A 57,671-nucleotide genomic window follows, 5' to 3' on the forward strand; every position below is an offset into this window, starting at 1 on the left:
GAGACGCCCCAGTTCCCAAATCTGAATGACCATCAAAGACTGGTGGCTCAAAGGTTTTTCGAGCGCCTTAGCGGACAGGATTTCTTCAAACCACTTTATCGTCATCAATGGGAGGCGATTGCACGTGTTATTCATAATGGTGAAGTACGAGGAAAGTGGGAATGCCTTCTCGATATTGTAACCGGAGGCGGTAAGACCGTCATCATGGCTGGTTTGATGTCGTACTTTTGGCAGGTTCGTAAGTGCGAAAAATTCCTGATTCTTGTTCCCAACACCATTGTTCGTGAACGGGTCAAAGACGACTTTGAGTTTAATAATCCAGCTAATGCATTCAAAGAATTCCCTTTTTTCTTCAACTCTTGCTCCAGGGTACCTGAACGCCTTGTGTGTAAAGTCCTGCGGGATGGAAGCGACGCCTCCGGCATCCGTGACGCCCATGTGATTGTCGCAAACATCCATCAACTTTACGAAGGCAAGGGTTCTCCTGCCCTTGAAGTGCTCCTTGCAGACAAGGTTACACCCGAACTCGTGATTTTTAATGATGAGGCGCATAACGCAGCGGCGGGAGAATATCGGGAAGTGTTAAAACTTTTGCGTCGAAAAACCGTTGCCCGGATTGACCTGACTGCAACCCCTTACCGCCTCGACAAGCAGGACCTCGATACCTATCCGCCGCTGTATGAATACCATGTGCAGGAAGCCATGCGCGATGGAGTGGTAAAACAGATCGTAGTGACCAGACCAGACATCCAGAGCGTCAAACTGCAATATGAAGAGTGGGACGAAAACAATCAGGTGATTCGCACGCTTGATGCCGAAGAAATGCCCTGGGAGCAGATCGAAAGTGAACTCAGGCGAAGCGGTGCCGTTCGTTTCGTCACGGCAGATAACGCCCGCAGACAACAGCTTCAAATTGCAAAAAGCTGTTTGGATTATCAGAAAAAATGTGTCCCTCGCGGAGTGGATGATAAGCCACAATGGGAACCGTTGATGCTGACAGTTGCACTCTCCCAAAAAGATGCTTTTAAAATTTATGAAACCCTTCAGAAAAAACCATTTGGCTATAAACCAGAAGAATTATTGCTTGTTCACAGCAAACAAGAAGAACTGCAGAACAGGAAAGCATTTTTGCTTGGACGTAAAGGTCCAGAGGGTTTGAATAAAGAAGATGAAGAGTTATGGCATGAGACACGAAAAGTACGGGTCATCATTGCTGTTTCTATGTTGCGTGAAGGTTGGGATGTTAGAAATATTGCCATTATTTGCCTTTTTCGCAAATTCAGTTTTCAGAAAAAGGGGGATCGGACTTATACAGTTTATGGCCCACAGATCATTGGTCGAGGCCTAAGACGAATCCGCCAGCCCAACGAACGGGATTTTCTGTTTGTCATCGATCATCCGGCTTTCAATCATGATTGGCTTTGGGAGATTCTTTCAGCTCACAAGTACGCCAAGCCACTGAATCCAGGCGACGCCGTGGAAGATTCTTGTATTGAAGACATCCCTCTGGAAAAGCCGAAAATAGAGGAATCGGAGGAGGCCAATAAGGAAGACAAGAAACCGGAATTGGATGTTGAAGATATACTCAATAGTCTCCCTTCCATTGATGGCAAGGGTGTTCATCCCATCGCCAATTGGCAAAAACATTTTCGAGAGTTTCCCCTAGCAAAAAAAATATCATCGGCCCTCCAAAGAATTACCAATATAAAAAGTCAAAAGCTGGGGGGCGATACAACTGCGCATGTCTTGCCTGAAGAAGAGATTAATATTGAGGAACTCAATGAAAGTGTGGCCGGTCAATACAAAGATAAAAAACGGGAAGACTTGATTCGGGAACTCCAAACAGACCTGCTCAACGAGCCTCATCATGCACTGATGCTTTGTTTCAAGATGGAGACCGCCGAGGAAACGCTTAAGTTGATGCAAGCGCTGGAATGGATTTTGACCGAACTTTTTGCCATTCAGGGGGTTAGTGGTTTGGGCGAATCTCCGGAGGCCCAATTGCGTAAACTGCATTTTTCCTTACCCCAGATTTTGGATGAGTTTCGGAAGCCGGAAATCGTCTTGGGCATTCTTGGTGAGGGGTCTGAAAAATGATTCAGTCGAAGAGAGGTATTCTTAAAGGACTCAAGAAAACTCCAAAAGGTGAATCTACTTATGACAGTCTTTTGGAGCGAGATTACATGTTTGAATTGGAAAATATGGGTGGCGTGGTTTCATGGACCAAGGACCACGGGATCCGAATTCCCTACAAAATCTTCGGGATCATTTCACGCCACTACTTGCCGGACTTCCTTGTCACCTATGCGGACGGGTCAAAGGAGATTCATGAAACCAAAGGTGCTGGCTTTCTCGCCTGGGTTTCCACGCACGCCAAACGGCATGCCGGTGATGCCTGGTGCCGCCAGCGCGGGATGGTTTACCGGTTTATTGAAAACTCCAAAGGGGCGCTGTTTGCGAAGAATAATAGCTTGTCTCAACTTGAGGGAAGTTCCTCCTTCAAGCAGAAAAAACAAGTCGGGTCATTTGAAGATTTGTGAATGTGACTAGAAATGCGGGCATGGAAATTATTTGAACAATTATTTTACTCCACCTAACGCGTCTTTCGGGGGGAGTCGTAATAGAAACCGCGCTCCGCCCCAACTCTTTATATTCACCTTCTTTACACCATTGTTAAATTGTTTAAAATTATTATTGCAATATCTGTAAGAATGGCTTACTCGTCACAAATGGCCACCAAAGGTGAAAAGAAAAGTGAGTTTCTGAGACACAAGAAAGAGATCGAAGAGACTTACAACCGTAAACTTGAAGCCCTGTATGAGCTTTATCCTGAGTTCAAAAATACCACATCTTCAATCAATGGCGGCAGTGTTAGCACAAGCTCTTATGGCAGCCTTAAAAAGGTTTTACATCAAGCCATAGATAGGCGCGAGGGTGAGTTTACTTCGCGTGATCTAAAAAAATGGATCTCCGAGATTGATGCATCTGTGGGGGCGGCGATGACACCTGCATCAGTTTCAAATGCGTTGGCGCGACTGAAGAAGGAGCAAAAAATAGAGCAAATTAAAAAGGGAGCAGGATCATCACCATCGATTTTTAAAAAGAAAAATTAAAGGCCAACCGCGCTAACGATTGGCCCTTAAATAGGGGACAGGAAAACCCGTCCACTTGTTCAATGCAAGTACACTTGTAGCGGTTCCCCTCCATTAAATCAAGAGCCCTTTCGTTTTCCTGTGGGTTCAATTTAAATAGGGAGGTTCTGAAATGAACTTAACTCAAGAACAGCTTAAACAAATTTGGTTTAAAGCTAAAAACGCAGGTGCAGAAAACGACCGGAATGGCTTTCGTAAAGACAAATACGGAGCTTGGATAAAATGGTCTGACTACGGCAACAGAAACAGTCAATATGGATGGGAAGTTGACCACATTATTGCCACCGCAAATGGTGGGTCTGACACTATGAGCAATCTTTGCCCACTGCATTGGAAAAACAACGCATCCAAAAGCGGCAGCAGATTCTTATAGCTTGAATGTTAATGGCCTTCAGAATAAAACGACGGTAGCTTGCAATGCCGTCGTTTTTATTTTGCAAGCAAACTGCTTGGGCGCCAGATATCAAGGATATTCCCTAGAGTGAGCATGATGAAACACTACATCACCGCCACTGACCTCTATAATTTCAAAAAATGCGCTTATTGGCCGTACATGGATGGCAATACGTTGATAAAAGCACTTTAAAATCAATTGGTTATAAATAAATAAGCTCTGCGAAATATATGATGTTTTCAGCAACACCATTGCGTATTTTTTAACTTCTGTTAGGCTCTCATGATGGTGGATTACACACGTATTCTTGACCTTCAAACTCCTCTCAAACGGAAAAGCCTTTTTCTTTTTGGGCCTCGCCAGACGGGGAAAACCTTTTATCTCAAGAAAACTTTTCCCAATATCCCTTTTTATAATTTGCTTGAGTCGAAAACATTTCTTCGGCTGAGTCAGCGCCCTCATTTACTCCGAGAAGAATTGATGGCAACTGCATCCGCGAATCCGCTGATTATTATAGATGAAATACAAAAACTTCCTCTTTTGCTTGATGAAGTTCATTCATTGATTGAGGAAAAGAAAATGAAGTTTATTTTAACGGGGAGCAGCGCGCGGAAGTTAAAAAGAGGTGGAGCCAATCTTTTGGGAGGTCGGGCAACAACGCTTCACCTCTATCCATTAGTTTCCGCTGAAATTCCCAATTTTGATTTGATCCGAGCTTTAAATTGGGGAACACTTCCTTCTCTTTACCCCTCTGACGACCCGGAAAACGATCTTCATGATTATGTCGGAAATTATCTCAAAGAAGAAATCCAGGCGGAGGGGTTGGCGCGAAACATCGGAAATTTCTCTCGTTTTCTCCAAACAGCATCACTCTGCAACGCGGAACAAACTCATTTTACAAATATTGGAAACGATGCCCAAATATCGCCTCGCACTGTAGCGGAATATTTCTCCATCTTGGAAGACACACTCATCGGATACATTTTAGAGCCCTATACAAAGACGAAAAAACGAAAGGCAGTTTCTACCGCGAAATTCTATTTTTTTGATTGCGGCGTTTGCAACGTTTTGGCCGGACGAAGAAACATCAGTCCAAAAACAGAACTGTTCGGAAAGTCGTTTGAGCAATTTATTTTTACAGAATTGAAAGCCTATCTTTCCTATAAGCGGGATTCCCGGCCGCTTACTTTTTGGAAATCCCAAATATCAGATTACGAAGTTGATTTTTTGATCGGAGATGAAATTGCCATTGAAGTAAAAGGTTCTGAATTGATTACAGAACGCCATTTAACGGGTATTAAGGCTCTTAAAGAAGAGTTGAAATTGAAAAAGAACATTATTGTTTCCATGGATGAAAAACCTCGAAAATTGGACGGCATTGATATTTTCCCCGTTTCTCATTTCCTTGAAATGTTATGGAGCGGAGAAATTGTCTAAACACTACATCACCGCCACTGATCTCTATAATTTCAAGAAGTGCGCCTATCGACCATTTATGGATTTCAATGGGGATCTATCGTTGAAAGTCGACGTGCATCCGCTCGTGAAACTGCTGTGGGAATCGGGAGTGCAATATGAAGCAAAGGTCATTGAATCGTATCAGCGAGATCATTCCGAAAAATCGTTTCGTGCAATCGATCCTGAGAAGCCGGCATCCGAAGCTTTGGCCAAGGAAACGCTCAAAGCAATGCAAGATGGGATTGATATCATTTATCAAGGTGTTTTGATTTCAGGAAATAAACTCGGTCGTCCTGATCTGCTTCTGAAAACACCGGGATCTTCGTCGCTCGGCGCGCATCATTATTATCCGATGGATATTAAACTCACTCGCATTGATGCGACATGGGATGATGGCAATGAAAAGGTTCCCATAGAACAATTCTGGCAAATCTATTTTTATGGTGAACTTTTAGAGCACGTTCAAGGCAAGCGACCAGAGAAAGGTTATATCTATAAGACCAAGTCGCGCATTCTTCCGATTCCTCTTTATAAAGCTCCCAAGAATTACGAATGGTCAGTGAATCAATTAGAAAATTATCTTCAGGGAAATGCGTTCGGAGCAGAGCCAACGATCAACAGCAATTGCGGCTTATGCGACTGGAAAGATTCATGTCGAAGTTGGGCCGATGAAAAACAGGATATTTCACTCGTCTATTATGTTGGTCAGGCAATGAAACTCGGACTCAATCAACTCGGCATTCGTTCGATCGAAGATCTTGCGGCGCAAGATCCAGACTATTTGACGAGAAAAGTTATAGAACTGAAAAACCAAGGATTCTTTTGGAATGCAATGCCCGCCGATCTCCCTGCAAAATCTGTTGTGCGCGCGAAGATTCACCTGAGCAAAAAACCGGTCATCCATAACCCCATCACTTTTCCTGATGCTGAAAAAGAGATTCATTACGATATCGAAGATGACCCAACACAGGATTTTGTCTATTTGCACGGCGCCTTGCTTATCGAGAAAGGGAAAGAGCCAAAGTATTACGCCTTCTTTGCAGAACATCGCGATGAGGAACGCACCATCACCGAACACCTGTTTGATTTTTTCAATCAGCACCCGGATGCGACTGTGTATCACTACAGTGATTACGAAAAGACAACGCTTAAGCGACTCATCAGTAAGCATCAACTCGATTCGACATCGTATGAACGATTGTTCGGTAAAAATGGAACAGCAATCGATCTTTATAAAATTGTCACCGAGAATACTGACTGGCCGCTGACAAGCTATGGCGTCAAGGCGATCTGCAAGTTTTTGGGATTTCAGTGGGATGCCAGTGATGCTGGTGGCGCCGCATCGATTGTCTGGATGAATGAATATTTAAGCGGACATACAAGCATGAAAGAGAAAATACTCCGATATAATGAAGACGATTGTCGGGCGACCTCTTTTCTCAAAAACGAACTCATCAAAATGCAAAATCACACGAACGATGTGTAGCATTTTTTCACTTTCTGTACAGAATCACTCCACTTTCATTTTTGTAACTCACTGATTTTCAATAGCTAACACTGGCATTACTTTTGCTTTGTCTTTCTTTGACAATAAAAAGGAGGAGTGCCATGAGTGATCTCAGCTTGAACATACCTCCTAAGGAACATATATGCCCTGTAACGATGTGACAGACTCTTTAAAACTGACCCTTGATGAACACGACCACATTTTGAGCTATGAACTTTCAAAACGGACGTGTGGCGCCGAAGTTGGGGAGCTGTCGCTCATTTCTGATTGGATTAAAGAAAAAAAGATCAGCGAAATCCTTAGCACACCAGCAGAACACTTTTTGGAAGAATATCTTCCCCCAAAAGATGACATTGAAGAGTTTCTCTTCTTAAAACATTTCTTCTCGATTCAAAATGGTTTGCGATCTCTCTTAGGAGATGTCTCTGCAACGAACCAAGATGTCTGCACGGTGGACGGTGTCGAACAAGATGGAAATCTCACCCACCTTATGGCTTCGCTCAAAGTCGATTTGATCACGAAGGAAATCAAGTCCTGCGCCGGTTGCGCTTGCACGAAAAAACGAGATGAGCGAAGAGCCAAAAGAGGTTTTTAGCATATCCCATCTTTTTGTTTGACATATAAAACACTTGCTCTATAAGCAGGCGCATTATGTCACAAACCACGACCTGGAAACTCTTTGAAGAGAATGCCCTCACCCACAGTGCGGCTCATTATTTGATGACGGTTCATGAACTTATCGAAGAGCAAGGTTATGCGCGCGTGACCGATATTGCCAAAGCGCTCAATATTACCCGTGGAAGTTGTTCGATCAGTTTAAAGCCTCTCAAAAAACGTGGCCTCATTCGTGAAGATCAAAATAAATTTCTCTCACTTTCAGAAGAAGGACTTCGCCTCACAAAGCTGATCGAAAAAAATGATGAACTTCTGGAAACTTTTTTCCGGGATGTGCTGAGTGTAGAAATTGATCAAGCGGAAATCGATGCCTGCAAAATCGAACATCTTATCAGCATTGAAACAAGCGTGAAACTCGCGCACTTCATTTCTTTTCTCAAAAGCGATCACGAAGCCGTACGCAATTTCATGATGGAACTCAAAAAATTTCCGGCGTGCCAAACATTACTTCCTGTCACGCCAAAGAAAGGGACGCAGTCCCGAAGGGGGAAACAATGGAACTAGTTTCACTTGCAACGATTCAACCTGGGCAAAAAGGAACCATTAAACAAATTACCGGGGAAGGACTTTTCTTTACGCGACTTCGGGAACTCGGCATGCGCCCTGAAACAGCCATCGCCGTTGTCCGTCGCGCTCCTTTCGGCGGCGCTCTTCATGTTCGTCTTGGAGATCAAAATAATATTGCGGTATCGATACAAGAAGCATCCCAGATTTTATTAGCCATCATTTAATATTTGTTTGTACCGCTCATCCTGAGCCTGTCGAAGGATGAGCAGGATGAAGTTTTTCATGGTTCGACAGGCTCACCATGAGCGAATTGTCATAAAGATGAAAACTTTTCTCCTTGTTGGAAATCCTAATACCGGCAAAACCACTCTTTTCAATGCTCTCACCGGTCTTCATCAAAAAGTCGGAAACTATGCAGGAGTCACCGTTGAAAAAAAAGAAGGAACGTTTCACGTCAACGATCAAAAAATTCGTCTCATTGATCTTCCTGGCACCTACAGTCTGACACCGAGTTCTCCTGACGAAGAGATTGTGGTCCAAACTCTATTGGGCCTTTCATCAGAGAAAATGTCCATTGATGGCGTCATTGTCGTTGCTGATGCCACGAATCTCGAACGAAATCTTTATCTCACCACACAAGTCATTGATTGCGGTTTTCCGACAATTCTTGCGGTCAACATGATCGACGAAGCCAAGAAAAAGGGACAATCCATTGAATTGGAGCTTCTTTCAAAGCGACTCGGAATTCCGGTTTTTTTTACGGCAGCAAATAAAAAAAGGGGTGTTGCTGAACTCAAAACGTATCTTGCCACAGAGACACTGCGTGCACCCCCTTCCATTTTGACACAACTGCAGCTCTCCTCTTCGGTTCGTTCACACTTAGAACAACTTGAACCGCATCTTGCTCATATCTCTCATTCCAATTCACGACGTGCGGAAGCGCTTCGTCTCCTTTCGCGAGATGACAAACTCGAAACTTATCCGCAGAAGCAAAATCTTTTGAAACTCTGTTCTACGATTCATTACATGCTCGAAACAGAACATGTTGATTGGAAATCTCTTGAAGCAGATGCGCGTTATCAGTGGATCAACCATGTCTGCAAATCTGCGTGCTCACGTCTTTTGCAGAAACCAAAGACTTCAATGACAGATCGCATTGATGCCATTGTCACCCATCGCATGGTGGGTCCGCTCTTCTTTTTTCTGATCGTCGGTATTATCTTCCAGGCTCTTTTTAGTTGGGCTACATTTCCGATGGACTTCATCGATAGTTTCTTTGGAAAAGCGAGCAATGTCATTCATCGGACGCTTCCCGAAGGACCAATTCGAAGTCTACTGGCTGATGGAGCAGTGGCGGGCATTGGCGGGATTATTATTTTTCTTCCTCAAATCGCGTTTCTTTTTTTCTTTATCGCGCTTCTTGAAGACTCTGGCTATATGGCACGCGCGGCATTTGTCATGGAACAGTTGATGGCAAAATTTGGTCTTCACGGAAAATCGTTCATCCCGCTCATCAGTTCTTTTGCATGTGCCATTCCGGGCATTATGGCCACACGAACGATTGAATCGAAACGAGATCGACTCATTACCATTCTCATCGCACCCCTCATGAGTTGTAGCGCACGGCTTCCGGTGTATACGCTTCTCATTGCCGCATGCATTCCGTCACTCACGTTTCTTGGCATCTTCAATCTTCAAGGTATTGTCATGTGGAGTCTCTATCTTTTAGGCGTTATCGCGGCTATTGCGGTTGCTTTTCTGCTCAAAAAAACAATTCTAAAAACTCCCTCACTCCCCTTTTTCATTGAGCTTCCTCCTTATCGTCTTCCTCAATTTTCAAATGTCTTTAAAAAAACGTGGGAGCGATCAAAACTTTTTTTGACGAATGCCGGGACGATTATCTTTGCCCTCTCGATCATCCTTTGGTTTTTGACGAGTTATCCGAAACCGAAAAATCATGTTGCAGAGAATTCATTTCAAAATGGACAAATGATTCGGGTGGCGTCGACGTCGGATCCCAGGGGCGCCCCGCGTCAGCGGGGAGGTGGAACGACGGAGACGACAGGACCCGTATCAGAAAATAATTTTGAAATGAATTCTTCTGAGTCAAAAATCGCGTATAGTTTCGCCGGCCGCATGGGAAAAGCCATTGAACCTCTCATTGAACCGCTCGGTTTTAATTGGAAAATCGGAATCGGTTTGATCGCTTCTTTTGCAGCACGTGAAGTTTTTATCAGCACGATGGCCATTGTCTATAGTCTCGAAGATACTGACGAAACTTCTGAATCACTGATAAGTGCAATCAGAAATGACGTTCATGCAGATGGACGAAAAGTTTTTAATCCGCTTGTGGCCTTAAGTCTTCTCGTTTTTTATGTGCTCGCTTGTCAGTGCATTTCTACTGTTGCGGTCGTCAAACGCGAAACCAACTCCTGGCGTTGGCCCATTTTTATGGTCGTCTATATGACTCTTCTCGCTTACGGGGCTTCGTTTATCGTCTATCAAGGAGGAAAATATTTTTTCCCTCTGTAAAGCAGACCAAACTGATTCACATTTTCTCTCGGGGCACGGACGCTTCGGTTGCGCTCCTCGCGTCCTCTCTTTCAGTCGGCGCGATTTATCACATCGCATCGACGCGCCTCCCTCAAAGGTCCCCTGCGAGAAAATCTTCACCAGTTTGGTCTGTGGTTCATAATATGCAAGATATCATCATCTACATCGTCGTCGGACTCACTACACTTTGGCTTCTGAAGCGTTTCTTTGGCAGGCGCCAGAAATCGATGTGCGGGGGAGCATGCAATTGTCCCTTCAAGTCAAAAAATTGATGTGTGTCATTTTTTTGACTTCCTCTTTCGCCAAAGAGACTGCTTCCACGCCTTTCTTCTTTATTGAACTCCATTAATCTTTATAAAAATCAATGAGTTATGTATTTGCACCGGCGCAAGCCGGCTGGCACAATCTTTGCTTTTTTAGTTCTCTAGCAAGTGGAGACAAGGAGATCTTTATGGGAAGAAACCAAGAACCGGTTCCAAATTTTGCCGAATCGCTGCGTGCTCTCGTTGCTCCTCTCTGCAAATTGCAACCGAGCAAAATCAACATGGTGCATGTGCGAGCGAGCTATGGAAATTACAAAATAACTCTCGGCCAAAACACAGAGCAAGATCCTTCCGTTGAAATTGATGGAGAGATTCATCATCTTTTTCTGACCCCTGGCCGTATTGCTCCAAATCCGACCAATCTTCAGATCGAAAAAAATATGAAAGATACCGTCATTATGCGCGATTTGAGTGTTCATCTTTTGAATCCAGATGGACAGGCCGAGGAACAGAATGATGCAGCGGAAAAAGGGAATCACTCTGTTGAAGCACGTGAAATGATTAATCTTGCCGGAGAACGGGGAGAAGAACTCATTCAAGAAGCCGTGGCCAGTGGAAAACTTTCAAAAGCAGCGTATGAAATCATTCGGCATGATATTTTGACAGCTCTCACCGATCATCCCGAAGACTCGCTCGGAGAAGTTTCCGAGTTTTAATTCGAGGGTTGTTTTTCTTCTCATCTCGATTAAAGAGATACACTCTAAAGGGAGTAACGTAGAGTGAAGAAAACCAACTATCTCCTCACATCCTTTCTTTTTTTTTCGCTTCTTTTTTCTTCTTTTCCTGCAGCAGCAGCGAAAAACGGTGATGTCATCAACCTTTTCCCGACCAATGATAGCGGGCTCTTTTTAAGTATCTATGACAGTCATACCTTTGGTTGGAGAAGTTTTTCCATCAGAACCGTTTGGAATTATGCACCACGTACGCTTGAACTCAACAATACATCAGGTCGACGTGTACGAGGTGTGATCGATGATCTGCTCATCACGGATATTGGGGGGGCCATTGGGATTCTCCCCTGGTGGCATATCGGTTTTAATCAACCTGTCATCCTCTGGCAAACCTATCAAGATCCTTCTCTTCTCACGACAACTGCGCCAAAAGAGAATCGATTTGGGAAACTCGGTGATCCTCGTCTCGATATGAAATTTCGCTTGCTGGAAAATTATAGAACTCCTCTTGGAATTGCCATCATCCCCTTTGTGTATCTCCCTTATGGTGATGAAGAACATTTTTTAGGAAATGGAATGTGGTCTCCAGGCGCCACGTTAGCGCTCGACACTTCTTTGAGAAAGCGACTCTTTTTTGCTTTCAACATTACCTATCGAAATTACGAAAAATTTCAGTATCGAACTGGCGCCAATTCTTTTATCGATGACACGCTCGGTTTCGGCCTGGGATTCCGTATTCAGATGAGCGAAAAACTCGCACTTTTAAGCGAACTTTGGGGTGAAAGCGTCATCAGTTCATTTGCAAAAAACAGTTTGCAGAACCCATCGGAATTTTTAGCAGGATTACGCTATGAACCTTCTCGCAAAAAATCACATCTGGGAATGACGCTCGCTGGCGGAAGATCCATCGTTTCAGGTCTTGGATCTCCTGAATACAGAGTCACCGCTGGCATTGATTATCTTCACTATGCCAGCGCAAAGAAAGAAAAACAAAAAGAGGCGGAGAAAGAGAAAAAGGAGAAGAGAAGAGAAGAGAAAAAAATAATAGAATTTAAGATTGATCAGAAGATTCATTTTTCTTTCGCAAGCGCTTATATCAAAGAAGTCTGGAATCCGGTACTTGAAGAAGTGGCAACATTTCTTCTGAAACATCCTCGACTCAATAAAATGATCGTCGAAGGATACACTGATGTACTGGGACCTCAAAAGTACAATCAGCGACTCTCTGAAGAACGAGCGAAAGCAGTGCGGGATGCTCTTATTGCACGTGGGGTTGAACCAGATCGTCTTGAAGTTATTGGCTTTGGATCGAGCCAACCTCTCGCTGACAATGCGACCGCAGCAGGAAGAGCGCTCAATCGGCGTGTTGAATTTTCTCTTCCGGTGCAGCAACCATAGTCATCCCCGCGAAAGCAGGGATCTCATGTTTTGACTCGAGATTTCCGCTTTCGCGGGAATGACTTTTTGATACCCACAAGCAGTATGAGGAAGAAAAGAAGCATCTGCTTCGAAGAAGCTTTAGTTGAAAGCGAACATCCTCCGCCACCATCAAAGGAGAACTCATCTCCTGGGTTGGTGTTAATAGAACCATAAAGGTCCACTTTATAAACACTACTCGTCGATTTCGTCGTAAAGATTTCATCAATTCCATCTGAATTTGTATCTCTGAGGAAGATACCTGCAAAACATCGATCGCCACTCGACTCACACGGAACTTGGATAATTCCCTTTTCATCATTGACATTCATCGTACTGCTCCACGTCGTTCCTCCCGGGATGACATAGAGAATTCCAGTATCATTATTATGTGTTGGAGCGCCGATCAGCAGATCAATATAGCCGTCACCTGTCACATCTTTAAATGCCAGACTTTGACCAAATCCGTCACTGGCGCTTCCATTACTGATCACCACAGCAGCATCGTCTTCAGAATAGACCGTGCCATCAACGAGAGGACCATTGATAATGTAAACAGCTCCGTTCGTTGTTGCCAAAGCAACGTCTTGATTGCCGTCAGCGTTATAATCTCCAACTGCTGTCGTTTGAATATTTGCATCGGGACTGAGCGATGCATCGACACCAGTGCTTGAAAGCTGGACTTCTCCGGTTAAACTCGACGCTTCATTCAACGCAAAACTCTTGGAGACGGCTACTTTCACCGTAAGCGTGCTTCCCACTTGAAGATTTTTCTTAATGCCTGGATTATCCGGACCAACGAGAAAAGCATTGTTGGTCTTGGTAAAAAGATTTTGGACGACGAGAGAATAAATAGGATTATTGCTGCTTCCAAAAATGAGGCCCGTAAGCACATAGTTCTGGTTGTAGAGATAGATACAACCATTAAATCCGCAACCGGGCGCCGCAATCGCAATATCAATTTCTCCATCACCGTTGATATCGCCTGTCCCGAGATAGGAAGCAAAACCATCACTTTCATTGCGTTCAAGAATCAAGAAGGGGTCAGAGCTTGACGCTGAGAGCACTGCTGGCAGCAAATCACTCTCAAATTTGGAAGATGCTTTTGAAACAGACTTTGAAACTGCAAGATCAGCAAGCTCGCTCAAATCAATCGTCCTTGGAAGATTAGCTAACGTTCCTGTGCTCTCTGTTGCGAGGAAAACCTGCGATCTTCCACTCGGGAATTGAATACCGACCATCATTCTTCCGGTACTGGTTTCATCAATTGTATAACTTGAATATCCTGAGGGAAGTGTCAGCGTCAGGAATCCGATTTCAAGAAAATGAGCTTCACTTCCTCTTATTTGCGTGCGGCGTTCATAGACCGTATATCCTCCAACAGATCCAACCACCATGAGGTTACTCTGGGTCTCTGTTTGAATGCTGACCGCTTCGAGATAACGATTCACTGTCACAACCGCATCGTCAGTTGCTGAGGTACTGCCATCAGTCACCGTGAGGCGTAAGGTAAGTGATCGACTGCGAGCGCTTTGTGAAACCGAAAGCGTTGATGAAGCGGAAGTCGCGCTTCCAAGCGATGCAACTCCGTCAGTATTTCCGCTGATGATCGTCCATGAATAACTGATACTTGAACCTGTTCCACTTCCACTTAACGTAATCGATTCGCCTGCATTCATGCGTCGATCACTTCCGGCACTCGCTGAAACAAGTGTTGATTCTGTATCGTTATCGGTGATCGTTCCGGTTCCCTGACTGTCGTTGATCGTGGCATTGGCATTCACGTTGCTCAAGTTGATGACAAAGGTCTCATCGCTTTCGGTCGTGCTATCGTCAGTTGTCGAAACGGAAACCGTCTTGCTCGTTTCCAGTGCAGCGAATGTCAGCGTTCCACTATTTGCAGTGTAATCAGAACTTGTTGTGGCAGTTCCATTGGCAGTGGCATAGTCAACCGTAATTGTTTGCGTGCTGGCACGATTCAACAACACCGTAAATTGAAGAGTGTTGCCCTCTGTTGCAGAGACATCATCGATGGTGATTCTCGGCTTAGGTCCAGATGTATCATTATTCGTTAATGTGCCAGTCCCCTGGCTATCGCTGATCGTGGCATTGGCATTCACGTTGCTCAAGTTGACGACAAAGGTCTCATCAATTTCATTGAGACTATCATCAGCTGTCGTTACAGAGATCGTCTTACTGGTTTCCAACGCTGCAAACGTCACTGTTCCACTGGTCGCAGTGTAATCGGAACTGGAGGAGGCTGTCTCGTTCGCGGTGGCATAGTCAACCGTAATCGTTTGAATGCTGGCATGATTCAATGACACAGTAAATTGAAAGGTATTCCCCTCTGTTGCAGAAACATTGTCGATGCTGATCGTCGGAATTGAACCACTATCCGTGATCGTACCAGTTCCCTGACTGTCGCTGATCGTGGCATTGGCATTCACGTTGCTCAAGTTGATGACAAAGGTCTCATCGCCTTCGGTCGTGCTGTCGCTGGCGGTGGAAACATCGACCGTCTTCGTGGTCTGCCCTGCTGTGAATGTCAATGTCCCGCTTGTCGCAGTGTAATCAGAATCTGCAGTCGTCGCTGTCCCATTGGCGGTGGCATAGTCGACGGTGATCGTCTGAGAACTTGCGTTGCTCAACGAGACCGTAAATTGAATACTACTCCCCTCCACCGCAGAAACATCGTTGACGCTGATGCCTGGAGTACTATCGTCATCGGTAATCGTCACCGTATGTAGGGTCGGACTAATCGCAACAGCATTGGTGGGAGTTCCCATTGTCAGAATGACGGTTTCATCACTCTCATCGATCGTATCTGCTGTTACGGTAAAAGTTGTAGTCCCGGTAGAAACATTATCCGCACTCAAAATTGTAATATTGCCATCGGCGAGATTATGGTCTGTTCCGCTCGCCGTTGCACTTCCACTGACCGTGAACGGGATCGTGACATCTGAAGAGGGAACTTCAGGAAGGGTAGCAGTCACCGTCACCGTCCCTACTGCTTCAGCTACACTCTGCGATGATGCAGAGAAAGAGACACCGGGATCTACGGTAATATCGGTTACATTTCCGGAATGATAACTATTGGTCGTCGTAATCGTTCCACCAACACCATCAGCATCCTTTAAATCGCAATAGTCCATGGTGTTATTACTTCCTTGATCGATCCCAAATTGGGTTCCTGCAACACTGGAACGAAGTGCCAGATAGGCGCCAGAGGCACCTTGAAAGGTCATGTTGTTTGTAATCGTCACTGTTTTGCTTGCTTCTATGGTAAGGGTATCAGCCGTATTCACACTTTTTGAAAAATTATAAAATGTGGGAGAGCCATTAATGGCTTGATTTGTTCCATCCAGGGTAACCGTACATGTGCGTCTATTGAACACCCCTCCGGAAGTAAACGTAAAATCTCCACCAACCGTAATATCGTAACAAGTTGGAGTTCCTGCCTCCAAAGTTCCGTCAGCACTGATGGAAAGATCGTCGTTAATATCAATGGCAGCTGCTAAGGTGGCTGACGCATCTTCAATATCCACGTCATTGAACGACATACTACTGGCAGGAGCATTCACGATCATATTACGGAAGACGATTTTCGCATTGGCAGTATGAGCAACAGTTCCGGCGGTATGTGTAAAATTCTTGGTCACGCGCAATGTGCCGTCAAACGTAAGTGTTCCGCCAGTTTTGTTGATCACGATCTCCGTCGTGGTTCCACTCGACGTGCTGTGATTTCCCGTACAGGTTTGATTGTTATCGCCAGTAAAAGTAATTTTACCGTTCGGAAAATCTGTAAACCCACTTTCAAAAGAAACATCTCCCTGTGCTTCAACCCCTGAGCCTGAGTTTCCACTCTGGAGTTTTCCAGAAGTCAACGTTGTGGTTGCTGTCACAATAAGCGTATCGTCATTTGCCACCGTAAGGTTTGCGAAAGCATTTTTTGCGACCGTAAAATTTTTCATCGTAAATGACGTGCTCACATCGATCGTTGACGAGCTTCCCGTGAACTTCAGCGTCGCCGCATCAGCATCCAATGTATTTGCGCCAAGGGTAAAATTCCCTGAAGTCGTGAACGTCGTTGTTCCGATATCAAGAACGCCGGTGTAGTTTGTCGTCGTTAATGAACTCACAGTGGTATTGGACGAAAGCGTACAATTTCCCGTTCCACTTGCATCAAACGTGACCGCATCAGAACTTCCTGGAACGGAACCTGTTGTCAGTTTTGATCCACCGCTCGTACCGGACCAACAGGCCAGCTCACTCCACAGACCAGTACATGCAGAATCACCATCAGCAGTATCGTAAATCCAAAAACGAGACGCAGCATGCGCTTCGGAGATAAGAGCCCAGGAAAAAATCAGAACGGGGATGAAGTATTTGAGTGCGTATTTCTTCACGACTTTTCCTCCACCAACATTGTACCGCAACTTATGTGCCAGCTTAGAGGGAAATTTTTTACTATAACTACATGATATTATTTATATTTTTAAATTCCCCTCTTTCTCAAAATGGGAGAAAAAAGGGGCAAAAAGTCAAAAAAATGACGCTTTTCAGGAGTATAACAAAAAACTTTCGACATGCATGTAAAAACTTATGCTATTCCAAGCTCTTTGAGCTGTTTCGCGGAGACCTGCGATGGAGCATCGCACATGAGATCAGAAGCGCTTGTGGTTTTGGGAAAGGCGATCACATCGCGAATATTTTCCGTTCCCGTGAGAAGCATGATCAGACGATCAAACCCCAAAGCAATGCCACCATGTGGAGGGGCTCCCATTTGTAAGGCTTCGAGCAAAAAACCAAATTTTTGCTGCGCCTCTTCTTTACCAATACCGAGCAAGCGAAAGACTTGATCTTGAATCTGCTGGTGATGAATTCGAATCGAACCCCCACCGATTTCAGAACCGTTGAGCACAATATCATACGCGAGCGCGCGAACTCGCCCAGGATCGTTTTCCAAAAATGGAAAATCTTCTATATGCGGCGAAGTAAAGGGATGATGCACTGCCACAAACCTTTTTTCCTCTTCGCTCCAATCAAAAAGAGGAAAATCATAGACCCACAAAAAATCAGGCTGCACCTTTTCTAGGAAACCTTGTCTCTTTCCAAGGTGCAAGCGAACTGCTCCAAGCGCTGCATTCGCAACAGATGCTTTATCAGCGACAAACAAGAGAAGATCTCCTTCTTTGATTGAACAGATTTTTGTCAGCGGCGCTTTTTCTTGCTCCAAAAATTTTGCAATCGCTCCCTTCCATTCTTTCTCTGCTTTAATCCACGCAAGTCCTTTTGCTCCATGTGTTTTTGCAACTGCTTCGAGATCATCAATCTCTTTTCGAGAAAGGTCCTGCGCACCGCAGTTAAGAACTTTTACAATCCCTTGGTTTTCAACCACAGAGGCAAATGTTTTGAACGAGGCATTCCGAAAAATCTCTGTCACATTCTGCAACTCCCACGGAATGCGACGATCAGGACGATCATTGCCGTAACGTTCCATAGCGTCAGCATAACGAAGTCGATCAAATTGTTTCGGAATTTCAACAGCGCAAATTTCTTGAAAAAGGGTACGCAATACCTTCTCAATCAATGCAAAAACAGTTTCCTGTGTTGGGAATGAAATCTCAATATCGACTTGCGTAAATTCCGGTTGGCGATCCGCACGAAGATCCTCATCGCGAAAACATTTGACGATTTGAAAATAGCGATCAAATCCCGCAACCATCAAAAGCTGTTTGAACAATTGCGGTGACTGTGGAAGCGCATAAAATTTTCCCTTCGCAATGCGCGAGGGGACAAGATAGTCGCGCGCTCCTTCAGGTGTCGATTTCGTGAGAACCGGTGTTTCGATTTCCAGAAAATTTTCTTCCGAAAGAACACGACGGACAATTTGTGCTGCTCGGTGTCGAGTGATCAATTGCCGTTGAAGAACCGGACGACGAAGATCGAGATAACGATATTTGAGTCGCAACTCTTCTGAAGCTGTCGTGTCGTTTTCAATCAGAAAAGGGAGCGGCTTCGCGGTGTTCAATATTTCAATCGATGAGACTTCGACTTCAATCTCACCGGTCGCAAATGCTTTATTGACTTGATCGTCAGGACGCTTCTGAACCACCCCTTCGACTTCGATCACATATTCATAACGAAGGTCATGCGCACGCTTCATCGTTTCTTTCTCAACGGTATCAGGGTTCAGCACTACTTGCGTAATCCCATAACGATCGCGAAGCTGCAGAAAAATAAGCCCTCCAAGATCGCGACGTGCATGGATCCAACCTTGAAGAATCACTTTTTTCTTTGTCTCATTTTTGGTCAACTCACCACATGTGTGTGTACGCTGTTTCATGAAAGCTCCGCTAAAAACTATGGACCAAAGTGGTGAAGATTTTCTCGCAGGGGGCCTTTGACTGAGGCGCGTCGATGCAGTTTGATAAATCGCGCCGATGGAAACAGAAGACGCGAGGAGCGTAATCGAAGCGTCTGTACCCCGAGAGAAAATGTGAACCAGTTTGGTCAATTAATTCCATAGATTTTCTAAATCAGAAAGTTTGACTTCCTTCTGCTCTTTGGTCACCAGATTTCGAACGATCACACTCTGTTTTGCAATTTCATCATCACCCACAATGATCACCATTTCAGCTCCTGATTTATCAGCACGTTTCATGAGACTCTTCAGCGATTTCGGTTCATAATCCCATTCAACGTGAATTCCCTTTTGGCGCAGTGACTGAATTTTTGGGGACATCACTTCAATGGCCTTCTCACTCATCGCCGCCACATAGGCCTTGCAGCCTTTCTGGGTAAAGTTTGATTGTAGTGACTGCAGAAGCAAGATGAGTCTTTCAATTCCAATCGCAAATCCGACTGCTGGAATATCAGGCCCACCAAGATCACGCACAAGACCGTCATAGCGACCGCCGGCAGCTACTGCATTTTGCGCACCGAGTTGATCGGTCGTAAACTCAAAGGCAGTCCGTGTATAGTAATCGAGTCCTCTCACGATTCGTTCATTCACCACATATTTCACATTGAGCAATGTCAGATATTTTTGAACGGCCTCAAAATGCTCACGATCTTCGACAGAAAGAAATTCAGCAAAACGGGGAGCATTTTTTAAAATGTGTTGGGTCGACTCCACTTTACTATCGAAAATACGAAGTGGATTTCGATGCAAACGTTTTTGAGAATCTTCGTCAAGTTTCCGTCGATAGGGTTCAAGATAGGATAAAAGCTTCTCGATATATTTCTTCCGCGATGATTCTGATCCGATCGAATTGATCTCAAGCGTTATATGTTCCAATTTCATGCGATCAAAAAAATGCGAAAGCATGGCCATCACTTCAGCATCGGAAGAAGGATGCGAAGGGCCGAGCAACTCAGCACCAAGTTGATAAAACTGTCGTTGTCTCCCTTTTTGCGGACGTTCGTAACGAAACATCGGACCAAAATACCAGTACCGTGAAATCGGCTCGAGTCCATGGACGTTTGCGTTGATATAAGCGCGCACCACAGAAGCCGTCCCTTCGGGACGAAGCGTCACTTCATGTCCACCTTTATCGACAAAATCATACATCTCTTTGGACACAATATCGGTCGACTCTCCAACGCTTCGTTTGAAGAGAGCCAGAGGCTCGAGAATGGGAGTGACAATCTCGTCATATCCATACGACGAAAAAACAGCTTGCGCCGTTTCAATGACTTTTCTCCAAAGATGACTCTCAGGAGGAAGAATGTCTTCCATCCCGCGGAGGATTTCGACTTTGTTTCCGTGGTTCTTCATAAGAACGAGGAGATGTAACAGAGCGGAAAAGGAGCGTCAATTGTTGGCTGCGACAAGACGAAGGTCTTCAGCCACACTCATAATGATGTCAGGAGTCAGAGGAAAAGAGGCTTTTCGGATATATCCTTCGAAGAGGGCATTATCACAGATGACATTCACGAGACGCGGAATCCCTTTCGAAAAAGAAAAGATAGCAGCAAGAGCCGCTCCAGAAAATATTTCTCGACTCGCACCCGCATGCTGCAAACGAAAACGAATATAGTCGACCATGACATTTTGAGGAAATGGTTTGAGTTCACATCGAACGGCTGTTCGTTGTGCGAGCGCTGGCTCCAAAGCAATCACTTGATCGAGCTCCGGCATTCCAAAAAAAACAAAGGAGATTAATTTTTGTTCTGGAAGTTCAAGATTGAGTAAGCCTCGAATTTCTTCAAGCAAATCTTGCGTGCGAAGCATATGCGCTTCATCAATCAGAACTGCAGCGCGCTTTCCGGTCTCGGCAATTTCTTCTAAACGACGATACAAGCGCGTCATGATATCGACCTTTTTTTCATCTTCTTTAACTTCAATTCCAAATTGCGCTGCGATTCTTCGCACAAGCCAATTGCTATCGACATCGCTATGGAGCACCACAAGCAGAGAGACTTCATATTCTTCTTCCGGAAGACTTTCAAAAAGACGACGCGCCAAGAGCGATTTTCCCGTCCCAACAGGACCGGTCAGAAGCGCTAAGCCCTTCATCGCTTGAATCGCTCGATGAAGATGAAGATAGGCGCGATCATGCTGCTCATTGTTATAATAAAAATCGGTCAACGGCATGATGGAGAAAGGTTCTTTTTTCAATCCATAATATTCAAGATGACTCATGGGATCCTCTCGTTAAACAAAGGAAGCTTTCTTTTTGGATTTTGGAAACGGTGGCGTATCTTGCTTCGGTTTTTCTTCTTTTTTTTGAACTTTTTTTTCGCCGCGCAAATCTTCAATGCGCTGCACAAGAAAAGGATCGGGTTTCCCTTGCGTTTGAAGCGCTTCGTACAACTCCAGCGCTCTGCGGCGCTCTTCGTCAGCTTCTTTTTCCAACCCCATCTGTTCATACATGTTCATCAGTCGAAAAGCTGCATCAGCTTCGTGTGTCTCATTTTTTGGAGCTGCAACGGACGGAGGTGGCGGAGGAAGCGATGAAGGGACAACGCCCTTTTCCGCTAATCGTTTTTGGATTTTTTCACGACGGATTTTTTGCGCCTCTTCTTCTTGAACACGACGCGTTTCATCTTCTCGTCGGCGAAGTGAGACTTCACGTTTTCGTTCTTCTTCTTCTCTCTCTTTTAATTCTTCATCAAGTTCTTTCCGTCGCTTCAGCGCCCACGCTTCGGCGCGAGCAAAAGCATCAGGACCCAAGAGACTTATCTTTGTTCGCACTTCTTCTTTTTCTCCTGGAATATATACCAAAATTTCAGCATACGCTCTCAGCGCTCCTTCAACATCTCCATTTTCCTGATAGAGTTCTGCCAGAGAAAAATATTTGCTCTTTGCGGTATCAAATTGATTGAGAGAGGCATAGATTTCAGCCTGCATTCCTAAAAGTTCGGGGTCATACGGAGTCAGATCTTCGGCAGCATCCAGCCACTTGAGCGCTCTCTTTTTATCCCCCTCAACATACGCATATCGAATAAGTCTCTCGATCAGAAACGTTCGATCGGGACGATGTGAAAGAATCTTTTCGTAAAGTTCGATCAGTTTCTTTTCTCGTCCCCCTCTTTTTTCCAGAGCTTTTGCAAGCTCTTCAAATTGATCAAGGGCTTGTTCTGTTTTCCCCACACTTTGATAAAATTCTGCAAGTCGAGTCCGCGATGCAATGTCATCAGGATGCAACTGAACAATTTTTTCTCGAATTTCGAGTGAACGTTCTCGATCGCCACGACGATCTAAAGCATTTGCCACAATGTCATATTGCCGAACAGCGTCTCCAAGAATCCCCATACGCTCATACAGTTTCGCAAGTTCTTCGTTGATCTCAATCAATGACGGATTTAAACGCAAAATTTGTTTATAGACCGTGACGGCTTTGAGATAAAAACCTTCATCAGTATATTGCAATGCTACTTCTCGATAAAGTTTGATCGCTTGTTCACTCTGTTTTTGTTTTGTGTAGAGTTCTGCAATCCGAATTTTGACGCGCAAATCTTTCACATCTGAGAAAAGAATTTTCTCATATTCACGAATAGCCTTATCAATCTTTCCCTCATCGACAAAAGCTTGAGCCTGTTCAAGCAATTTTTCTTTATTGAGAATGGTCGTCACGTCTCTCGCCTCATTTCGATAGCTCGATTAATCTCTTTTCTGCTTCATGATTATGAGGGTCGCGGCGAAGAATGGATTCAAAAATTTTCCGCGCTTTGTCAGCATGTCCTTGAGCTTGGAAAATTTCTGCCATCGTAATGGTCTCCCAATTTTCCGGAAGTTTCTCTTCATGTTTTTCTTCTTGGATTTTGGACTCTTTGATTTTCTGATGAAGAATCAAAGCTTGCTGATGGCCTGGATGATTTGCGAGAATGGTCTGAACTTCTTCTTCTGCCTCTTCCCAATTTCCGCGCGCAATATGGACCCTTGCCAGAAGCAACTTCGCGCTGAGACACTGAGGATGATGACGCAACCCTTCCCGACATACCTTTAAGGCATCGTCCAAAAGATGATAGCGGAGAAAAAAATCAGCAATGGCGACAAAAACAATGGATTGAGGATCGCGTTGCCATTGATGGTAATAGCGCAAAAAGAGAGGATTGTTCAAAAGATCTGGATGCATTGATCTGATATCAAAGATTTTTCTTCAAGGATCAAGATTTAAATGACTGGCTTTGGAAAAACCTTTTCTTTGTCCGTGAGTTTGAGACCAAGCGCGAGCAAAATTTTACGCATCGTATCCATGCGACACGACATCCCATGTTCAATGCGATCAATCGTGAGAGAAGAGATGCCGGCTTTACGAGCAAGCTCCGCTTTACTCATTAAGAGTTCTTCACGAAACTGACGAACATTATTTCCTATCGACTCTTTGCTTTTCACATTCTTCTCCTGAATCTGTATGACGGCTTTCATGAAGCGGGATATAGACTCAGAAATGCAAAGAGCGTCAAGGCTTTTCTTAAATTATATTAAAATATATATAATTTTTAATCTTTTATATATAAAAGATCAGCTTTAAAAAAGGCTGAGGTACCAGGAAACCATTTGAGGACCAATGAAGAGATAGATGATACCGGCAAAAGCAATAAAAGGACCAAAAGGGAGTTGATATTGAAATCCTTTGCGAAAGAAAATCATCAACACGATACCAATCAAAAGTCCTAAGACAGAACTGAGAAGCATGATGAAAAGAGTTGCTTGCCATCCAAAAAAAGCGCCGAGCATGGCCATTAACTTTACATCCCCTCCTCCAAGGCCCTCCCGCTTTTTTATTTTTTCATAGGCAAACGCGATGAGGAAAAGAGTTCCTCCTCCTACAAGAATACCAATGACACCATCCATCAATGCAGAAAGATGAGTACCTTCAGGTGCAAGAAGAAGACGCACGATCAAACCGACCACAATTCCCGGCAAGGAAATGGAGTCAGGAATGATAAGATGTTTCAGATCAATAAAAGAGATGACCATAAGAGGAGCGATGAAAAAAAGAAAATAGAGGAGATAGGAGAGAATATCGCGAAACCACCACCAGGTCAGAAGAGAAAAAAAGATCGTGAACAGTTCAACCAAAGGATATTGCCATGAAATGGCTGCGTGACAATGACGACATTTGGCTCGGAGAAAGAAAAAGCTGAAAAGAGGAATATTTTCGTACCACGAGAGGGAGTGGCGACAGTTGGCACAGTGCGAACCGGGGAAAATAATCGATTCACCTTGAGGTAAACGCGAAATACAGACATTCAAAAAACTTCCGACAATAGCGCCGAGCACGCCGACAACAATCCAAAGGTAAATTTCTGGGAGAAAATGCATTGAACATCTTTAACATAGAAAACAGTTGATGACTATAGATTAGCCAAACTGATTTCGCATTTTTTCTCGGGGTACAGCGGCTTCGGTTACGCTCCTCGCCGCTTCTGTTTCCGTCGGCGCGATTTATTATATTGCATCGACGCGCCTCCCTCAAATGCCCCCTGCGAAAAAATCCTTATCAGTCTGGCTTTATCATTGTCAGTTCTTTTCCCCTATGTTAGCCCCGCATGCATCTATGAAAAAAGAGCTTATCGAACATGTGCGCCAACTTTCTCGCCTTCGTTTTTCCAAAGAAGTCGAAGAACGCCTCGTGAAAAAAGTAACAGCAATCATGGGCTATGTCGAACGCCTCAATGAATTAAATACCGAACATATTGAACCAACCTCACATGCGATGATCTCCTCTGGCCCCTCTTCGGGAAATCTTCGTGAGGATCGCGTGATTCTCTCCACACTTGCATCAGACATTTTATCTGTCGCCCCAGAGCGGGACGGCGCTTCTATTCAAGTTCCCAAGGTAATCGATTCATGAATGAACTCACTTCTCTGACACTTCATGAAACGCATGACCTTCTCACCAAAGGTGAAATCTCTTCCGTTGAATTGACGAAGCAATATTTTTCGAGAATCGAAAAATATGACACCACACTCCACTGCTATCTTACATTATCTGCGGAAGCAGCACTCCAGCAAGCAGAAGCATCTGATCAACGTCTCAAAAGGAAAAGAGAGCTGACCCCCTTCACCGGAATCCCCCTCGGTCTCAAAGATATTTTCGTCACCAAAGGGATTCGCACCACTTGTGCTTCAAAAATTTTAGAGAACTATGTTCCCCCCTATTCTGGAACGATTGTTGAAAAACTCGATCAGGCAGGAGCTATCCTCCTGGGAAAATTGAATATGGACGAGTTTGCCATGGGATCATCAAATGAACACTCGGCCTTTGGAACTACGTTGAATCCATGGAACCCCTTCGTTATTCCAGGAGGATCCAGTGGCGGCAGCGCTGCTGCGGTCGCTGCAGATCTCTGCACGGCTTCTCTCGGTACTGACACTGGTGGTTCCATTCGTCAGCCCGCGGCAATGTGCGGTATTGTGGGACTGAAACCGACCTATGGTCGCGTCTCGCGTTACGGCATTATCGCGTTTGCGTCATCTCTTGATCAACTTGGTCCTATGACTAAAGATGTCACGGATGCAGCACTCATGATGAATCTGATTGCAGGGAGAGATGAACGCGATGCGACATCTCTTGATGCTCCGGTTCCAGATTATACGAAAAATCTTTCCCAAGGGATCAAAGGAATGCGCCTTGGCATTCCGAAAGAATATTTTGTGAAAGGAATTGATCCTGAAGTCGAAGCAGCTGTAAAAGCAGCCATTCAACAACTTTCTGAACTCGGTGCAAGCATTGAAGAGGTGACACTTCCGCATACCGAGTACGCAATTCCTGCCTACTATATTATTGCTCCTGCTGAAGCCTCTTCGAATCTCGCGCGCTACGATGGCGTTCGATATGGAGTGCGGAGCAACGAAGCACACGACCTTCTCGAACTTTACGAAAAAACGCGCTCTGAAGCTTTTGGTCCAGAAGTCACGCTTCGCATTATGATCGGGACGTACGTCCTTTCATCCGGTTATTATGATGCCTATTATCGTAAGGCGCAGAAAGTTCGGACTCTTATTGCGCAGGATTTTACAAACGTCTTTCAACAGGTCGATGCGCTGGTGACGCCAACAGCACCGACGGCTGCATTTAAAATTGGAGAAAAAACAGAAGATCCACTAAAAATGTATCTCAATGATATCTTTACCTGTCCGGTGAATCTTGCGGGACTTCCGGCAATATCGGTACCATGTGGTTTTACCAACGCGAAGCTCCCGATCGGACTTCAATTGATTGGAAAACCTCTTGATGAAGCAACCCTGCTCCGCGTTGCATATACGTATGAACAATCAACGCCGTGGCATAAACAAAAACCGACGCTATGACCAATGACTCTTCCAAACTGGTTCACATTTTCTCTCGGGGTACAGACGCTTCGGTTACGCTCCTCGCGTCTTCTGTTTCCATCGGCGCGATTGATCGAATTGCATTGACGCGCCTCAGTCAAATGCCCCCTGCGAGAAAATCTTCACCAGTTTGGTCCATCGTCAATAGTCCATGGTCAATGGTCGATTGTTTATGACAACTTACGAAGCCATCATTGGATTAGAAGTCCACGCTCAGCTCAAAACAGCGAGCAAAATGTTTTGTGGCTGTGCCACTTCATTTGGGAATCCACCTAATAGCAACATTTGCCCGGTGTGCATGGCACATCCAGGCACTCTTCCGACGGTGAATAAACGAGCTATTGAAATGGCAATCAAAGCAGGACTTGCTGTTGGATCCAATATCCAGGAAAAGAGCATCTTCGCTCGAAAAAATTATTTTTATCCTGATCTCAGCAAAGGTTATCAAATTTCCCAATATGAGTTCCCTCTTTGCCTCGGCGGGGCTATCGCGCTTTCCACTAAAACTGTCTCTATCATTCGCATTCATCTCGAAGAAGACGCGGGAAAACTGACGCATGATCTTGGCCATCCCGATAAAAGTCATGTCGATTTTAATCGGTGTGGCGCTCCCCTGATCGAAATCGTCTCTGGGCCTGACATGCGCACGCCAGAAGAGGCGGGAGAATATTTACGAAAACTCCGCACGCTTCTTGTCTATCTCGATGTCTGTGAAGGCAATATGCAAGAAGGGAACTTGCGTTGCGATGCCAATGTTTCAATTCGTCCACTCGGAGAAGAAAAATTTGGAACTCGAACTGAAATGAAAAATTTAAATTCCTTTCGTGCTGTAGAACGCAGCATTGCCCATGAAATTGGACGCCAAACACAAATGATTCAAGAAGGAAAAAAAATTATCCAAGAGACACGTCTTTGGGATGAACAAGCTGGCGTCACAAAACCGATGCGGGGAAAAGAAGAGGCGCACGACTATCGTTATTTTCCTGACCCCGATCTTTTACCTCTTATCGTCGAAAAATCGTGGATAGAAAACGTGCGCAGCACTCTGCCCGAACTTCCAGATGCAAAACAAAAACGTTTTGTCACAGATTACGGCATTCCTGAATATGATGCCGAAGTGCTCACCGCAGAAAAGGAATTGGCACATTATTATGAAGCCTGCATCGCTGTTCATGCTTCCCCAAAAATGATTTCAAATTGGATGATGACCGAACTGCTGCGAGAGCTAAAAAACGAAAATATTTCCATTACGAAATGCAAGATCACACCAGAACAGCTCGCCACTCTTGTGAAACTGATCGATGAAGGAACGATTTCGGGGAAAATTGCGAAAGATGTTTTCGCGGAGATGTACAGATCGGGGAAAGATCCGACGAAAATTATCGAAGAAAAAGGATTGAAACTGGTAAGCGACACCGGAGAACTGGAATCAATTATTGAACGTGTCCTTGCGAACAACACAAAACAAGTGGAACAATATCGCTCCGGAAAAACCGCTGTCTTCGGCTTCCTCGTCGGTCAAGTCATGAAGGAAACCAAAGGCCAAGCAAATCCAAATGTGGTGAATGACTTGTTGAAAAGGAAATTAGCATGAACCTTATCAAAACTCTTCAATGGAAAGATGACAAAGTGATTTTACTCGATCAGCGGAAGCTCCCGCATGAAGAAATTTATGTGGTCTGTGAAGATTATGAAAGTGTGGCACAAGCCATTGAACAGATGATCGTACGTGGCGCCCCTGCAATCGGCGTTGCAGCGGCCATGGGAGTAGCACTTGGTGCCATGGGGATCGGCGTTTTATCGAAAGAAATCTTCTTTCAAAAATTAAGCGGGATTTGTGAACGACTCACAAAAACGCGACCAACCGCAATCAATCTTTTTTGGGGTATCGAACGAATGAGAGCTATCGCTCTTTCTTTATCAGATCCTTCCATCGATCAACTCATTTTGGCACTCAAAAATGAAGCGCTGAAAATTTATCACGAAGATATTGAATCGGGTCAGCGCATTGGAAAATTTGGGGCTTCACTTCTGCATGATGGAGATACGGTGCTCACGCATTGCAATGCCGGCGGACTTGCAACAGCCGGCTATGGAACTGCACTCGGAGTCATCTATGCCGCAGCTGATGCCGGAAAAACAATTCATGTGATTGCTGATGAAACCCGACCTCGTTTACAAGGGGCAAGCCTCACCGCATGGGAACTTCAGAAACATGGCATTGATGTCACGGTCATTAGTGACAACATGGCCGCAAGTCTCATGCGTGCGAAAAAAATCGACAACGTGATTGTGGGTGCTGATCGCATCGCCGCAAATGGGGATACAGCGAATAAAATCGGAACCTATGGTGTGGCGGTGCTTGCGTCTTATCACAAAATTCCTTTTTATGTAGCTGCCCCTTTTTCGACGATTGACCTGACAATCTCTGACGGATCACAAATACCGATTGAAGAACGTGATCATCGCGAAGTAACCCATATTGGACACACACAAATTACTCCAACGCTTGTGAATGTGATCAATCCATCATTTGATGTCACTCCTCACACACTCATTACTGCAATCATCACTGACCGTGGAATTGTAGAAGCACCATATCAAGAAACAATAAGAAACATCTGAACTGGTCGCAAATTGTGACCGGTTAAGCAAAATTAAGTTGCATCAGGACAAGTGTTTTTGTAGCTATTTCGTGCGCCAGACTTCGGTTTTTTCCCGAAGCTGGCGTTTTTTGTTTTGAAGTTCAAAAAACATATATTTTTCAATTAGTTACAATCTTGATATCGCAAACTGCGATACCAAGTTGGGAGGAACAATGAAAAATACCAGCCTGATTCCAATCAATGTCATTGCAAATCAAATCTACCTGATCCGCGGCACGAAAGTAATGTTGGATAAAGATTTAGCCAAACTTTATGGTGTAAAAACATTTCACCTCAATGAGGCAGTAAAGCGTAATATGGAACGCTTCCCCCTCAATTTTATGTTTCGGCTTACAGAAGCGGAGTTTGGAGAAATACGCGGTTCCGGATGGGGCGGCAGACGCACTCTTCCATACGCATTCACCGAACAAGGGGTTTCAATGCTTTCGAGTGTTCTTCGGAGTAAACGAGCAATTCAGGTCAACATTGCGATTATGAACACTTTCGTTCGATTACGACAAATGATTGCATCCCACGAAGATATTGTTCATAAAATCGATGCCATGGAGAAAAAATACGATTCGCAATTTAAAGTTGTTTTTGATGCTCTTCGTCAGATGATGCTTCCAGCAAAAACGAAAGACAAATCGATTGGATTTGAGTTGAAGAAAAAAGAGCAAAAACAAAACCCGCTACGGGTGAGGTAGCGGGCTCGAGGAAAAGGAGAGGATATGATCCTCCCGAGGATTTCGTTAGTTCATCGATTCTTTTTGCTTCACGAGATACAAAACATTTTGCGGCTTTCGTCCTGCAACCACTTTGACCGGCGCTTGATCATTCGGCGTAGTTAAAATGTGATACAAAAGATGTTTCGCTTTCTGGTGCGCGTACGGAATATAAATACCGCCACAGGAAAGAATGAGTGGATTTTTGGTGGAAAGTTCTTTTGAGTCTTGATCCATCACCTCTTTGAGAATCAACTCTCCACATCCTTGCTTTGCCTCTTGATCCCGTTTCATGTTTCCCCCTTGGGCACAATGCCAAGAAGAGCAAAGAATATGCCAAGAGAGAAAGAGAACTCCTTCGATCACAAACCTACTGAATTTTCAGGATAATTTTCTCTTTTATCGCGAAGTTCTTAAAAGAGAATTGACGAAGCGTGTGATTTCCAACCCAGAAACGTCAATCCTTCGACTTACTCAGGATGAACTCGTCGCTTTGTCGGTGAGCATTTTTCGGGTCCGTTGCTTGCGGTGAGTTTTGAGTCCAAAGCGATGAGCTTCGTCCCGAATCCGCATCAAATACAAAAGTTCTTTACTCCCTTTCTTGAACGTCACCGGATTTTTTCGCAGAGGAATATAAATCTGATCGCTTTCTCTCTCCTCTTTTGCTTTGGCAATAGCCGCAACCGAAAGTCCTGTCACGCCAATCTCTTCCAACGCACGAAGCGCAACAGCAAGTTGTCCTTTGCCACCATCAATAAGAAGAATATCTGGAAATGGTAGGGACAGGCCACTCGCCTCTACACCAAATCGGCGTTTCAGCACTTCCATCATCATCCCATAGTCATCCGGAGTATTGAGACTGCGGATCGTGTAGAGACGATAGCGATTTTTTTGAGGCTCTCCATCCACAAAACAGACAAGAGAACCGACTGCTTCGCGTCCTGAAAGATTGGAAATATCGACACACTCCACAACACGAGGGATGTTTGAAAGCCCCAATTTTTGTGCAAGTTGCGAAAGAATCTCTTCGATCCCCTCTTTTTTCTCGCGCAACCGCTTGAGTTCTTCCTGAGCATTTCTTTCAGCGAGGAGCACCATATCGCGCTTGAGTCCGCGCTTCGGCGTTATCAGTCGCACAGCTCTTCCACTTTTTTCTCTCAAAAGTTCTTCTCCAGCCTGTTGGCCTTCGAAAGAAAAGGGAATCAGAATTTCCGGGGGAATGTCAGAACGCTTCAAATAATGTTGGACCAAAAAATCAGAGAGAAGATCGTCGTCTTCGCTTTTGATATGGTGAAAACGATACTGCAAGCGATCAAGCAAAGCTCCATGACGAACCATCAAAAGACAAAGCGAAACATCATCTCCGACTCTTGCAAAAGAGATTGCATCGTAATCTCCACCGCCGTGCACGACCACCTTCTGTTTTGCGTTCAGTCCTTCGAGAAGAAACAGAGCATCGCGCATCCGTGCTGCTTCTTCAAAATGAGCTTGGAGCGAAGCTTCATCCATTCTCTCTTTCAGACGATGCAGTAACTCACGACTTCTGCCACGCAAAAAAAGGACGGCGTCCTCTACTTGATGGGCATACGCTTCCTTTGAAACCAATTTCACACAGGGAGCAGTGCAACGGCCGATATCATATTTTAAACAGGGACGAACACGATTGGAAAACTCACGATCGGTACACGTTCGCACACGGAAAAAACGGGTGATCTGATCAACCGCTTCTCGCGCGCCAGCGGCAGATGCGTACGGTCCAAAATAACTCGCTCCATCTTTGATCACGCGACGAGTCGTCGCAATTCCGGGAGAAGAATGTTCGAGACCGATACGAATACTGATGTAATTTTTGTCATCGCGAAGATCGATGTTGTAATGAGGCCGATGTTGCTTAATCAGCGTATTTTCAAGGAGCAGCGCCTCTTTTTCTGTATCCGTCACGATAAATTCGAGCTGCGAAGCTTTTTTGAGAAGAAACGAAATTTGAGTGCGATCATCTTTTCCAAAAAAATAAGCCTGAATTCTTTTTTTGAGATTCTTCGCCTTCCCCACATAGAGCATCTCGTTTTTCTTCCCTTTAAAAAGATAAACTCCCGGAGATGTCGGAAAGGTGCGGGCTTGTTCTGTGAGAGACTTCATCGAGATGAGGCAATATAAGAACGTAAATATTCTTTTGCTTCAGAAGTTGCTTCGGGAAGCAAGCGTCCTTTGGCAAGTGAAGCCGCAAGCGCTGATGAAAAACGGCACCCTGTTCCTCGCGGGTTTTTTCCTGGGATACGTGCTGCAGAAAAAGGGAGAAATTGTTGACCATCGTAGAGCATATCCACAGCATCACCTTGCAGATGTCCCCCCTTAATTAAAATCGCAAGAGCAGGAGCGTTCTGAGAACGAAATTGCATGACATGATCATAGATCACTTTTGCTGCTGTACGCATTGTTTCAAGGTTTGCGACTTGCATTCCTGCAAGCGCAGAGGCTTCCGACAAATTAGGCGTAATGACGGTTGCCAGGGGAAAAAGTTCTTGTCGATAAAAAGCAGTTGCCTTGCTTTCAAGAAGAGCAATGCCCGAAGAGGAATGTAATATCGGATCAAGAATCACATGCGATGTTTTCAACTGTTTTAAAAACCAACTGATCACACGAATATTCGCCTGCGTTGCCACCATTCCGATCTTTACCGCATCGGGAATCTGTTTCTTACATGCTGTAGAGAGCTGCTGACTTAAAATGTCCGCTGGAGTCGGATGAATCGCAATGACCGCTTGGTCTGTCTGTGCCGTGATTGCCGTGATCGCAGAAATACCGCGCACACCACAATCCGAAAGCGTTTTGAGATCTGCCTGCACTCCTGCTCCTCCAGAAGGATCACTTCCAGCAATCGCAAGAACCACTTTTTTTTCAGGAGATGAGGTCATATGCATGAGCTTCATTATTTAATATCGAGTTGTTTGATCTTTGCCCGCAACGTATTGCGATGCATTCCAAGAAGCCTTGCTGCCTTGAGATGATTCCCCTCTGCCCACTGAATCGCAAGTGAAATCATCGGTCGCTCAACATGTTCGACCACCGTGCGATGAATGCCGGTGACTTCGTGCCGTCCAAGGCGTTCAAAAAAATGCGCAAGCTTATGAAAAACAGCGTCGCCAAGGGAAAGTTCATCAAAATGGGTATTGAAAAAAGCTTCATGATCTTGACGATAGCGAGGAGGAAAATGAAACACATCGACTTCCGCTGTCGAAGAGAGAAGGGCAGCGGTAAAAATCAGACGACGAAGTTCATCCTCCTTGCTTTCATCAAAGGTGCGACGCTCAATCCATTCTTTTGCTTTTTCCGAAAAATATTTTTGTGGCAGAGAAAGAAGAAAACAACATTCGTGAAGATACATTTCGGCAGATGCAATTTTTTCTTTCACCTTTTCTGATCCGTTTGAGTTCATGCGAAAGCACTACTATCTTTTTGCTTCATGATTGCAAGCCTTGAATCATGATGTTAGAATCCACCTCACAAATGTCTTTTGATCATTTGTTGTCATCCCTGCGAAGGCAGGGATCCAGTGTTTTTGATGCTTTCTGGATTCCCGCCTCCGCGGGAATGACAATAAAAGTGATTTATAAGATAGCCTCTAGCACCTTTCACATGCGACAAATATTTTTCACTTTTTTTCTCTTTTTTTTCGCTCTCTTTCCCTTTTTTCTTCATGCACAAGAAAAAATTCCCGTTCACGATATTTATATCATCCATTTTATTCTTGACGGAGCAAATGCAGATTTCTTTCATCAACTTTTGGCTGATGGAAAACTTCCAACGGTTCAAAAAGAAATAGTAGAAAAAGGCATAAAATTTACAGAGGCAATTGCCTCTTTTCCGAGTGTCTCAGGAGCTAACTATCAAAGTTTTGTCACCGGACTTTTTCCAGGTCATGCGGGTATTCCGCATCTTGAACGCTTTGATCGAGAAAAAAATAAAAACATCGGCTATCTCACTCTTTCGGGATATCGACGTATTAATGATGACCTCATCAACATGAGATCTTTTGAAACTGGCGGATCACTTCAACCATCCACTACAATTTTTGAACTTCTCAGCGGACATCCGACAGCATCGATTTACTCTTCTTTTTATCGCGGCGCTTCTTACGTCGCTCCACACTTTCTTCCCATGCGCGCAATTTGGGCGGCTTTTGTTTCAAAGCGAACCTGGTACGTTGATCTGCTCGCGATGCGAAAAGTCTTCAGACAGTTTCGAAAGCAAGAGCGTAAGCTTCCGCGTTATACCTTGGTGGGGCTTATTGGAACTGATCTTGCCGGGCACGCCAATGGCGCACGGAGCAAAGAAGTGGAAAAAACGCTCGTGCACTTTGACACACAACTTGAGCGCTTCATCGTCCTTTTAAAAAAACGAAAGCTTTTGGACAAAACTTATATCATCATTTCATCTGATCACGGCATGCATGATACGCAAAAATATTTTGCGCTCAAAACACGGCTCGAAAAAGAACCATTCGACGATCTTCTTTTTGTAGGAGATCGGGGTGTTGCATCGAGTCAAATTTATTTCAAACAATCTCTCTCTTCAGAAAAGAGAGAGAAAATCATTGAGACGATCCTCTCTTATCCCGAAACCGAACTCATGGCGCTTCGAAAGGGAGAGCACGATGCGCATGTCATTGACAGTTCTCACCGAGAAGCCACGATTCGTTGCACGGTAAACGCACGGGAAAAGCGATGCAGTTATCATGCAAAAAAAGATGACCCCCTTCACTATTGTAGTGATGCAACCACCAAAATTTTTTGTGATGGAAAATTCTATTCACTTCATGAATGGCGAAGGGCTATCGCCCATCCATATTTTCCAGATACTGTTGTCCAACTTGGACACCTTTTTGCGAGCGACCGGAGTGGAGATATTTTTGTCATTGCAAAACCTGATTTTGGATTCCGAAAACAAAAGGCAGCGACCCATGGATCGCTCCGGCGTGACGACATGCATATTCCTCTTCTCATCAAAGGGCCCACGATCTCACCGGGCACAAGGCGTTTCGCGCGCGGCGTTGATCTCTATCCTTTACTCCTGGAGTGGTACGGTCTTCCGAAACCACCGTGGACACCGGATGGAGAGAATCCACTTTAAATACGTATAAAACAGAAGTGACACTTCTATTTTGCAAGTCAAAGTCTCAGAACAATCAAATTGAAGTAACATCTTAGGTGACCAAAAGGTGCCTGACATCTTTTTGGCATGGTGTGAATGCAAAAAAGTGTCTGGCACTTCTTTTGGTCATCTGGGAGATAGCTTCGTCGCCCCCATGAAACGTGGCGGGTTCCTCGCAATGACTGCGATTCACCACCCACACTGTTTGCCGGTGTTTTGTTCTTTGAGCCATGTCTGCAGGGGTGCGAAGTAGTCGATGATGGCAGTGGCATCCATCTCTCGCTTTCCGGTGAGAGCTTCAAGAGCATCTGGCCACGGTTGTTGCATTCCCATTTTCATCATCTTCGTGAGACGTTTTCCCGCTTCTTTGTTTCTATAGATGGAACAGTTATGCAGTGGTCCTTTGTATCCTGCTTTTTCACACAAGGCACGGTGAAATTGAAATTGCAAAATCGCCGCCAGGAAATAGCGCGTATACGGTGTGTTTCCCGGGATATGATATTTTGCACCGGGATCAAAGTCTTCAGGCATTCGTGCAACTGGAGGGGTGATCCCTTGATATTTCTCGCGAAGTTTCCACCAATGCGTATTGTAATCTTTGAGTGTGACCTTTCCTGAAAAAACATCACGCCGCCATTGATCCACCAAAAATCCAAAGGGGAGAAAGGCAATTTTTTCAAGCGCCTTATGTAAAAGTGGTGAGAGATCTTGAGGAGGTTCTTTCTCGATCAAACCGATTCTTTTATAGTAAGCCGGCGTCATCGAAAGCGCGATCGTATCTCCAAGCCCTTCATGAAAACCGTCATGCGCTCCCCCCATAAAAAGGGGAGATTGTTTTTTATACGCAAGATCATAATAGAGATGACCGAGTTCATGATGAACCGTCACAAAATCTTCACCCGTCACTTCCATACACATTTTAATTCTCACATCATCTTGCGTATCAACATCCCACGCACTTGCGTGGCAGACCACATCGCGATCTTGAGGCTTCGTCAACATTGATCGTTCCCAAAAAGTTGAGGGAAGTTTTTGAAGTCCAAGCGAGACAAAGAAACTTTCTGCCTGCTCTACCATTTTTTTCGCTTCAAATTTGTTTTTTTCTAAAATATTGGTGAGATCAAAACCATTCTTTTTTTCATTTTGATCCATAAGAAGTGGATAAATATTATCCCACTCTTGCGCCCACATATTTCCGAGAAGATGTGCGGGGATGAGACCTGTTGGCGAAACTTTCTCTGCACCATAATGATCCACAAGACGCGCGCGAACAAAGCAGTGAAGATCGTCATAGAGTGGTTTTACTTGAGACCAAAGTCGTTCAACCTCTTTTTCAAAATCTTTCGTCGGCATATCGTAGCGCGAATACCACAGATCGGCGAGGTTCTCAAAACCGAACTCATGCGCACCTTCATTCCCGAGTTCCACAAAACGGGCATATTCGCTTTTCATCGGTCGCGCGATTTGACTCCAACCCTGCCAGACATTTTTTAACTCCTCATCATCACGACTCTCGGCCATGATTTTTGTCAGAGCATTCAGATCGAGACACTTCCCCTTCTCAGGACAATACTCTCCTTTTGCATAACGACTCTCAAGACTGAGCGCTAACTTCGTCAACTCCTTACGTTTCGCAGCATCAGAGGGAGCAGGCATATTGAGACTCATTTTTAACATGGTAAATTTTCTGGAAAGCTCTTCCGAGAGCTGAAGAGGCTGAAAGCGCTGTGCCTCTTTTACTTTTTCGCTCACAAATCTCAACGTTGCTTCCGCAGCTTGCGAAGAGATCTCTTCTGTATCGTGCGTGATATACGTATTTTGAATCCAGGCTGCTCGGCTCTCTTCAATCCAAAGTCGGAGCAGTTCTTTTTCGACGTCATTAATAAACTGCTGTGCCTCAGCAACTGTCGGAAGATTTTCTTCGGCGTAAACTGAGAAATGAAAAAGCAGTGACGTCAATAACATCAACACAAAATAGAATTTTTTTCTCATACGCGCTCCCGGTATATGCATATCAACGGCTGCTTCGGACAAACTTTCTCGGGCCGCTCCACTGTAGGACGACCCACAGTGTTCACTTAGCTCTCAGCAATTTTGTTGTCAAACCCCGGCTGTGAAAATTGCTTCGAGATACCCTGCGAAAGTTTATCCTCGCGCGCCGTTGATATCTTCTTCGAAAAAAGTCTCTCGGAGGCGTTGTCTTGCTACGGCAAAAATCCTCAGACGCCAGATTTTTGCCTGCGCTTCAGCCTACTGGGTATTGAGGCTTCGTTCCCAGTGTCTGAAGACGCCGCTCAACAATCGCCTCCTGCGGACTTTTTCAAAGCACTACAGCTCTCTTGCATTTCGAGCGTTTCGACGTTAGTGAACGCAGATGCTTTCTTTTCAATTTCATCGCAAAACACCGATGCCATGGATTGTTGAAATCATTGGAGTCATAAGCTTGATCATTGCCATCGCACGAACCATCCAAGGTGATTTCACCATCTTTGCTTCTCTTCTGCTCAGCATCATTGCTCTGGCGTATCTTTTTGTTCGCATCTGCGCGACCAAACGGTGGTATCCAGGCGAGGGAAAGGAACGCGGCATCGAACGGCACTTTGCAGATACGCTCACCATGACAAGCTATCTGATTCTGATGGGTGTTGGTTTGTTTCTTTTTTTCAAGCTGAGTTTTCTTTTACTTCTCATCACGGTCATCATTCTTTTTTTCATTCACTTCAGTATTGCTCTTCTGATTTTTCACGCTCGCGATCAAGATCCCACCCCTGCAAACTTTTTCAGCATACGACCGGAGTCCAATTCTTTGACGCAAATAACGAGCGTTATAAAAACAATAGCCTCATAACCATTTGAAATATATTGTTTTTAGTGAAAAATGCCTTTTTTAAGACTGGACAATTGTGACGCAGCAATGCTAGGAAGTCGATATGCCAACTCTTTCTGAACTCGCCCAGCTCACCTCAAGTGATGTCGTCATCGGTTTCATTACCATTTTGATTATTGTTCTCAGCAATGAATGGCCGCGAATGAGAAAGCGACAGAAACATGAAAGATGAATTCATCGATACAAAAATTCACATTCTTCGAGCGGGAAAAGAGCTTCTTCTCGCAGCACAGGGCGTTCTCTCCTTTTGTCAGCACTATATCGAAACAAGTTCGCACGAAAAACGGAATCCTGAACTCGCAGCTTTTTTTTCAAAAGCTCTTTCTGTGATTCAAAGTTTAAGCCGAGATCTCAAAAGTGAAAAACCGATGGATGCGGTACGTCGCTCTTCTCCATCGCGCACGCCACGAAAAAAGAAAAAGAGACCTGCATGAAAGACACCATCATCATTAAACGATATCAAAATCGAAAACTTTATGACACCTCTGACTCTTGTTATGTCACACTCGAAGATATCGGAGAAATGATTCGCATCGGAAAAGAAATTAAAGTCATCGATAACAAAAGTGGAGAAGATTTAACCGCCGTTACGCTTGCGCAAATTATTTTCGAAGCACAAAAGCGGAAAACAAGCGTTCTTCCTGAATCTCTTTTGACACATATGATTCGTCTTGGCGGTGGCGCCCTTCGCGACATTTTGGCAAAAGCCTTGGAAAATGGAGTGCGAGAAATGGGAACCGTACGGGAATTTGTCGATGAAAAAATAAAACCGACCATGGAAGCAGCCCGTCATCTCCCTTCTCTTCAGAGTGAGTTAGAAGAAATGCGTCAGAAAATCACCGCACTCGAAAAAAAGCTTCTCTCCCAAAAAAAATGATTTAACCTTCTGAATTGATCCATTTTTGAAGACACTCCACGGCAGAAGGCGATAAGCCGACAAAACGAACTCCAATGCCACCAGATGTCTTACCTTGCGGAAGCCGACGCACCACTTCTCCGGTTGTTCGAATTGGAGATTGAGATCCGGGAATCTGAAAAGAGAGAAAAAGCAAAGCGCCAGGCTTTACCGGAAAATCAGCAATATCGAGAGAAAGCCCTCCTTCACTGATATCTTTACAGGGGATCGAAAAAAGAGGTTCCCCAAATTCATCTTCAAAAATAATGGGAGTCAAAAGTTCTTTGCGCGGATAAAGACGTTTTTCGCGAAAATGTGAGCTCACTGAGTTTTTCTTTCTTCAAGCGCCTGTTGAATGATATGTCGCAATGTCTCCAGGTCAAATGGGCGAAAGACAATTTTTGCGTTTTCAAGGTTTGAAAGCATTTCGTATTGAATTTGTTCTTTTGCTTTTTCGCGACATAAAAAAATTTTGGGAAGCGATGCCAATTGAGGATGATCGCGAAGATGATGAAGATTTTCTTCGAAATGATTCACAAAAACATTTGAGTTGATGATCAGCATATGAAGAGGCTGTTGCTCTAAAAAAGCTGTCAGATTGTCATCCAGTTTTTCTCGGGCTAAAAAATGAATCTCCTCAAAGGGGGCGAGAAGAAGTCGAAAAAGATTATGAGAAAGCAACGAGCGATCAATAAGCAGAATGTGACGCGCCTGAATCATGTGTTTCATGCATTTGACGATACCGAAGAGAAAGCTCGATGGCAAGCCGACATTACATCCTTGACTTTCCATCCTTGTTTCCGTAATTTGACGCACGCATTTTATTTAAAAACATATACTTCGCTGAGGGGGTTCTCTATGAAACGAATGGCAATGTTGGGAGTGGGAGCAGTGACCGTCTTCTTGTTAGGTCTTACGGGTTGTGCAAACAAAAAATCATCAGCAAAAGAGTCTACATCAGGTCTTCAACGTATTCATTTTGACTTCGATCAGTCCAATATTAAATCTAATTTCGAACCAGTTCTTCGAAACAATGCTGCATGGGCGCAATCACACAACAATAAAAAAATTGTCATTGAAGGACATTGTGATAACCGTGGTTCTGTTGAATACAACATTGCTCTTGGCGATCGACGCGCGCAATCAGCAAAAAATTACTTAACGAATCTAGGCGTGACCTCCAATAGACTCAGCACGATTAGTTATGGTGAAGAGCGAGGAATGCAACAATGCTCAGAATCTGCAGATGATTCTTGCCACTGGCAAAATCGACGCGCAGAATTTGTGGCGCGTTAACGAATCTTGACATTCATATTCAGAAGAGGTGAAAAAAACCCTTGGGCCTAACCCAGGGGTTTTTTATTCATGATGAAATATTTTCTCTCCATTCTTCTTATGAGTACAATATTTTTTCTTTCAAGTCTCTCTTTTGCCCTTTCGGTTGAAGAGCGCCTGAAGCGTCTTGAAGAAAAATTGACTGCGCTTGAGCAGACCTATTTGACGAACAATCAAGAAGTCGCAAGCACCGTTGCCAAAGCTGGAGAACTTCAGCGAGAAGCCATTACTGTCCAGGGAAAGATCGATGCCACCACACATCTTGCTGATCAGCGTTATCAAGAACTTTCAAAACGACTGATTGATCTCGATCAGCGATTCACGACACTTCAAGAACGAATCAATCTTTTGCTGACACAAACCCAAAGGGCATTGAGAAAAATTGATCCTCAAGGTGCAACCGCGGCGGACGCATATCAAAAAGGACTGGGCGCTTTTGAAGAAGGAAACTCTTTAGAAGCGATCGCGAAGTTCCAATTGTTTCTGCAAAAATATTCTAAACACGAATTTGCAGCGTCAGCGCAGCTTTGGATCGGAGAAAGTTATTTTCGCATGCAAGATTTCAAGCGAGCGGTAAAGGAATATCAAATCTTTATCGAAAAACACCCTAAACATGATCGTGTTCCGGAAGCTCTCTTGAAACAAGGAATGGCGTTTACCAAACTTAGCCTCAAGGAAGCGGCGCAGCCATTTTTTGAAAAAATTATCAAAGAGTTCTCTTCCAGCAAAGAGGCTCTTCTCGCACAAGAAGAACTTCAAAAACTGAGTGCACCACCTGCCTCTGCATTGCCTCCAACATCGACCCTTCCCGAAGTTTCTTCAGAATCGAAAGAAACATCTTCCTATCCTTCAAAAACGATTCAAGAAGAGCGTCAGCCCCAAACACCAGGACAACCATGAATGTCCTCGCACTTGAATCCTCTTGCGATGAAACGGCTATTGCTGTGGTCAAAGACGGAAAATCTCTTGTGAATCTTGTCGCTTCACAACATCTTCTTCACGAGCGCTTTGGAGGGGTCGTCCCTGAACTCGCATCACGTCGACATGTGGAAATCATCACCCCTCTTTTACGCGAAGCTCTCTCTGAAGCGCATCTGACCATGAATGAGATTGAAGGGGTCGCTGCGACCTATGGCCCGGGGCTTGTCGGTGCGCTTCTCGTTGGACTGTGCACAGCAAAAGGAATTGCGATGGCAAAAAAAATTCCTTTTCGCGGTGTGCATCATATTGAAGGACATATCAACGCCGCACTTCTCGAACATGCTTCACTTCCTTATCCTCATATCGTCCTCGTCGTATCAGGAGGGCACACGCATCTTTATCAGGTGAAAGCTTTTGGCGACTATCATCTTTTAGGCGCCACCCGCGATGACGCAGCAGGAGAAGCTTTTGATAAAGTGGCAAAACTTTTGGATCTTGGATTTCCGGGAGGACCAGCGCTCGATGCTCTCTCCCAACATGGAGATGCTCATGCATTTCGATTTCCTTTTCCACACTTTGACGATCCTCATTCTCTCGAGTTTAGTTTTTCTGGAATTAAAACTGCGGTCATGTTGCTCGTTCGAAAATTAACACCTCTCTCCGCGCGCATGAAAGCTAACATTGCGGCAAGTTTTCAACATGCGGTTGTGGAAACGTTGATGAAACAGACACGCGAGGCAGTCAAACGAACGCATGCACATGCTGTGGTCATCTCCGGTGGCGTTGCCGCCAATCGACTGCTTCGAAAACGAATCACAGAAGAAGCGCTGCTCATGCACATTCCTTGTTTCATTCCCTCTCCTCATTTTTGTACGGATAATGCCGCGATGATTGGATATGTCGGAGAACGCTATCTTCGCTTAGGACAAGTTTCTCCTCTGACACTGAATGCAGTTGCACATGAAGAGATTGGAATCAGTTCATGTCTGTCATCGCACTCTTAAAAAAATATCAGGTACAACCAAAAAAACGTCTTGGGCAAAATTTTCTCATCTCGCCTCCCACGCTTCAAAAAATCGTTCAAAGCTGTCAGCTCTCACCAGATGATGTGACACTCGAAGTCGGCTCAGGACTTGGAGTCATGACCTCTTTGTTGGCTGAAAAATGTCAGCACATTATTGCCGTTGAAAAAGATATTTCTCTTTTCACGATTTCGAAACAAGAGTTTGGTCATATTTCCAACATCACCTGGATCAATGACGATATTTTACAGATCAATTTTCAACAAATACTTTCAACCGATCACAGCACGCAGAAACAATTGCAGATTGTGGGAAATATTCCGTATGAGATCACCTCTCCCCTTCTTTTTCATCTTTTGGATCAGCGTAAGCATCTCATCAATGCAACGCTTCTCATGCAAAAAGAAGTGGCAGAGCGACTGATCGCAATCCCATGCACAAAGGAGTACGGCATTCTCTCGGTGATTCTTCAAGCATACGCCAACGTTGAAAAAATTTTTGATGTTGCACCTTCAAATTTTTCCCCTTCACCAAAAGTCGTTTCTTCTCTCATTCGAATTCATTTTCACGCTTCCTCTTCCTCCATCAAAAATGAACTTCTTTTTCGAAAACTGGTCCGCACAGCTTTTGGCAAGCGACGGAAAACACTCCGTAATGCTCTGAAAGGAACCTTCGATACCCAGCATCTCGAACAAAGCTTCGATCTTGATCTGAATCGACGCGCTGAAACCTTGAGTGTTGAAGAATACATTTCTCTCGCAAATCATCTTGAGGTATTATAGCGACGAAGCATGCAACGACCTCTCAAATACATCGCTGTTGATGGCCCGATTGGCGCCGGAAAAACAACGCTGGTGAAAATGCTGGCTGAAGATTTAGGAGGTCATGCCATCTTCGAACCGGTCGAAAAAAATCCATTTCTTCCTGATTTTTATAAAGACCCCAAACGAAATGCGTTTAAAACACAGCTCTTTTTTCTGCTCAATCGCTATCAACAACAAATGGAACTCAAACAACACGATCTCTTTTATCCGCTCATTATTTGCGATTATACATTCATCAAAGATGCGATCTTTGCTGAAATCAATCTCTCGGACGATGAGATGCATCTTTATCACGCGGTCTTTCAACTTCTTTCGCAAAAATTGCCGAGCCCGGATCTCGTCATCTATCTGCGAGCTGATTCCGGCGTTTTAATGCAGCGAGTAAAGAAAAGAGGGTATGGTTTTGAAAAACCGATTACGGAAGAATATCTCGAACAAATTACTGATGCGTATAATCGACATTTTTTAAATTATAGCCAAACGCCACTTCTGGTCGTCGATACTTCGAGCATCAACTATGAATCCAACCCTGAGGATTATGCCCAGCTCAAACGCGCTATTCTGAATCATCGTGGCGGCACGATGCATGTCATTCAGCGATAGCCATTGAAAAGTCCGCAGGAGGCGATTGTCGAGCGGCGTCTTCAGACGCCGGAAACGAAGCCTCAATACACGGCAGGCTGAAGCGCAGGCAAAAATCTGGCGTGTGAAGGTTTTTGCCGTAGCAAGACAACGCCTCCGAGAGACTTTTCAAATTGATACTTTTCTTCTTCTTTGCTAGTTTTCGGCCCCATGGAAATCGTCACCAGCACCTATCTTCTCCCGATGACACGAGGAACTCCTATTATCAAACAGGGAGCGCTTCTCACGGAACGTGGGAAAATACTTCAGATCGGAACAAAATCTGATCTTCAAAAACAGTATCCCCAAGCAGAGATTCAAGAGTTTGCCGAGTGCGTTATTATTCCAGGGCTTGTGAATGCGCATTGTCACCTCGATATGCTCTCCTATCACGAGCATCTTTTTGCTGAGCGCGATGTGGGAGAAACTCCTCTTGAATTTATCGATACATTAATAAGCTCCATTGATTATCGTGAAGAAATCACCAATGAAAAAGCGCTCGTTGATATGCAACGAGGAGCTAGTCGCTTGATTGAAACAGGTGTCACCTGCCTTGGCAATTGCACGCAATTTGAAGGAGCCATTAAACTTTTGGCTGAAATGGGGCTTCGAGGAATTGTCTATTCGGAAATCATTGCAGGACGAGGAGAAGTTGCGCAGGAAAAATTTGAAGTCGCCCTCGCGTTAACCGAAAAATATTCAGATGCTTCGAATGAACATATGCGCGTGGGACTTGCTCCTGCTGCTCCTTATCTTCTCTCGCGAAATCTTTTGAAAATTATCAGTCAACAAGCGCGCGATCTTTCACTTCCGATTCAAATGCACGTCGCGGAATCTTTTTCAGAGATGGAATTTTTCTTTGATTCGCAAGGCGCCATTGCAAACGATCTCTTTCCAGCGCTCGGTTGGCGCGAACTTCCCCCAGCGCAACGCAAAACGCCGACGCAATATCTTGCTGATATCGGTTTTTTTGAAGCCCCAGTAACCATCATTGGCGGACTCCATTTATCTGCAAGTGATTTTCCGCTTCTCGCTCGTCATCTTGCACGCATTGTCTATTGCCCGACACTGAATCACGTGATGAAGCATGGCATGCTGCCGCTTGGGAAACTTGTGGAGTCTGGAATTCCCATTGGACTTGGCACCGGCATTTGGAATACGCGACTTGGATTTAGTCTGTGGGATGAAATGCGACTTGCGCTCAAACATGGCTCTCAACCTCTTCCCACTCCTGAAGAGCTTCTCCGCATGGCAACGATCGGCGGCGCACGCGCTCTTGGACTTGATCATCTGGTGGGAACGCTTGAAAAAGGGAAAAAAGCAGATTATGTTGTGGTTCGCATGGCGACGAAAAGAGAAAATGAAAAGGACCTGATCGCACACCTCATTCAAGAAACTGAACCGCAACATATTCTTCGTGTGATGTGCGGAGAAGAGATCCTGAAAGCATCGTAATTTCTCCTCATGACGATCAAAAACAAAAAAGCATTCTTCAACTACCACGTTGAAGAGCGAATGGAAGCAGGCATTGTTCTTACGGGAAGCGAAGTAAAATCCTTGCGTGAGGGGAAAGCAAATCTCGTTGATTCGTATGCCACGGTAAAAAATGGTGAAGTGTGGCTTCTCAAAGTCAATATCAGTCCTTACCCTCCGGCTGCTGCAAATAATCATCTGCCGACGAGGTCCCGCAAATTACTGCTGCATGCGGAACAGATTGAAAAAATAAATTCAAAACTGGAACAAGGGGGCTTGACTCTGGTGCCGCTTGCCCTCTATTTTAAACAAGGTCGCGCAAAAGTGGAGCTTGGCCTCTGTCGAGGAAAAAAGAAGTACGACAAACGTGAAACGTTGAAAAAGCGCGAAACCGATCGCGCGATACGACGAGTATTAAAAGGTTAGTTCTTTGAAAATTGAATAACCCTTTCTGAAACATTCAAAAATGTTCAGGTGCAAGGCAGCTTGAGAAGACCGACTGAGACGTACTGAAAAGTACGTCGCAAGGAGTGTCGACGAAAGCAACGCAGCACATGGGCATTTGTGAATGTTTCATTTGGGGGCGAAAAGATTTCGACGGGAAGAGTCGAAGTCATCGCTGCATGCCGACCTGTCACGAAGTCGTAAAACCCGTGGCACAAAAAATAAATAACGCAGAAATGCGCCTTGCTGCTTAACTAAAGCAGCACGTCAGCCAGACGACGCCTGCTAGACTGGAAGACGCCGCAGCAGGCTGGCCACTTCAAGTTCTCTCTGGCGCGAAGTGGTAAGACCCATCAGAGATAGTTGCTTTACGATCCTCTCCTTGGGAGCAAAAAGCGACGAATCTCAATTCAAGGAATAAGCATGTAGACGCGTTGATAACGCCTTTCCGGACGACGGTGCAATTCCGTCCGCCTCCACCATATTAAAAATTTTTCACCCTTGGATTCGATATAACCCCAGAGTAGAAGCATAAAAAGTTTTTGACGTAAAAAAGATTTGATGCTTGGCTTGCTTTTTTCATCATATTTGTAATACACTTATTGCAATCCGGTCACCGGAGGTGGATCGCCCGTGAGGGCGAGCGTAAAGAGCCCCTGTAAAGGGGTTTTTTATTTTGGGTATAGAACCCAGCCGTAACCCTCGATTCTTCCGTCATAAAGTTGGCGGTTCCATTTTGCTTCAGCTACATCTAGCAGTCTCTGAACAAACGGCGTTGTTTGCCATTGTATCAAACCTTTTTCTCTTAAGATTTTTTGTTTAATGGGATGACCCAACATGTCAGCAAGTTGTAGACCTGCAATGTTAGCTGACTTTGGTTTTATTTTGAGCTGGCGTGAAGTAAGCGCATGTTGAAAATATTCAGAGTTTGTTTTGGTAAACACCCCACGTTCAAAAACCCAATTATACGAATCTTTTAACAGGCGATCTTCTTTTCCACCACGACTTTCAGCAATAACATCGCCCACTCGATTGACATGATTGAGAAAACCACAATAGCGTTGAAGCATAAATCCCATGCTCAGATGATAGGGATGGGATGCAGCATCACCATGAGATTGATAAAGCTTTAGCTTATCGATTACCACAGCAACAATACTAAAATTAGCTTTTTGAATAAGTTGAATTAAGTCATTGTTAAATTCATCCGTTTTTTTTCCATCCCTCAATTTACCAAAAGATCCGCGCCTGTTAAGAATATCTTCCCGATGTAAAATGACAGGTTCGTCTGGGTGGCTTGGTATGTGAGTTTTCTTGAAAATTTCAAGACTATTGTGAAATTCTAGGTAAGACGGATTTTGAAACCAACATCCTAGCAAGCAAAGATAACGGTGAGAATTTTCGTTGAGTCTCTTAAAAACATGATCGCCAGATTCATCTAGATAAAGGCGGTAACGATCTTCAAAAGCATGGGGATGATCAGTAAGAATTTCTTCACCCATCACACCACCTCCCATATATCAATGCTCTATTCATACGTAATACGAAATATGATCCAAAATCAGGTACCCAATAATAGCTCGTTCGTATGTATATTCGTTTTCTTTTAAAACTCCATGACTATGAGAATGTCGCGAAAACTCAATGTTGCCCGATTCAAAATCAAATTTCTTACACAAAAATGTACCCAGATATTGTTGAAACTGTCTTGGAAATAATAGTGATTTCGAACCTGCTTTCTGAATCCCCGCTTCTCGGAGTCTTTTAATTAACCATGGAAGTGTTTGATCAGAAGTTTCTCCTTTAGACATGGTTCGCAATAACCCTTCAATTCTTGGGTAAAGGGTCGATATAGCTGCCGGATAATTTCCATTTTTGAATGCGTCAAAAGATGAGCGAATAAGGCCCATATGGTCCCTAAAGATTTCTTTTTTCTCCCACTTACCAATCAACTTATTCAACTGTTCGTATGAAAAATAATTTCTCACGATCGAAGTCTTATCCTTGATATTGGGGTCATTATAAAAGGCATACAGTTGATCGAAAAGTTCTTTTGGAATTGCTGAAAAGCGAAACCATCCATCAGCTTCCATATTAGAAATAATATCATCATTTTTAAAATGAGACTCAAATGCCATCTGTTGTAAGTGAATAGCTAAGTCTCTTTCAAGATCATCGATGCTTATTGGCTCATGAGAAATATAAGGAGTTAAATCTATATAAAGTCCGTGTCGATATCCCTCGCTAAAGAAATAAATGATTCCGGTTCTAGCAGGGATAGAAATTGTTGGGAATCGGACTCTCCGAATAGCCGCTAAATCTGCATAAGAGATACCTTCCCCAACTTGAATATCTCTCTTAACAAGTCCCTCGAATAAAATCGGCATACCTATGTGAAGATCGTATTTACCATCCTCATTGAGAAGAACTAAATAATTGGAGATTGAGGATACGGAACTAGTAGTAAGACTTTTTATTGATTTGAAGAGAAAAAACGTTGCAGTGTTATCCGCAATCTTATGGAACTCCTCTGTCTGCGAAGTAAAGAAGCCTTTGATCAACACTTTAATTTGTCCACCTTGATTGGCTTCTTTATTTTCCATGGAGAAACCAGCGATGTTTTGGGAAAGGTTTCCACGAATGATAATGTGACTTTCTTTCTCCTTCTTTTTCAACGATTCGTTGGTGTACGGAATAACACGGTAATGGAAACCGAGAGCTTCTAAAGCCTTAAAAATCGCATCGTAACTTACTTTGTGAGCGGCTCGGGGCGACTCCATGTGGGCAACGCGACTTTGTGAAACATTCATTATTTCTGCTAATTGAGATTGAGAAAGATTTCTTTTTTTTCGTTCAGTTTTTATAAGTGTCATAAGGGCTTGCTTATCTGACGTTATTGCAGAATGTGGATTTAAAATCTTTTGGTTTTGCATGGTTGGACAATTACTCTAAAAATATTATTTGTCAAAAAATATTTTTTGTAATGCGAGTGCCTTCGATGAAGGCGTGATGTCAAAAGTCAACTCGGTAGAGCTAAAACGCTCCTCAAAGGACTTGAACAGCTTACACAGACGGACTTTCAAAAAAGAAATTTCCACAATCATAAAAGATAAAACACCTCTTGAAGAATGGCTTACATTTCTATTGAAATAGAAAAGGATCCCAAAAATCCTGAAGTCTGGTTTCATTATGCAAGTGCGTTTGATTTTTTAGATCGCGAAGAAGAAGCTATTCAACACTATCAAAAAGTCGCCGAACTTGGAGTTGAAAAACTTCCTCTCGAATTTCAACCACAATGGTATTTACAATTCGGAAGCACACTTCGGAATGTGAACAAACTTGATGAAGCACGACATATTCTGCAACAAGGCATTGAACGATTTCCAAACTACGCAGCCATGAAAGTTTTCTTGGCACTTACAGAATATTCCAGTGGCAACAGCAAAACAGCAGCTCACCTTGCATTACAAGCAACGCTGTATGATCCAAAAGATAATTCTTTAAAACTCTATCAACGTGCGATCAAAAATTATGTCGCACAATTGAAAAAATGAAACCCGCATCATTTCTCACCATCCGCATTTCAACACCACAAGACGCTACCGATGCAATGGCAGCGCATCTGGCGCTTCTCATTAATCATGTTTATCGAGAAACAGATGCAGGAATTTTGAATGAGGAAACAAATAGAACGAGCTCGCCAGAAATCAAAGAAATGCTTGAGAAGAGCGAACTGCTGCTTGCAGAGCTTGATGGAAAAATTGTGGGAAGCGCTCGTGTGAGCAAAGCTGACTTTGAAACTGCGAAACTTTCGATGCTCATGTGTCATCCTGAATATCGAAATCAAGGCATTGGAACAGCGCTCATTGCAAAAGCAGAAGATTGGGCTCGCGAACAACACTGTGTGAATATCTTCTTAGAGCTCCTCATCCCACGAGAATGGATTCATCCGCATAAAGAATTTTTGGCAGAATGGTATACGCAGCTTGGATACCAACCTTATAATACGATCCCCTGCGAAGAAGTTTATCCTGAAATTATCGAAAAATTAATTACTCCATGTGACGTCACGACGTGGTATAAAAAATTGTAAAGAACCAGAAAAAAGGCTGGGGTGAAACGGTTGGTGGCAAAACGTACTTATTGCAATTCATCAAACAGAGACTATCAAAACAGCGATGAATTAGCGTGTGGTTTCCCAGTAAGACTTGCCATCTGGAATCTGTCCAGGATTAGTTCCAAATTTATTTTTTAAGTGTTTCAGCACATCCTCTGAAAAAGGTAGATTCTCATGACTAAGCATCATCGCTACATAATTATCAAATTTCGGGTGTTTTTTCCAATAACCACCAATGATAGCTGCTTCGAGTGAACGATCAAACCATGTTCTTAACACCATTGTTGCACCTTGAATACGCTTCTCTAAAGAAACGTTGGACTGAAGAATAGAATGGGCTTCGCGTTTTATATCTTCTCTTTCTCGATGATGTATTGGGGAATATTTTAAGAAGTTTGTTGCAGATACCCATCTGCGATGACGGGTGCTATGTGCGCGGTTTTCACCTGGCTCTCCCGGTACATATAATAAACCACAAGTTTCGCATGTAGTAGGCATGTGTTTCTCCAATTCTTCGATCGTCGGCAGGCTTGTTTTGAGTTTGGCCGGAATGGATTTCATGATTTTATATTCCGAAACGCCAATGGGCTTAGAAACATCCTTGAGAGCATATTCTGCAATCAGTTTGTTTTTATTTTTGCAAAGCAAAAGACCAATGGTGGGATTATCTGATGGATCGCGAAGTCTATCGTCTATTGCTGACAAATAAAAGTTGAGTTGCCCCGCAAATTTAGGTTCGAATTTTCCAGTTTTGAGTTCAACCACAACATAACAACGTAATTTCAAGTGATAGAACAAAAGATCAATGTAGAAATCCTCTTCACCGACTTCGAGATGATACTGTTGACCCACAAATGAAAAACCTGCACCAAGTTCCAAAAGAAATTTCGTAATATGATGTACCAAGCCTTTTTCAATATCACGTTCTTGCGCTTCATCGCCCACGGACAAAAAATCAAAAAGGTAGGGATCTTTAAGCACTTGATGGGCTAAATCAGATTGCGCTTCGGGGAGCGTCCTTTTGAAATTCGTAACGGCTTTCCCTTTACGTTCATACAGTCTCCTTTCAATTTGCATCACAAGAATATCTCGGCTCCAGCCATGCGCGATAGTTTGATGAATATACCACTGTCGTTCTTCGTGGGTTTTCACGTGATCCAAAATACGAACATTATGGCCCCAAGGAATTTGTGCAACGGCCTGTTGCACAAATGGCTCTCTTGGATAGGCTTCGGCTAACGCACGCATATACTTAAGATTTCTGGGTGAAAAACCCTTCATATCTGGAAAAGCACTTCTGAGATCAACAGCAAGTCGGTCAATGACCTTAGCCCCCCAACCTTCTCGATCTTGACGGGACAAAATCCCTCGTCCGATTCTCCAGTAAAGCTGAATCATCTCGCTATTTGCTGCCAAAGAAGCGTGAATTCTGGCTTTACTGATTTCATCCTTTAGTTGAGAAAGAAATTGGGGATAATTTTTTGGAAGTCTGCCAATTTGTGCAACAGCTTGTCGCACTTTTATCAATTGTCCAACAGGATATTGAATTTTTTTCTTATGCTTCTTTTTTGTTTTTTTGCTTGTCATCATAAAGATTGATGGTTCAAATGAATCGTAATTGCCTACCAAATTCTTGACAACTTAACCATCGAAAATATATTGGCAATATGGCAGATTACAACGAGCAAATGTGACACAATGAAAAAAAATGAAACCTACATCATCTCATCCCCTGCGACGTCACAGCGTGGTAAAAAAAATTATGATTACTGCACTTGTTCAGGAATTGGATCTTGAATGTTTGCGAGGAAATATTTTCGGAAAGTAATAAAGGTGTAAAGAACGAGAAAAAAAGCACTCACACCAATCACGGCATAATAGAGATTTTCTTTAATCGCTCCGTTTTTATCGTCCCACATGAGACCAACAAAAAAAGGAAAGAAAAGAGTCAAGATAGAAGCAACTTTTTTCCTCTTTTCTCCAATGGAGAGAAGTGTCTTCGGAACCTGGCTCATCTTTTGAGCAAGACGTGCATTAAAACTTTGAAAAAGAGGAATAAGCCGTCCAAATGAAATATTAATAAAGAAAACGGCGAGGCCAAACAATCCTGTTTGCAAGAAGCCAGAGAAATGATGTGCGAAAAATAAAAGAAGACATGCTGCGCAATAGAGAACCATCTCTTTTTGAAGACTACGAAGAGATTGAGAAATATCATTTTCAATCTTTCTCTTCGGAATAAGAGAGAACGAACCGAGCACATAGGGCAACGATATTCCGCAAATCAAAACAATAAATTTTTCCTGAAGACTATAGGCGCTTCCCTCTCCTCTTATATTCGCAAGGTAAACAATAGGAATGATCGCTTCGACGAGCATGTGAATTCCATAAATGAATGAACTCATCCAAAACATCGTACTCAGGATGGAGTGTGATTTTAAATCCAGAAATGCTTGTTCCATCACATCCGAACGTTTCGAAACTTCTTTTTTTTCCTTCTCCTCTCTCGGAAGAATACAACAAACAAGAGCCGCCAGAAAAGAACAGAATGCAGATAAAATAAAGGCGATGGTGGATGAAAGAAGAAGGGAGGCAGCAGCACCGCTGATGAATCCGATATAGAAAAGTCCTTGCGACAAAGCAAAAACCTTATCACCTCTTTTTATCTCATCGCATTGAGCAATGAGAAACTGTTCAAAATTTCCACTGAATAACGTAAAGGCAACAGCAAATGTGGTCATAGTTACTATGGTGCCAATCACAAGAAGCCATGCATTGGAAGTCATCATCGTGATCGTCATAATAAGAAGAAGCGGGAAAAACCCTCGGAGAACAAAACTCATTATAAATGTCGAACGGGTTCCTCGGATATCGGCTTCAGCACCACTGGGCACTTCCAAAAAATATTCAAGAATGAAGCAAAAACCAATCGCAGCAAGACCAAGAACCGCGGGCGAAAGGTGAAACAAAGGTGCACCGGCGTCGCCAATCACCACAAGATATGTCAGGATATAAAATCCTGTCGAAAGACCAGCGAGAAGTTTAAGAACGTAGGCAACACTTCTCGCTTGTTGACACGTGAGATGTTGTGACACTTTTTCGTTTTGAAAGAGAAGTTTTCTGAAGTCAATCGATAAATGTATCATTGTCAGCAATACCTTCGCATGGGATAAAAACTGTAGCGTTTTTTTACCAAACGATAAAAAACGCTCCACTTTCATTTTTGCAACTCATTGATTTTCTGGAATTAAGCACATGGCATCACTTTTGCTTTGTCTGTTTGACAGACAAAAGGAGGAGTGCCATGAGTGATCTTAAGAAAGAAATCAAACAGGAAATCATGAAAGACATGGAACACTTAGTGGGAATTATTACGGAAGCCTTTGATCATAAAGTAGGTCTTATTGTCGAAGGCATGCAAAGCATGAGGGATGAGCTTAGGCGAGAAATTCGTGATGGGCTGCGAGAAGTAAACTCACGTATTGATTTAACTCAAATTGCGTTAAGGGAAATTGCTTCTCAAGGCCGTGAAAATCGAGCTGCTATTGGCCGCCTCGAGCTTCGTTTTGACGAAATGGATGCACGCATCACGCGCAATGAACGCCACATCACTGCACTTCAATCAGCAAGTTCATGAAAAAAACTGATTTGATCACTGTTGGAGTTTTAGGAAATGTACCAACTTTTTTTGGGAAAGAAGCTACAGGTTACACCATTGATCTTCTCTCTGGTGCTGTTCTTGGCCGTCTCATCTATGTTGACAATAAAACCGGGAAAATAGCTGGAGGAATATTAGAATCGGTAACTTCTCCTGATCGAGGAAAGACCTGGCTTCTCACACTTCATGAAGGACAGAAATTTCACGATGGGAGTAAGGTCACGATCGAAGATGTTGAATTTGCTTTTGGCCATATTCTGAGTTGTCCCTACGGCACACCAGACCAATCGCTCTTGGAAAGCATCGAAGGATCAAAAGAAATACCAACAAAATATTGCGGGCTCATTGATCACTTCAAATTCAGCAAGTTCAGGGAGTCATTTTGCATGGAAACACTATCCGATCGGAACAGGACCTTATAAAATTATTGCTGTTGAAGATGAGAGCCTTCTCCTCGAGAAGAATGATGACTGCAACATTTTAAATGTGTCGCTCTCTTCAGCTCCTCGGCACATTCGGTTAACAACTTCTGGAAAAGATCTTGATCGTTGTGATGTTGTGCTTGGGGGAAAAATACCAAAAGAGAATCCCAATCCAAATATTCTTCACACCATTCAAACAGGAATAACCGAAGCAATCTTTGGACTTTATTTTCATTTCGATGCTCCGCTCGTTCAAAACGAAAAATTTCGGAAAGCCCTTTCGCCCGCCATCAATCGTCAAGAACTCTTTTCAGACGAAGAGAATCTCTCGCTCACGCATACCATGATTCCGCGACAGTTTCGAAAGAAGAAATATCTTTTTCCAGAACCAGAATACAATCCTCAAAAAGCGCGCATGCTTTTTAAGGAAATGATTCAACAGTACAATGTTTCAAAACTCATTGTTCCAGATCGGAATCCAACCGCTTCACCGTGGAAACAAAAACTTGAGCGACATCTCAATGACCTCGGACTTCCTGTAGAATTTCAATATGGAAAAAACATTGCGAATTATGATTCTCAAACGAAAACCATGATCCCCTTTTCTGTTTTGGGTTTCATCCCAAGTGTTTTCACTGCAGCCCCTATTTTTAAAGTTTTTCAATCAGGTGGTGGATGGGTGTCGCGTCTTCCTGAAAAAGATCATCTTTACGATGATCTTGTCTCCAAAGGTTTGCAGCTCCCCATTGAAGAACAAGATGGCTCTGTCATCAAATTACAGCATCGATTTTTAGAAAAAGTCTATGCTCTCCCTCTTTACGAAACAAAACTCCTTTTCTTTTCAAACCCAAAAACCATCAAAACGCTCCACCCTGAGAAACAAAACTTAAGTTTCCGAATGAAACTCGTAGAACCGCTTAAAACTCCGAATTGACAATCTTCACGGAGCATGTGAGGAAGCTTCCTCCATGACTCTCCTTACCATTGAGGCTCTCAAAAAAGAATTTCCGGAACTTGCCTACACACCACAGTCAACAGTGGAACCAAACTGGGCATGTTTTTGGTTTCCCTTATCGAGCGGTCCATGCGCTGGAAATTATGCGGTCGACCTTGATGGCGACCATGCCGTTGATTACTATATTGATGCGCAGTCAGATCAATGGAAAGCTATTACCGCTGACGCTCCCTATCGCATGCCTTCCCATGCTCTTGCGCTTGCCGTGGCTGATGGCCTTTTCACACTTTGGTTCTAAATAAAAACCGTTATCCGTATGTTTAAAAAATGCTGGTGCTTGACTTTCCTGACACATTCGCAAAAGTTGCCTTATGCTGAAAACAAATAAAGATCGTCTCGTCCAAATTTCGACTGAAGGAAAAGTTGCACCCTCTGTTGTCTGGATGAACACCGTCGGACGCGATGGGAAAATACGCAATCTTCCGGCCTGTGGTGGCATTACGTATAATGTTCTCGTCGGAGATTCTGCTTTTGGTTGGGCGGCAGATCATCTGGAGCCAGCTGTTTCAGCCGTGGTCGATCCTAAAAGTCGAAGCGATAAATTTAACACCTCGTTTAATTTTCTCTGCTGCGCCGGAAATAAAGCACATGTGATTTCCGGAAAAGCAGAAGGAGAAATCGGAACGGTCATTGGAACGCATGGTGGCGTAGAACATGTCATGATCGATTTTCCTCTGAAGACGCTTGAGAAAATGGCAGAGGGAGATCGTATTCACGTACGGGCCTATGGGCAAAGCCTTGAGCTCACGGACTATCCTACGATCGCGTGTATGTCGCTCGACCCACATCTGCTTGAAAAAATGAAAATCAAAGAGAAGAAAAAGAAAATTGAAATTCCTGTTGCCGCCATTGTTCCGGGAAAGCTGATGGGTTCAGGACTTGGAGTGGCAAATGTTCACACAGCTGATTACGATATTATGACTGGCGATGAAGCAGCCCTCAAAGAACATAAACTGACTAATCTCAAACTCGGCGATATTGTCGCTGTCACTGATATGGATGCTGCTTACGGCTGGCACTACTTTCAAGGGGCGGTCATGATCGGCATTATTATTCACGGCGATTCATTCTTAGCTGGCCACGGTCCCGGAGTGACAACGATTATGAATAGCACCGTTGGCGATATCATTCCGGTCCTCCATAAAGAAGCAAATATTGGAAAATATTTTGGACTTGGGAGATATCGGAAATAAGGAGATCTTATGGCGCTCACAGAATCAAAAGAGATCATGATCGGAACAAAGGCACCGAGCTTTAAACTCAAAGGTGTTGATGGGAAAATACATTCCTTTGAAGAGATCTCGAAAGGAAAAAAAGCAACGGTCGTCATGTTCATCTGCAATCACTGTCCTTATGTGAAAGCTTATTTCGATCGTCTCATTGCGTTGACGCATGAATACCAGAAGAAAGAGACAGCGTTTGTCGGAATCAATTCAAACGATGAAACCAATTATCCCGATGATTCGTTCGAAAAGATGGTGACGCTTGCCAAGCGCAAAGAGCTTCCGTTTCTCTATCTTCGCGATCACGATCAACAGGTCGCGAAAGCTTATGATGCCGTTTGTACACCTGAGGTATATGTTGCAGATTCGACAAACATCATTCGTTATCATGGCGGCATTGACGATAGTTGGGATAACGTGTCGAACGTCACGAAGCACTATCTCAAAAATGCTCTCGACGACATTCTTGCAAACCGAACGATCCAAGAACCGACCCCTCACGCGATGGGCTGTTCAATTAAATGGGCGTAATCTGACATCCAGGTTGGTTCCTTCCTAGACTTCTCCTTTTTCTCGTGTAAAATGCAGTCGGAGACTTTTTATCGCATGATGAGAGCGGAATACCCAAAAAAGAGCTGACACGTAAAAAAACACAAATGATAACAAAGTATTACATCTTCTTCTCTTGGCATTCTTTTTGCTCTTCTTATGAAGCATAAGGGGAAAGGCAGGTTTCATGAAGTATATTCTTTCTCGATTTTTCTTATTGGTCTTTTTCATTCTCATTGTGGTTGTGGCCCTTGAAACCCAAACAAATGCTCAGCTTCGCTTTGTCGAAACCCAAACAAATTTTCAGCCTACTGTCGCGTATGAAGTTAATACACGCGATGACATCGCGCTAGCAGACCTCGACCAAGGCTTTTCTTGTTTTGATTCTGGACCAACGTGCAGTCTTCGCGCTGCTATCGAAAGAGCTAATGCCGATACTTCGAGTAACTCTATTACGATTACGTTTAAAAATAATGGTGTTCATACATTACGTTTAGGTATCGGCAGTGGAGGAGCAGAAGTAGGAGATCTCGATATCACACGCAACCTCACGATTCATGGAAATGGACCGCAAAATACCATTATTGAAGGTTCCCAATTGCATGATCGTCTTTTTGAAATGAGTGGAAATATTGATGTCACCATCGAAAACCTTACACTTCGTAACGATAGTGAAGTAGCAATTGGCGGCTGTATTCTCAATCGTATTAGTGGTTATCGATCCACAAATCCTGGAAAACTCACCCTTCGCAATGTCGTCATCACGGGATGTCAAGGTGGAGCCGGTGGTGCTATTGCGAACTATGGTGCACTTGTCATCGAATCAAGCACACTGAAGTTTAATCACTCAGTCGGCACCGCTTTTGGAGGAGGAGCTATTCTCAACGGAGCAAATGCTGCGCTGACAATCATTCGTTCTTCTCTTCTGTCCAATACAAGTGATGGCAAAGGTGGCGCTCTTTCCCTTGACCCACGAGCGCTTCCACCAGGAGTAACAACTCCTCAGCCACCACGAACTCCCATTACAAGCTTGATTCTATCGAACTCAACAATTCATGGCAATCGAGCACAGGGAGACGGCGGAGGGCTTTTTCAATTTGAAGGAGTTTCTCATCTCTCTTATAGCGCTATCACCGGAAATAACGCGCAAAGAGGAGGAGGTGTTTACATTGAAACCACTCCTACTGGCGGTTTGAGTCCTCAAATGCGACTTCATGCAACGATCATTGCAGAAAATTCAGCACAAACAGGAAGCATTGATTGCGAGGGGCTTCGAAATGGAGGAGGAACTTCCATCCTAAC

The 57,671-nt window shown here is 43.9% G+C and carries 58 protein-coding genes and 1 other RNA gene (2 of these 59 running past the window's edge); 38 read left to right on the forward strand and 21 right to left on the reverse strand.

What is annotated here, in order from left to right; genetic code table 11:
• The 10 genes from A3C46_04980 to A3C46_05025 form a co-directional block, all read left to right on the forward strand.
• Positions 1-2,097 carry the 3' portion of a hypothetical protein gene (locus A3C46_04980; protein OGQ22809.1) on the forward strand. 39 nt of this gene lie to the left of the window's left edge, so 2,097 of the gene's 2,136 nt are visible here — the last part of the coding sequence; the start codon falls outside the window, past its left edge; the stop codon is at positions 2,095-2,097.
• Positions 2,094-2,540: a hypothetical protein gene (locus A3C46_04985; GenBank protein OGQ22810.1), complete on the forward strand. Its 447-nt coding sequence runs from the start codon at positions 2,094-2,096 to the stop codon at positions 2,538-2,540. Before A3C46_04980 ends, A3C46_04985 begins: the two co-directional genes overlap by 4 nt.
• A 189-nt stretch (positions 2,541-2,729) precedes the next feature.
• The gene (locus A3C46_04990; protein OGQ22811.1) at positions 2,730-3,113 is read left to right on the forward strand and encodes a hypothetical protein; all 384 of its coding nucleotides are present in this window, start codon (positions 2,730-2,732) and stop codon (positions 3,111-3,113) included.
• Positions 3,114-3,264: 151 nt separating this feature from the next.
• Positions 3,265-3,525 (forward strand): hypothetical protein, encoded by a 261-nt coding sequence (locus A3C46_04995; GenBank protein OGQ22812.1) that lies wholly within the window; start codon positions 3,265-3,267, stop codon positions 3,523-3,525.
• 306 nt (positions 3,526-3,831) lie between these two features.
• Positions 3,832-4,983 carry a hypothetical protein gene (locus tag A3C46_05000; GenBank protein ID OGQ22932.1) on the forward strand — a complete coding sequence of 384 codons (1,152 nt, stop codon included), beginning with the start codon at positions 3,832-3,834 and terminating at the stop codon, positions 4,981-4,983.
• 58 nt (positions 4,984-5,041) lie between these two features.
• The gene (locus tag A3C46_05005; protein OGQ22813.1) at positions 5,042-6,490 is read left to right on the forward strand and encodes a hypothetical protein; all 1,449 of its coding nucleotides are present in this window, start codon (positions 5,042-5,044) and stop codon (positions 6,488-6,490) included.
• A gap of 163 nt (positions 6,491-6,653) precedes the next feature.
• On the forward strand, positions 6,654-7,106 hold the full coding sequence (locus tag A3C46_05010; GenBank protein OGQ22814.1) for a hypothetical protein: 453 nt from the start codon (positions 6,654-6,656) through the stop codon (positions 7,104-7,106).
• Positions 7,107-7,162: 56 nt separating this feature from the next.
• The gene (locus A3C46_05015; protein ID OGQ22815.1) at positions 7,163-7,690 is read left to right on the forward strand and encodes a hypothetical protein; all 528 of its coding nucleotides are present in this window, start codon (positions 7,163-7,165) and stop codon (positions 7,688-7,690) included.
• On the forward strand, positions 7,681-7,917 hold the full coding sequence (locus A3C46_05020) for a hypothetical protein (GenBank protein OGQ22816.1): 237 nt from the start codon (positions 7,681-7,683) through the stop codon (positions 7,915-7,917). Before A3C46_05015 ends, A3C46_05020 begins: the two co-directional genes overlap by 10 nt.
• A 97-nt stretch (positions 7,918-8,014) precedes the next feature.
• Complete coding sequence (locus A3C46_05025) at positions 8,015-10,225, forward strand: ferrous iron transport protein B (GenBank protein OGQ22933.1); 2,211 nt, start codon at positions 8,015-8,017, stop codon at positions 10,223-10,225.
• Positions 10,226-10,406: 181 nt separating this feature from the next.
• Here A3C46_05025 and A3C46_05030 read toward each other — a convergent pair whose 3' ends face one another.
• Entirely contained in the window at positions 10,407-10,592 is a 186-nt protein-coding gene (locus A3C46_05030) for a hypothetical protein (GenBank protein ID OGQ22817.1), read from the reverse strand.
• Between the two features lie 105 nt (positions 10,593-10,697).
• On the opposite strand from A3C46_05030, the gene A3C46_05035 reads away from it, so the two are divergent.
• Entirely contained in the window at positions 10,698-11,225 is a 528-nt protein-coding gene (locus tag A3C46_05035; protein OGQ22818.1) for a hypothetical protein, read from the forward strand.
• A gap of 63 nt (positions 11,226-11,288) precedes the next feature.
• A complete protein-coding gene (locus tag A3C46_05040; GenBank protein ID OGQ22819.1) occupies positions 11,289-12,638 on the forward strand; it encodes a hypothetical protein in 1,350 nt (449 codons plus the stop codon).
• A gap of 23 nt (positions 12,639-12,661) precedes the next feature.
• On the opposite strand, the gene A3C46_05045 is transcribed toward A3C46_05040, so the two are convergent.
• The 8 genes from A3C46_05045 to A3C46_05080 form a co-directional block, all read right to left on the reverse strand.
• Complete coding sequence (locus tag A3C46_05045; GenBank protein OGQ22820.1) at positions 12,662-17,062, reverse strand: hypothetical protein; 4,401 nt, start codon at positions 17,060-17,062, stop codon at positions 12,662-12,664.
• A gap of 194 nt (positions 17,063-17,256) precedes the next feature.
• Positions 17,257-19,002 carry an aspartate--tRNA ligase gene (locus A3C46_05050; protein ID OGQ22934.1) on the reverse strand — a complete coding sequence of 582 codons (1,746 nt, stop codon included), beginning with the start codon at positions 19,000-19,002 and terminating at the stop codon, positions 17,257-17,259.
• Between the two features lie 171 nt (positions 19,003-19,173).
• Complete coding sequence (locus A3C46_05055; protein ID OGQ22821.1) at positions 19,174-20,436, reverse strand: histidine--tRNA ligase; 1,263 nt, start codon at positions 20,434-20,436, stop codon at positions 19,174-19,176.
• 36 nt (positions 20,437-20,472) lie between these two features.
• The gene (locus tag A3C46_05060) at positions 20,473-21,303 is read right to left on the reverse strand and encodes a hypothetical protein (protein ID OGQ22822.1); all 831 of its coding nucleotides are present in this window, start codon (positions 21,301-21,303) and stop codon (positions 20,473-20,475) included.
• Between the two features lie 12 nt (positions 21,304-21,315).
• Entirely contained in the window at positions 21,316-22,737 is a 1,422-nt protein-coding gene (locus A3C46_05065; GenBank protein ID OGQ22823.1) for a hypothetical protein, read from the reverse strand.
• Between the two features lie 10 nt (positions 22,738-22,747).
• Entirely contained in the window at positions 22,748-23,239 is a 492-nt protein-coding gene (locus A3C46_05070) for a hypothetical protein (GenBank protein ID OGQ22824.1), read from the reverse strand.
• 38 nt (positions 23,240-23,277) lie between these two features.
• Entirely contained in the window at positions 23,278-23,532 is a 255-nt protein-coding gene (locus A3C46_05075; protein ID OGQ22825.1) for a transcriptional regulator, read from the reverse strand.
• A gap of 102 nt (positions 23,533-23,634) precedes the next feature.
• Positions 23,635-24,432 carry a hypothetical protein gene (locus A3C46_05080; GenBank protein ID OGQ22826.1) on the reverse strand — a complete coding sequence of 266 codons (798 nt, stop codon included), beginning with the start codon at positions 24,430-24,432 and terminating at the stop codon, positions 23,635-23,637.
• 214 nt (positions 24,433-24,646) lie between these two features.
• On the opposite strand from A3C46_05080, the gene A3C46_05085 reads away from it, so the two are divergent.
• The 5 genes from A3C46_05085 (at position 24,647) to A3C46_05105 (ending at position 29,797) form a co-directional block, all read left to right on the forward strand.
• On the forward strand, positions 24,647-24,964 hold the full coding sequence (locus A3C46_05085) for a hypothetical protein (protein ID OGQ22827.1): 318 nt from the start codon (positions 24,647-24,649) through the stop codon (positions 24,962-24,964).
• Positions 24,961-26,424, forward strand: coding sequence for an aspartyl/glutamyl-tRNA amidotransferase subunit A (gene gatA, locus A3C46_05090; GenBank protein OGQ22828.1), 1,464 nt, complete (start codon positions 24,961-24,963; stop codon positions 26,422-26,424). Before A3C46_05085 ends, gatA begins: the two co-directional genes overlap by 4 nt.
• 193 nt (positions 26,425-26,617) lie before the next feature.
• On the forward strand, positions 26,618-28,039 hold the full coding sequence (locus tag A3C46_05095; GenBank protein ID OGQ22935.1) for an aspartyl/glutamyl-tRNA amidotransferase subunit B: 1,422 nt from the start codon (positions 26,618-26,620) through the stop codon (positions 28,037-28,039).
• Positions 28,036-29,070, forward strand: coding sequence for an S-methyl-5-thioribose-1-phosphate isomerase (locus tag A3C46_05100; GenBank protein OGQ22829.1), 1,035 nt, complete (start codon positions 28,036-28,038; stop codon positions 29,068-29,070). The genes A3C46_05095 and A3C46_05100 overlap by 4 nt, the downstream gene beginning before the upstream one ends.
• A 193-nt stretch (positions 29,071-29,263) precedes the next feature.
• Positions 29,264-29,797: a DNA-binding protein gene (locus tag A3C46_05105; protein OGQ22830.1), complete on the forward strand. Its 534-nt coding sequence runs from the start codon at positions 29,264-29,266 to the stop codon at positions 29,795-29,797.
• A 45-nt stretch (positions 29,798-29,842) separates the two neighbouring features.
• Here the strand turns inward: A3C46_05105 and A3C46_05110 are convergent, their stop codons facing one another.
• The 4 genes from A3C46_05110 to A3C46_05125 all read right to left on the reverse strand — a co-directional run bounded on the left by A3C46_05110 (position 29,843) and on the right by A3C46_05125 (position 33,251).
• Positions 29,843-30,181, reverse strand: a complete 339-nt coding sequence (locus A3C46_05110; GenBank protein OGQ22831.1) for a hypothetical protein — start codon at positions 30,179-30,181, stop codon at positions 29,843-29,845.
• A 108-nt stretch (positions 30,182-30,289) separates the two neighbouring features.
• The gene (locus A3C46_05115; protein OGQ22832.1) at positions 30,290-31,954 is read right to left on the reverse strand and encodes an excinuclease ABC subunit C; all 1,665 of its coding nucleotides are present in this window, start codon (positions 31,952-31,954) and stop codon (positions 30,290-30,292) included.
• On the reverse strand, positions 31,951-32,745 hold the full coding sequence (locus tag A3C46_05120) for a bifunctional hydroxymethylpyrimidine kinase/phosphomethylpyrimidine kinase (GenBank protein OGQ22833.1): 795 nt from the start codon (positions 32,743-32,745) through the stop codon (positions 31,951-31,953). The genes A3C46_05115 and A3C46_05120 overlap by 4 nt, the downstream gene beginning before the upstream one ends.
• Positions 32,745-33,251, reverse strand: coding sequence for a hypothetical protein (locus tag A3C46_05125; GenBank protein OGQ22834.1), 507 nt, complete (start codon positions 33,249-33,251; stop codon positions 32,745-32,747). The genes A3C46_05120 and A3C46_05125 overlap by 1 nt, the downstream gene beginning before the upstream one ends.
• Positions 33,252-33,451: 200 nt before the next feature.
• Here A3C46_05125 and A3C46_05130 point away from each other — a divergent pair, with 200 nt between their 5' ends.
• Entirely contained in the window at positions 33,452-34,945 is a 1,494-nt protein-coding gene (locus tag A3C46_05130) for a hypothetical protein (GenBank protein OGQ22835.1), read from the forward strand.
• 210 nt (positions 34,946-35,155) lie between these two features.
• Here A3C46_05130 and A3C46_05135 read toward each other — a convergent pair whose 3' ends face one another.
• Entirely contained in the window at positions 35,156-36,931 is a 1,776-nt protein-coding gene (locus tag A3C46_05135; protein OGQ22936.1) for a peptidyl-dipeptidase, read from the reverse strand.
• Between the two features lie 409 nt (positions 36,932-37,340).
• Here A3C46_05135 and A3C46_05140 point away from each other — a divergent pair, with 409 nt between their 5' ends.
• The 3 genes from A3C46_05140 (at position 37,341) to A3C46_05150 (ending at position 38,730) form a co-directional block, all read left to right on the forward strand.
• Complete coding sequence (locus tag A3C46_05140) at positions 37,341-37,814, forward strand: hypothetical protein (protein ID OGQ22836.1); 474 nt, start codon at positions 37,341-37,343, stop codon at positions 37,812-37,814.
• Between the two features lie 200 nt (positions 37,815-38,014).
• Positions 38,015-38,287 (forward strand): hypothetical protein, encoded by a 273-nt coding sequence (locus A3C46_05145; GenBank protein ID OGQ22837.1) that lies wholly within the window; start codon positions 38,015-38,017, stop codon positions 38,285-38,287.
• A complete protein-coding gene (locus A3C46_05150; GenBank protein ID OGQ22838.1) occupies positions 38,284-38,730 on the forward strand; it encodes a hypothetical protein in 447 nt (148 codons plus the stop codon). The genes A3C46_05145 and A3C46_05150 overlap by 4 nt, the downstream gene beginning before the upstream one ends.
• 1 nt (position 38,731) lies before the next feature.
• Here A3C46_05150 and A3C46_05155 read toward each other — a convergent pair whose 3' ends face one another.
• Both A3C46_05155 and A3C46_05160 read right to left on the reverse strand, forming a co-directional pair.
• The gene (locus A3C46_05155; GenBank protein OGQ22839.1) at positions 38,732-39,073 is read right to left on the reverse strand and encodes a hypothetical protein; all 342 of its coding nucleotides are present in this window, start codon (positions 39,071-39,073) and stop codon (positions 38,732-38,734) included.
• Positions 39,070-39,540 carry a hypothetical protein gene (locus A3C46_05160; GenBank protein OGQ22840.1) on the reverse strand — a complete coding sequence of 157 codons (471 nt, stop codon included), beginning with the start codon at positions 39,538-39,540 and terminating at the stop codon, positions 39,070-39,072. Before A3C46_05160 ends, A3C46_05155 begins: the two co-directional genes overlap by 4 nt.
• Before the next feature lie 66 nt (positions 39,541-39,606).
• On the opposite strand from A3C46_05160, the gene A3C46_05165 reads away from it, so the two are divergent.
• From A3C46_05165 to ssrA, 8 genes are all read left to right on the forward strand, one after another.
• Positions 39,607-40,044, forward strand: coding sequence for a hypothetical protein (locus A3C46_05165; protein OGQ22841.1), 438 nt, complete (start codon positions 39,607-39,609; stop codon positions 40,042-40,044).
• A 69-nt stretch (positions 40,045-40,113) separates the two neighbouring features.
• Positions 40,114-40,983, forward strand: coding sequence for a tol-pal system protein YbgF (locus A3C46_05170; GenBank protein ID OGQ22842.1), 870 nt, complete (start codon positions 40,114-40,116; stop codon positions 40,981-40,983).
• Positions 40,980-42,008, forward strand: coding sequence for a tRNA (adenosine(37)-N6)-threonylcarbamoyltransferase complex transferase subunit TsaD (locus A3C46_05175; GenBank protein ID OGQ22843.1), 1,029 nt, complete (start codon positions 40,980-40,982; stop codon positions 42,006-42,008). Before A3C46_05170 ends, A3C46_05175 begins: the two co-directional genes overlap by 4 nt.
• Complete coding sequence (locus tag A3C46_05180) at positions 41,987-42,808, forward strand: ribosomal RNA small subunit methyltransferase A (GenBank protein ID OGQ22844.1); 822 nt, start codon at positions 41,987-41,989, stop codon at positions 42,806-42,808. The genes A3C46_05175 and A3C46_05180 overlap by 22 nt, the downstream gene beginning before the upstream one ends.
• 9 nt (positions 42,809-42,817) lie before the next feature.
• Positions 42,818-43,453 carry a hypothetical protein gene (locus A3C46_05185; GenBank protein OGQ22845.1) on the forward strand — a complete coding sequence of 212 codons (636 nt, stop codon included), beginning with the start codon at positions 42,818-42,820 and terminating at the stop codon, positions 43,451-43,453.
• Positions 43,454-43,642: 189 nt separating this feature from the next.
• The gene (locus A3C46_05190; protein OGQ22846.1) at positions 43,643-44,926 is read left to right on the forward strand and encodes a hypothetical protein; all 1,284 of its coding nucleotides are present in this window, start codon (positions 43,643-43,645) and stop codon (positions 44,924-44,926) included.
• A gap of 9 nt (positions 44,927-44,935) precedes the next feature.
• On the forward strand, positions 44,936-45,370 hold the full coding sequence (locus A3C46_05195) for an SsrA-binding protein (protein OGQ22847.1): 435 nt from the start codon (positions 44,936-44,938) through the stop codon (positions 45,368-45,370).
• Between the two features lie 153 nt (positions 45,371-45,523).
• Positions 45,524-45,870: a transfer-messenger RNA gene (gene ssrA / locus A3C46_05200) on the forward strand.
• Positions 45,871-46,059: 189 nt separating this feature from the next.
• Here the strand turns inward: ssrA and A3C46_05205 are convergent.
• Both A3C46_05205 and A3C46_05210 read right to left on the reverse strand, forming a co-directional pair.
• The gene (locus A3C46_05205) at positions 46,060-46,905 is read right to left on the reverse strand and encodes a hypothetical protein (GenBank protein ID OGQ22848.1); all 846 of its coding nucleotides are present in this window, start codon (positions 46,903-46,905) and stop codon (positions 46,060-46,062) included.
• Between the two features lie 15 nt (positions 46,906-46,920).
• Positions 46,921-48,261 (reverse strand): hypothetical protein, encoded by a 1,341-nt coding sequence (locus A3C46_05210; GenBank protein OGQ22849.1) that lies wholly within the window; start codon positions 48,259-48,261, stop codon positions 46,921-46,923.
• Positions 48,262-48,516: 255 nt separating this feature from the next.
• Between A3C46_05210 and A3C46_05215 the strand changes: the two genes are divergently transcribed.
• Positions 48,517-48,942 carry a hypothetical protein gene (locus A3C46_05215; protein OGQ22850.1) on the forward strand — a complete coding sequence of 142 codons (426 nt, stop codon included), beginning with the start codon at positions 48,517-48,519 and terminating at the stop codon, positions 48,940-48,942.
• A gap of 56 nt (positions 48,943-48,998) precedes the next feature.
• Entirely contained in the window at positions 48,999-49,481 is a 483-nt protein-coding gene (locus A3C46_05220; GenBank protein ID OGQ22937.1) for a hypothetical protein, read from the forward strand.
• 90 nt (positions 49,482-49,571) lie between these two features.
• Here A3C46_05220 and A3C46_05225 read toward each other — a convergent pair whose 3' ends face one another.
• Together A3C46_05225 and A3C46_05230 are read right to left on the reverse strand one after the other, a co-directional pair.
• Positions 49,572-51,095 (reverse strand): hypothetical protein, encoded by a 1,524-nt coding sequence (locus A3C46_05225; protein OGQ22851.1) that lies wholly within the window; start codon positions 51,093-51,095, stop codon positions 49,572-49,574.
• Positions 51,096-51,271: 176 nt separating this feature from the next.
• Positions 51,272-52,723, reverse strand: a complete 1,452-nt coding sequence (locus A3C46_05230; protein OGQ22852.1) for a hypothetical protein — start codon at positions 52,721-52,723, stop codon at positions 51,272-51,274.
• 83 nt (positions 52,724-52,806) lie between these two features.
• Here A3C46_05230 and A3C46_05235 point away from each other — a divergent pair, with 83 nt between their 5' ends.
• From A3C46_05235 to A3C46_05260, 6 genes are all read left to right on the forward strand, one after another.
• Positions 52,807-53,139 carry a hypothetical protein gene (locus tag A3C46_05235; GenBank protein ID OGQ22853.1) on the forward strand — a complete coding sequence of 111 codons (333 nt, stop codon included), beginning with the start codon at positions 52,807-52,809 and terminating at the stop codon, positions 53,137-53,139.
• Positions 53,136-53,582: a hypothetical protein gene (locus A3C46_05240; protein ID OGQ22854.1), complete on the forward strand. Its 447-nt coding sequence runs from the start codon at positions 53,136-53,138 to the stop codon at positions 53,580-53,582. The genes A3C46_05235 and A3C46_05240 overlap by 4 nt, the downstream gene beginning before the upstream one ends.
• 64 nt (positions 53,583-53,646) lie before the next feature.
• On the forward strand, positions 53,647-54,516 hold the full coding sequence (locus A3C46_05245) for a hypothetical protein (GenBank protein ID OGQ22855.1): 870 nt from the start codon (positions 53,647-53,649) through the stop codon (positions 54,514-54,516).
• Positions 54,517-54,550: 34 nt separating this feature from the next.
• Positions 54,551-54,835: a hypothetical protein gene (locus tag A3C46_05250; GenBank protein OGQ22856.1), complete on the forward strand. Its 285-nt coding sequence runs from the start codon at positions 54,551-54,553 to the stop codon at positions 54,833-54,835.
• A 73-nt stretch (positions 54,836-54,908) separates the two neighbouring features.
• Positions 54,909-55,790 (forward strand): hypothetical protein, encoded by an 882-nt coding sequence (locus A3C46_05255; GenBank protein ID OGQ22857.1) that lies wholly within the window; start codon positions 54,909-54,911, stop codon positions 55,788-55,790.
• A gap of 9 nt (positions 55,791-55,799) precedes the next feature.
• Positions 55,800-56,351, forward strand: a complete 552-nt coding sequence (locus A3C46_05260) for a hypothetical protein (protein OGQ22858.1) — start codon at positions 55,800-55,802, stop codon at positions 56,349-56,351.
• 24 nt (positions 56,352-56,375) lie between these two features.
• Here the strand turns inward: A3C46_05260 and A3C46_05265 are convergent, their stop codons facing one another.
• Positions 56,376-56,558: a hypothetical protein gene (locus tag A3C46_05265; protein OGQ22859.1), complete on the reverse strand. Its 183-nt coding sequence runs from the start codon at positions 56,556-56,558 to the stop codon at positions 56,376-56,378.
• Between A3C46_05265 and A3C46_05270 the strand changes: the two genes are divergently transcribed.
• Positions 56,557-57,671 carry the 5' portion of a hypothetical protein gene (locus A3C46_05270; protein ID OGQ22860.1) on the forward strand. Its footprint extends 985 nt past the window's final position, so 1,115 of the gene's 2,100 nt are visible here — the first part of the coding sequence; the start codon lies at positions 56,557-56,559; its stop codon lies off the right edge, out of view. The two genes, A3C46_05265 and A3C46_05270, sit on opposite strands and share 2 nt — an antisense overlap.

The sequence above is a fragment of the Deltaproteobacteria bacterium RIFCSPHIGHO2_02_FULL_44_16 genome, assembly GCA_001798185.1.
GTDB lineage: Bacteria > UBA10199 > UBA10199 > 2-02-FULL-44-16 > 2-02-FULL-44-16 > 2-02-FULL-44-16.

Bases quoted from the DNA above. Each gene is read 5' to 3' on its own strand.
- A3C46_05135 (OGQ22936.1), bottom strand. From the start codon at position 36,931: ATGTTATTGACGTCACTGCTTTTTCATTTCTCAGTTTACGCCGAAGAA.
- A3C46_05240 (OGQ22854.1), top strand. From the start codon at position 53,136: ATGAAAAAAACTGATTTGATCACTGTTGGAGTTTTAGGAAATGTACCA.
- A3C46_05030 (OGQ22817.1), bottom strand. From the start codon at position 10,592: ATGGAGTTCAATAAAGAAGAAAGGCGTGGAAGCAGTCTCTTTGGCGAA.
- A3C46_05170 (OGQ22842.1), top strand. From the start codon at position 40,114: ATGATGAAATATTTTCTCTCCATTCTTCTTATGAGTACAATATTTTTT.
- A3C46_05215 (OGQ22850.1), top strand. From the start codon at position 48,517: ATGGCTTACATTTCTATTGAAATAGAAAAGGATCCCAAAAATCCTGAA.
- A3C46_05265 (OGQ22859.1), bottom strand. From the start codon at position 56,558: ATGAAACCTGCCTTTCCCCTTATGCTTCATAAGAAGAGCAAAAAGAAT.
- A3C46_05185 (OGQ22845.1), top strand. From the start codon at position 42,818: ATGCAACGACCTCTCAAATACATCGCTGTTGATGGCCCGATTGGCGCC.
- A3C46_05085 (OGQ22827.1), top strand. From the start codon at position 24,647: ATGTTAGCCCCGCATGCATCTATGAAAAAAGAGCTTATCGAACATGTG.
- A3C46_05190 (OGQ22846.1), top strand. From the start codon at position 43,643: ATGGAAATCGTCACCAGCACCTATCTTCTCCCGATGACACGAGGAACT.
- A3C46_05100 (OGQ22829.1), top strand. From the start codon at position 28,036: ATGAACCTTATCAAAACTCTTCAATGGAAAGATGACAAAGTGATTTTA.
- A3C46_05225 (OGQ22851.1), bottom strand. From the start codon at position 51,095: ATGATGACAAGCAAAAAAACAAAAAAGAAGCATAAGAAAAAAATTCAA.
- A3C46_05035 (OGQ22818.1), top strand. From the start codon at position 10,698: ATGGGAAGAAACCAAGAACCGGTTCCAAATTTTGCCGAATCGCTGCGT.
- A3C46_05175 (OGQ22843.1), top strand. From the start codon at position 40,980: ATGAATGTCCTCGCACTTGAATCCTCTTGCGATGAAACGGCTATTGCT.
- A3C46_05180 (OGQ22844.1), top strand. From the start codon at position 41,987: ATGTCTGTCATCGCACTCTTAAAAAAATATCAGGTACAACCAAAAAAA.
- A3C46_05145 (OGQ22837.1), top strand. From the start codon at position 38,015: ATGAAAGATGAATTCATCGATACAAAAATTCACATTCTTCGAGCGGGA.
- A3C46_05075 (OGQ22825.1), bottom strand. From the start codon at position 23,532: ATGAAAGCCGTCATACAGATTCAGGAGAAGAATGTGAAAAGCAAAGAG.
- A3C46_05140 (OGQ22836.1), top strand. From the start codon at position 37,341: ATGCTTTCTTTTCAATTTCATCGCAAAACACCGATGCCATGGATTGTT.
- A3C46_05195 (OGQ22847.1), top strand. From the start codon at position 44,936: ATGACGATCAAAAACAAAAAAGCATTCTTCAACTACCACGTTGAAGAG.
- A3C46_05055 (OGQ22821.1), bottom strand. From the start codon at position 20,436: ATGAAGAACCACGGAAACAAAGTCGAAATCCTCCGCGGGATGGAAGAC.
- A3C46_05250 (OGQ22856.1), top strand. From the start codon at position 54,551: ATGACTCTCCTTACCATTGAGGCTCTCAAAAAAGAATTTCCGGAACTT.
- A3C46_05115 (OGQ22832.1), bottom strand. From the start codon at position 31,954: ATGAAGTCTCTCACAGAACAAGCCCGCACCTTTCCGACATCTCCGGGA.
- A3C46_05125 (OGQ22834.1), bottom strand. From the start codon at position 33,251: ATGAACTCAAACGGATCAGAAAAGGTGAAAGAAAAAATTGCATCTGCC.
- A3C46_05150 (OGQ22838.1), top strand. From the start codon at position 38,284: ATGAAAGACACCATCATCATTAAACGATATCAAAATCGAAAACTTTAT.
- A3C46_05130 (OGQ22835.1), top strand. From the start codon at position 33,452: ATGCGACAAATATTTTTCACTTTTTTTCTCTTTTTTTTCGCTCTCTTT.
- A3C46_05095 (OGQ22935.1), top strand. From the start codon at position 26,618: ATGACAACTTACGAAGCCATCATTGGATTAGAAGTCCACGCTCAGCTC.
- A3C46_05230 (OGQ22852.1), bottom strand. From the start codon at position 52,723: ATGAAAGTGGAGCGTTTTTTATCGTTTGGTAAAAAAACGCTACAGTTT.
- A3C46_05210 (OGQ22849.1), bottom strand. From the start codon at position 48,261: ATGACACTTATAAAAACTGAACGAAAAAAAAGAAATCTTTCTCAATCT.
- A3C46_05255 (OGQ22857.1), top strand. From the start codon at position 54,909: ATGCTGAAAACAAATAAAGATCGTCTCGTCCAAATTTCGACTGAAGGA.
- A3C46_05070 (OGQ22824.1), bottom strand. From the start codon at position 23,239: ATGCATCCAGATCTTTTGAACAATCCTCTCTTTTTGCGCTATTACCAT.
- A3C46_05205 (OGQ22848.1), bottom strand. From the start codon at position 46,905: ATGGGAGGTGGTGTGATGGGTGAAGAAATTCTTACTGATCATCCCCAT.
- A3C46_05010 (OGQ22814.1), top strand. From the start codon at position 6,654: ATGCCCTGTAACGATGTGACAGACTCTTTAAAACTGACCCTTGATGAA.
- gatA (OGQ22828.1), top strand. From the start codon at position 24,961: ATGAATGAACTCACTTCTCTGACACTTCATGAAACGCATGACCTTCTC.
- A3C46_05020 (OGQ22816.1), top strand. From the start codon at position 7,681: ATGGAACTAGTTTCACTTGCAACGATTCAACCTGGGCAAAAAGGAACC.
- A3C46_05160 (OGQ22840.1), bottom strand. From the start codon at position 39,540: ATGGAAAGTCAAGGATGTAATGTCGGCTTGCCATCGAGCTTTCTCTTC.
- A3C46_05015 (OGQ22815.1), top strand. From the start codon at position 7,163: ATGTCACAAACCACGACCTGGAAACTCTTTGAAGAGAATGCCCTCACC.
- A3C46_05120 (OGQ22833.1), bottom strand. From the start codon at position 32,745: ATGAAGCTCATGCATATGACCTCATCTCCTGAAAAAAAAGTGGTTCTT.
- A3C46_05165 (OGQ22841.1), top strand. From the start codon at position 39,607: ATGAAACGAATGGCAATGTTGGGAGTGGGAGCAGTGACCGTCTTCTTG.
- A3C46_05220 (OGQ22937.1), top strand. From the start codon at position 48,999: ATGGCAGCGCATCTGGCGCTTCTCATTAATCATGTTTATCGAGAAACA.
- A3C46_04985 (OGQ22810.1), top strand. From the start codon at position 2,094: ATGATTCAGTCGAAGAGAGGTATTCTTAAAGGACTCAAGAAAACTCCA.
- A3C46_05080 (OGQ22826.1), bottom strand. From the start codon at position 24,432: ATGCATTTTCTCCCAGAAATTTACCTTTGGATTGTTGTCGGCGTGCTC.
- A3C46_05025 (OGQ22933.1), top strand. From the start codon at position 8,015: ATGAAAACTTTTCTCCTTGTTGGAAATCCTAATACCGGCAAAACCACT.
- A3C46_05105 (OGQ22830.1), top strand. From the start codon at position 29,264: ATGAAAAATACCAGCCTGATTCCAATCAATGTCATTGCAAATCAAATC.
- A3C46_05000 (OGQ22932.1), top strand. From the start codon at position 3,832: ATGGTGGATTACACACGTATTCTTGACCTTCAAACTCCTCTCAAACGG.
- A3C46_05235 (OGQ22853.1), top strand. From the start codon at position 52,807: ATGAGTGATCTTAAGAAAGAAATCAAACAGGAAATCATGAAAGACATG.
- A3C46_05005 (OGQ22813.1), top strand. From the start codon at position 5,042: ATGGATTTCAATGGGGATCTATCGTTGAAAGTCGACGTGCATCCGCTC.
- A3C46_05060 (OGQ22822.1), bottom strand. From the start codon at position 21,303: ATGAGTCATCTTGAATATTATGGATTGAAAAAAGAACCTTTCTCCATC.
- A3C46_04990 (OGQ22811.1), top strand. From the start codon at position 2,730: ATGGCCACCAAAGGTGAAAAGAAAAGTGAGTTTCTGAGACACAAGAAA.
- A3C46_05260 (OGQ22858.1), top strand. From the start codon at position 55,800: ATGGCGCTCACAGAATCAAAAGAGATCATGATCGGAACAAAGGCACCG.
- A3C46_05050 (OGQ22934.1), bottom strand. From the start codon at position 19,002: ATGAAACAGCGTACACACACATGTGGTGAGTTGACCAAAAATGAGACA.
- A3C46_04995 (OGQ22812.1), top strand. From the start codon at position 3,265: ATGAACTTAACTCAAGAACAGCTTAAACAAATTTGGTTTAAAGCTAAA.